General features: G+C 39.0%; 60 protein-coding genes, 2 tRNA genes and 1 pseudogene (1 of these 63 running past the window's edge). 58 read left to right on the top strand and 5 right to left on the bottom strand.

Annotated elements, in window-relative coordinates:
* The 43 genes from G6W43_RS07165 to terL all read left to right on the top strand — a co-directional run.
* Positions 1-1,652, top strand: the 3' portion of a protein-coding gene (locus G6W43_RS07165) for a flagellin (protein ID WP_242047638.1). The gene continues 547 nt to the left of window position 1, outside the view; only the last 1,652 of its 2,199 coding nucleotides appear in the window; the start codon falls outside the window, past its left edge; its stop codon occupies positions 1,650-1,652.
* 89 nt (positions 1,653-1,741) lie between these two features.
* Positions 1,742-3,901 carry an FtsK/SpoIIIE family DNA translocase gene (locus G6W43_RS07160; RefSeq protein WP_342672225.1) on the top strand — a complete coding sequence of 720 codons (2,160 nt, stop codon included), beginning with the start codon at positions 1,742-1,744 and terminating at the stop codon, positions 3,899-3,901.
* A gap of 278 nt (positions 3,902-4,179) precedes the next feature.
* Complete coding sequence (locus G6W43_RS10640; RefSeq protein WP_342672224.1) at positions 4,180-4,662, top strand: tyrosine-type recombinase/integrase; 483 nt, start codon at positions 4,180-4,182, stop codon at positions 4,660-4,662.
* Positions 4,663-5,420: 758 nt separating this feature from the next.
* Entirely contained in the window at positions 5,421-7,562 is a 2,142-nt protein-coding gene (locus tag G6W43_RS07150) for a DNA-directed RNA polymerase (RefSeq protein ID WP_428844941.1), read from the top strand.
* 91 nt (positions 7,563-7,653) lie between these two features.
* The gene (locus G6W43_RS07145) at positions 7,654-7,959 is read left to right on the top strand and encodes a hypothetical protein (RefSeq protein ID WP_194169482.1); all 306 of its coding nucleotides are present in this window, start codon (positions 7,654-7,656) and stop codon (positions 7,957-7,959) included.
* 11 nt (positions 7,960-7,970) lie between these two features.
* Positions 7,971-8,606, top strand: coding sequence for an ssDNA-binding protein (locus tag G6W43_RS07140; RefSeq protein WP_194169481.1), 636 nt, complete (start codon positions 7,971-7,973; stop codon positions 8,604-8,606).
* Positions 8,590-9,039 (top strand): GxxExxY protein, encoded by a 450-nt coding sequence (locus G6W43_RS07135; RefSeq protein ID WP_194169480.1) that lies wholly within the window; start codon positions 8,590-8,592, stop codon positions 9,037-9,039. Before G6W43_RS07140 ends, G6W43_RS07135 begins: the two co-directional genes overlap by 17 nt.
* A complete protein-coding gene (locus G6W43_RS07130; RefSeq protein ID WP_194169479.1) occupies positions 9,024-9,467 on the top strand; it encodes a helix-turn-helix domain-containing protein in 444 nt (147 codons plus the stop codon). The genes G6W43_RS07135 and G6W43_RS07130 overlap by 16 nt, the downstream gene beginning before the upstream one ends.
* A gap of 2 nt (positions 9,468-9,469) precedes the next feature.
* Positions 9,470-11,119, top strand: a complete 1,650-nt coding sequence (locus G6W43_RS07125; RefSeq protein WP_194169478.1) for a DnaB-like helicase C-terminal domain-containing protein — start codon at positions 9,470-9,472, stop codon at positions 11,117-11,119.
* Positions 11,120-11,133: 14 nt separating this feature from the next.
* Entirely contained in the window at positions 11,134-13,089 is a 1,956-nt protein-coding gene (locus G6W43_RS07120) for a DNA polymerase (protein ID WP_194169477.1), read from the top strand.
* 111 nt (positions 13,090-13,200) lie between these two features.
* Positions 13,201-14,130, top strand: coding sequence for a DNA cytosine methyltransferase (locus tag G6W43_RS07115; RefSeq protein ID WP_194169476.1), 930 nt, complete (start codon positions 13,201-13,203; stop codon positions 14,128-14,130).
* A gap of 100 nt (positions 14,131-14,230) precedes the next feature.
* On the top strand, positions 14,231-14,734 hold the full coding sequence (locus G6W43_RS07110) for a hypothetical protein (protein WP_194169475.1): 504 nt from the start codon (positions 14,231-14,233) through the stop codon (positions 14,732-14,734).
* Complete coding sequence (locus G6W43_RS07105) at positions 14,731-15,210, top strand: hypothetical protein (protein WP_194169474.1); 480 nt, start codon at positions 14,731-14,733, stop codon at positions 15,208-15,210. Before G6W43_RS07110 ends, G6W43_RS07105 begins: the two co-directional genes overlap by 4 nt.
* Complete coding sequence (locus G6W43_RS07100) at positions 15,210-15,575, top strand: YopX family protein (RefSeq protein ID WP_194169473.1); 366 nt, start codon at positions 15,210-15,212, stop codon at positions 15,573-15,575. Before G6W43_RS07105 ends, G6W43_RS07100 begins: the two co-directional genes overlap by 1 nt.
* A gap of 212 nt (positions 15,576-15,787) precedes the next feature.
* Positions 15,788-16,111: a hypothetical protein gene (locus G6W43_RS07095; protein WP_194169472.1), complete on the top strand. Its 324-nt coding sequence runs from the start codon at positions 15,788-15,790 to the stop codon at positions 16,109-16,111.
* A complete protein-coding gene (locus G6W43_RS07090) occupies positions 16,095-16,292 on the top strand; it encodes a hypothetical protein (protein WP_103575724.1) in 198 nt (65 codons plus the stop codon). Before G6W43_RS07095 ends, G6W43_RS07090 begins: the two co-directional genes overlap by 17 nt.
* Positions 16,267-16,434, top strand: coding sequence for a hypothetical protein (locus G6W43_RS07085; RefSeq protein WP_194169471.1), 168 nt, complete (start codon positions 16,267-16,269; stop codon positions 16,432-16,434). Before G6W43_RS07090 ends, G6W43_RS07085 begins: the two co-directional genes overlap by 26 nt.
* A complete protein-coding gene (locus G6W43_RS07080) occupies positions 16,435-16,692 on the top strand; it encodes a hypothetical protein (protein ID WP_194169470.1) in 258 nt (85 codons plus the stop codon). It begins immediately after the preceding gene.
* Positions 16,689-17,141, top strand: coding sequence for a hypothetical protein (locus G6W43_RS07075; RefSeq protein ID WP_194169469.1), 453 nt, complete (start codon positions 16,689-16,691; stop codon positions 17,139-17,141). Before G6W43_RS07080 ends, G6W43_RS07075 begins: the two co-directional genes overlap by 4 nt.
* On the top strand, positions 17,113-18,000 hold the full coding sequence (locus G6W43_RS07070) for a hypothetical protein (protein ID WP_194169468.1): 888 nt from the start codon (positions 17,113-17,115) through the stop codon (positions 17,998-18,000). The genes G6W43_RS07075 and G6W43_RS07070 overlap by 29 nt, the downstream gene beginning before the upstream one ends.
* A 104-nt stretch (positions 18,001-18,104) precedes the next feature.
* Entirely contained in the window at positions 18,105-18,302 is a 198-nt protein-coding gene (locus G6W43_RS07065) for a hypothetical protein (RefSeq protein WP_194169467.1), read from the top strand.
* A 46-nt stretch (positions 18,303-18,348) separates the two neighbouring features.
* Positions 18,349-18,549 carry a hypothetical protein gene (locus G6W43_RS07060; RefSeq protein ID WP_103575730.1) on the top strand — a complete coding sequence of 67 codons (201 nt, stop codon included), beginning with the start codon at positions 18,349-18,351 and terminating at the stop codon, positions 18,547-18,549.
* A 10-nt stretch (positions 18,550-18,559) separates the two neighbouring features.
* Positions 18,560-20,134, top strand: coding sequence for a portal protein (locus tag G6W43_RS07055; RefSeq protein WP_194169466.1), 1,575 nt, complete (start codon positions 18,560-18,562; stop codon positions 20,132-20,134).
* A complete protein-coding gene (locus tag G6W43_RS07050; RefSeq protein WP_194169465.1) occupies positions 20,127-20,306 on the top strand; it encodes a hypothetical protein in 180 nt (59 codons plus the stop codon). Before G6W43_RS07055 ends, G6W43_RS07050 begins: the two co-directional genes overlap by 8 nt.
* 9 nt (positions 20,307-20,315) lie before the next feature.
* Entirely contained in the window at positions 20,316-21,026 is a 711-nt protein-coding gene (locus G6W43_RS07045; RefSeq protein WP_194169464.1) for a capsid assembly protein, read from the top strand.
* A gap of 17 nt (positions 21,027-21,043) precedes the next feature.
* Positions 21,044-22,096, top strand: a complete 1,053-nt coding sequence (locus G6W43_RS07040; protein ID WP_103575734.1) for a hypothetical protein — start codon at positions 21,044-21,046, stop codon at positions 22,094-22,096.
* A gap of 53 nt (positions 22,097-22,149) precedes the next feature.
* Entirely contained in the window at positions 22,150-23,478 is a 1,329-nt protein-coding gene (locus G6W43_RS07035; RefSeq protein ID WP_194169463.1) for a hypothetical protein, read from the top strand.
* The gene (locus G6W43_RS07030; RefSeq protein ID WP_194169462.1) at positions 23,459-26,116 is read left to right on the top strand and encodes a hypothetical protein; all 2,658 of its coding nucleotides are present in this window, start codon (positions 23,459-23,461) and stop codon (positions 26,114-26,116) included. Before G6W43_RS07035 ends, G6W43_RS07030 begins: the two co-directional genes overlap by 20 nt.
* A complete protein-coding gene (locus tag G6W43_RS07025; RefSeq protein ID WP_194169461.1) occupies positions 26,113-26,595 on the top strand; it encodes a hypothetical protein in 483 nt (160 codons plus the stop codon). The genes G6W43_RS07030 and G6W43_RS07025 overlap by 4 nt, the downstream gene beginning before the upstream one ends.
* A 1-nt stretch (position 26,596) precedes the next feature.
* Entirely contained in the window at positions 26,597-27,283 is a 687-nt protein-coding gene (locus tag G6W43_RS07020; protein WP_103575738.1) for a virion core protein, T7 gp14 family, read from the top strand.
* Between the two features lie 3 nt (positions 27,284-27,286).
* The gene (locus G6W43_RS07015) at positions 27,287-29,101 is read left to right on the top strand and encodes a hypothetical protein (RefSeq protein ID WP_194169460.1); all 1,815 of its coding nucleotides are present in this window, start codon (positions 27,287-27,289) and stop codon (positions 29,099-29,101) included.
* Positions 28,995-32,756 carry a hypothetical protein gene (locus G6W43_RS07010; RefSeq protein WP_194169459.1) on the top strand — a complete coding sequence of 1,254 codons (3,762 nt, stop codon included), beginning with the start codon at positions 28,995-28,997 and terminating at the stop codon, positions 32,754-32,756. Before G6W43_RS07015 ends, G6W43_RS07010 begins: the two co-directional genes overlap by 107 nt.
* Complete coding sequence (locus G6W43_RS07005) at positions 32,749-34,554, top strand: coiled-coil domain-containing protein (protein WP_194169458.1); 1,806 nt, start codon at positions 32,749-32,751, stop codon at positions 34,552-34,554. The genes G6W43_RS07010 and G6W43_RS07005 overlap by 8 nt, the downstream gene beginning before the upstream one ends.
* Positions 34,554-35,474: a hypothetical protein gene (locus G6W43_RS07000; RefSeq protein WP_194169457.1), complete on the top strand. Its 921-nt coding sequence runs from the start codon at positions 34,554-34,556 to the stop codon at positions 35,472-35,474. The genes G6W43_RS07005 and G6W43_RS07000 overlap by 1 nt, the downstream gene beginning before the upstream one ends.
* Positions 35,475-35,485: 11 nt before the next feature.
* The gene (locus G6W43_RS06995; RefSeq protein WP_194169456.1) at positions 35,486-36,001 is read left to right on the top strand and encodes a hypothetical protein; all 516 of its coding nucleotides are present in this window, start codon (positions 35,486-35,488) and stop codon (positions 35,999-36,001) included.
* Entirely contained in the window at positions 35,994-36,380 is a 387-nt protein-coding gene (locus G6W43_RS06990) for a DUF1353 domain-containing protein (RefSeq protein WP_103567420.1), read from the top strand. Before G6W43_RS06995 ends, G6W43_RS06990 begins: the two co-directional genes overlap by 8 nt.
* A 61-nt stretch (positions 36,381-36,441) precedes the next feature.
* Entirely contained in the window at positions 36,442-36,720 is a 279-nt protein-coding gene (locus G6W43_RS06985; RefSeq protein WP_194169455.1) for a hypothetical protein, read from the top strand.
* On the top strand, positions 36,686-36,895 hold the full coding sequence (locus tag G6W43_RS06980) for a hypothetical protein (protein ID WP_194169454.1): 210 nt from the start codon (positions 36,686-36,688) through the stop codon (positions 36,893-36,895). The genes G6W43_RS06985 and G6W43_RS06980 overlap by 35 nt, the downstream gene beginning before the upstream one ends.
* Entirely contained in the window at positions 36,882-37,271 is a 390-nt protein-coding gene (locus tag G6W43_RS06975; protein WP_194169453.1) for a hypothetical protein, read from the top strand. Before G6W43_RS06980 ends, G6W43_RS06975 begins: the two co-directional genes overlap by 14 nt.
* Positions 37,259-37,405, top strand: coding sequence for an anaerobic ribonucleoside-triphosphate reductase (gene nrdD, locus G6W43_RS06970; protein WP_141090793.1), 147 nt, complete (start codon positions 37,259-37,261; stop codon positions 37,403-37,405). Before G6W43_RS06975 ends, nrdD begins: the two co-directional genes overlap by 13 nt.
* Complete coding sequence (locus tag G6W43_RS06965; protein ID WP_194169452.1) at positions 37,398-37,952, top strand: putative peptidoglycan-binding domain-containing protein; 555 nt, start codon at positions 37,398-37,400, stop codon at positions 37,950-37,952. The genes nrdD and G6W43_RS06965 overlap by 8 nt, the downstream gene beginning before the upstream one ends.
* Positions 37,949-38,233, top strand: a complete 285-nt coding sequence (locus G6W43_RS06960) for a hypothetical protein (protein ID WP_103575749.1) — start codon at positions 37,949-37,951, stop codon at positions 38,231-38,233. Before G6W43_RS06965 ends, G6W43_RS06960 begins: the two co-directional genes overlap by 4 nt.
* The gene (gene terL / locus G6W43_RS06955; RefSeq protein ID WP_194169451.1) at positions 38,223-39,902 is read left to right on the top strand and encodes a phage terminase large subunit; all 1,680 of its coding nucleotides are present in this window, start codon (positions 38,223-38,225) and stop codon (positions 39,900-39,902) included. The genes G6W43_RS06960 and terL overlap by 11 nt, the downstream gene beginning before the upstream one ends.
* 339 nt (positions 39,903-40,241) lie before the next feature.
* On the opposite strand, the gene G6W43_RS06950 is transcribed toward terL, so the two are convergent.
* The gene (locus tag G6W43_RS06950) at positions 40,242-40,502 is read right to left on the bottom strand and encodes a hypothetical protein (RefSeq protein WP_194169450.1); all 261 of its coding nucleotides are present in this window, start codon (positions 40,500-40,502) and stop codon (positions 40,242-40,244) included.
* Between the two features lie 2,109 nt (positions 40,503-42,611).
* Here G6W43_RS06950 and G6W43_RS06945 point away from each other — a divergent pair.
* The 7 genes from G6W43_RS06945 to G6W43_RS06915 are packed head-to-tail and all read left to right on the top strand — an operon-like array spanning position 42,612 to position 47,665.
* Positions 42,612-43,835 carry a hypothetical protein gene (locus tag G6W43_RS06945; protein ID WP_194169449.1) on the top strand — a complete coding sequence of 408 codons (1,224 nt, stop codon included), beginning with the start codon at positions 42,612-42,614 and terminating at the stop codon, positions 43,833-43,835.
* Positions 43,836-43,846: 11 nt separating this feature from the next.
* Positions 43,847-44,326, top strand: coding sequence for a hypothetical protein (locus tag G6W43_RS06940; RefSeq protein WP_194169448.1), 480 nt, complete (start codon positions 43,847-43,849; stop codon positions 44,324-44,326).
* Positions 44,327-44,329: 3 nt separating this feature from the next.
* On the top strand, positions 44,330-44,881 hold the full coding sequence (locus G6W43_RS06935; RefSeq protein ID WP_194169447.1) for a hypothetical protein: 552 nt from the start codon (positions 44,330-44,332) through the stop codon (positions 44,879-44,881).
* A complete protein-coding gene (locus G6W43_RS06930) occupies positions 44,878-45,114 on the top strand; it encodes a hypothetical protein (RefSeq protein WP_194169446.1) in 237 nt (78 codons plus the stop codon). The genes G6W43_RS06935 and G6W43_RS06930 overlap by 4 nt, the downstream gene beginning before the upstream one ends.
* Positions 45,111-45,941, top strand: coding sequence for a hypothetical protein (locus tag G6W43_RS06925; RefSeq protein ID WP_194169445.1), 831 nt, complete (start codon positions 45,111-45,113; stop codon positions 45,939-45,941). Before G6W43_RS06930 ends, G6W43_RS06925 begins: the two co-directional genes overlap by 4 nt.
* A gap of 13 nt (positions 45,942-45,954) precedes the next feature.
* On the top strand, positions 45,955-46,437 hold the full coding sequence (locus G6W43_RS06920; protein ID WP_103634749.1) for a hypothetical protein: 483 nt from the start codon (positions 45,955-45,957) through the stop codon (positions 46,435-46,437).
* Positions 46,430-47,665, top strand: a complete 1,236-nt coding sequence (locus G6W43_RS06915) for a site-specific integrase (RefSeq protein WP_194169444.1) — start codon at positions 46,430-46,432, stop codon at positions 47,663-47,665. The genes G6W43_RS06920 and G6W43_RS06915 overlap by 8 nt, the downstream gene beginning before the upstream one ends.
* 28 nt (positions 47,666-47,693) lie before the next feature.
* Here G6W43_RS06915 and G6W43_RS06910 read toward each other — a convergent pair.
* From G6W43_RS06910 to G6W43_RS06895, 4 genes are all read right to left on the bottom strand, one after another.
* Positions 47,694-47,768: transfer RNA gene (locus G6W43_RS06910), tRNA-Met, on the bottom strand.
* A gap of 27 nt (positions 47,769-47,795) precedes the next feature.
* Positions 47,796-47,870: transfer RNA gene (locus tag G6W43_RS06905), tRNA-Gln, on the bottom strand.
* 193 nt (positions 47,871-48,063) lie between these two features.
* A complete protein-coding gene (locus G6W43_RS06900; RefSeq protein ID WP_194169443.1) occupies positions 48,064-48,495 on the bottom strand; it encodes a GatB/YqeY domain-containing protein in 432 nt (143 codons plus the stop codon).
* A 30-nt stretch (positions 48,496-48,525) separates the two neighbouring features.
* Positions 48,526-49,428 (bottom strand): disulfide bond formation protein DsbA, encoded by a 903-nt coding sequence (locus tag G6W43_RS06895; RefSeq protein ID WP_194169442.1) that lies wholly within the window; start codon positions 49,426-49,428, stop codon positions 48,526-48,528.
* Between the two features lie 130 nt (positions 49,429-49,558).
* Between G6W43_RS06895 and G6W43_RS06890 the strand changes: the two genes are divergently transcribed.
* The 8 genes and pseudogenes from G6W43_RS06890 to G6W43_RS06855 form a co-directional block, all read left to right on the top strand.
* Positions 49,559-51,097, top strand: a complete 1,539-nt coding sequence (locus G6W43_RS06890) for an inorganic phosphate transporter (RefSeq protein ID WP_021086206.1) — start codon at positions 49,559-49,561, stop codon at positions 51,095-51,097.
* A 180-nt stretch (positions 51,098-51,277) separates the two neighbouring features.
* Positions 51,278-52,501, top strand: coding sequence for an argininosuccinate synthase (locus G6W43_RS06885; RefSeq protein ID WP_103567504.1), 1,224 nt, complete (start codon positions 51,278-51,280; stop codon positions 52,499-52,501).
* 23 nt (positions 52,502-52,524) lie between these two features.
* Entirely contained in the window at positions 52,525-52,971 is a 447-nt protein-coding gene (rplI, locus tag G6W43_RS06880) for a 50S ribosomal protein L9 (RefSeq protein WP_087583215.1), read from the top strand.
* Positions 52,972-53,505 (top strand): ATP-dependent protease subunit HslV, encoded by a 534-nt coding sequence (hslV, locus tag G6W43_RS06875; protein ID WP_002940451.1) that lies wholly within the window; start codon positions 52,972-52,974, stop codon positions 53,503-53,505. It abuts the gene before it with no gap.
* A gap of 8 nt (positions 53,506-53,513) precedes the next feature.
* Entirely contained in the window at positions 53,514-54,836 is a 1,323-nt protein-coding gene (gene hslU / locus G6W43_RS06870; RefSeq protein WP_194169441.1) for an HslU--HslV peptidase ATPase subunit, read from the top strand.
* On the top strand, positions 54,833-55,702 hold the full coding sequence (gene era / locus G6W43_RS06865; RefSeq protein WP_103608109.1) for a GTPase Era: 870 nt from the start codon (positions 54,833-54,835) through the stop codon (positions 55,700-55,702). Before hslU ends, era begins: the two co-directional genes overlap by 4 nt.
* 60 nt (positions 55,703-55,762) lie before the next feature.
* Positions 55,763-57,283 carry a C4-dicarboxylate ABC transporter gene (locus tag G6W43_RS06860; RefSeq protein WP_194169440.1) on the top strand — a complete coding sequence of 507 codons (1,521 nt, stop codon included), beginning with the start codon at positions 55,763-55,765 and terminating at the stop codon, positions 57,281-57,283.
* A pseudogene (locus G6W43_RS06855) lies at positions 57,280-57,671 on the top strand (hypothetical protein); the annotation flags it as partial. The gene G6W43_RS06860 and the pseudogene G6W43_RS06855, both read left to right, overlap by 4 nt.

Genomic DNA, 57,671 nt, shown 5'->3' with positions numbered 1-57,671 from the left:
TAAACTACGCAAGCGACTCAGTTGTGGGCAGTGACGGCTCTTATAAAGGCACGATCGAGCCTGATTATGACTTTTTGGATACTTCAAATGTAAATTTCCCTGACACATACTTTTTCATGCAGGGCAAAAAGCCAGACGGCACGACATTTACGAGCAAATTTAAAATGAGTGCTGATACATCAATGGCTGGTTTGATGGAGAAGATCGGTATGGAATTTGGCAACACAAAGACAACAAAAGTTGTCGATGTGAGCATAAATAACGACGGACAATTTAATATAAAAGACCTTACTAAAGGCAATCAAACGATAGACTTTCACATGGTTGCAGCTACTTCTGTGGCGGCAAATCGTGGTGCGATAGCTCCAAACAATACTCTTGATACGGTAAATTCGCTACAAAGTCTTGAAAATATGGCAAATGCTGTGCCAAAAACGGTTCATATAACTGAATTTACAAAAAGCAAATACCTTGATAAAGATGGAAATTTAACAAACGCATTTGACTACGACAAGGTTAGATTTGAGCGAAAAGACAATGAGCTAATAGCAAATTTACCTCAAGTTGCTAGAAGAACGGGCGAGTTTGCAACTGATCAGACAAAGTTAAGCGAGGTTTCTGGCACAAAAGAGAGCTACAATAGAAATTTATACCCAAAAGATGTCGATGCTAGAAAGAGAGAGCTTTACAATATAGATAATCAAGAGATAGGTCTTCAAGTAAAATCAATAACTGGCACAATGTATGACATCAAAGTAAAAATGGGTGAAGCAGGTGGAGTAAATACCCCAGTGCAGTTTCAAATAACATCTACAACTGCTGCTGGTGTGGTATCTCCAACTAGAAATTTGACCGTCTATAACTCAGATGAATTTGGCAGTTACAGAACCTATGCAAGTGACTTTACATATCGTCAGCTAATGGATATCGTAGCAATGGCTGCAAGCGATAATATCCCTGATCCTCAAAACGTAGAAAATGCAAATTTCGACACAGACATCGAAAAGGTAAGAAGAGATCAAAACTACAACGCCTATAAAGACGCTTTGTCAAAGACTAAAGGCGCAGTAGAGGTAAATTTAGACGATAAGGGCAGGATGGTGCTAACTGACAAGACAAAATCTGTCACAAATATAGAGCTAACTATGTATGATGCGAAAAATGGAGATATATTTGACGGAGATAGCACTGGTATTAATACAGCCGGCGTTGCAAGCCACCCTCAAGGCAAGGGCTCTGTTTTTAGCTTTAACGAAAACAATGCTTTAACTATCGATGAGCCAAGTACAAGTGTCTTTCAAGACCTTGATGATATGATATTTGCCGTTAGAAATGGCTACTATAGAGCAGACGCTAACAATCACGACCCACGAAATACAGGCATGCAAGGCGCTTTAAAAAGGCTAGATCACTTGGTAGATCATGCAAATAAAGAGCTTACAAAGATCGGCTCTCAAACCAAGCTTTTGACATCGACAAAAGAGCGTGCAGAGGTCATGAAAGTAAATGTACTAACTGTTAAAAATGACGTCATAGACGCAGACTATGCAGAGTCATACCTTAAATTTACACAGCTTTCACTCTCGTATCAAGCCACTCTTCAAGCAAGCGCGAAGATAAATCAACTAAGCTTGCTAAACTACCTAAACTAAAATGATAAATCAGCAGGCACAGCTTGCTGATTTTTTAAAAATTAAACTCAAGCGTGCTATAATAAGCCTTTTTAACAAAAGGATCTAAAATTTTAAGACATATATTATTTACCATTTTTGTTTGTTTTTTTGTATATTTTGGTATCGCTACGGCTGCTCCAACTGCTGATTTTGTAGGCTTGCTTGGACAAAGTCTTGGCGTTTTTAATATTAAATATTTTGGCCTTATCGCTTATGTTTATCCATTTTTACTTATCGTTTTAGGCTATTTTGTATATAAAAATTTTAAGAAATTTGACTTTGATTTTGCCCAGTTTGTAGTTGGGATTTTTCTATTTTTTATCGCATTTTTGATGTTTCAAGCGCTAAGTACTTCTGGAGCAAATAGTGGCGTGATAGGCGGCTTTATAGTCTCAGCTCTAAAAGAAGTCATCGGCGCTATCGGCACTGCGGTTGCTATACTTATGATATTTATCATCTCTCTTGGGCTTGCTTTTAGGGAGAATTTCATCATCGTTTTAAGAAAGGCTTTTGTAGATAAAGAGCCAAATAGCTATGAAGAAAAAAGCAGAGGCGTAAAAGAGGTAAGGGCAAGGCAGATACCAAAGATAGAGCGCAAAAAGCCAAAAGCCGAAGAGATAAAAGAAGAAGAGCTTATAGACGCTCAGGTGCTAAATGATGATGAGCCAAATTTAGATAGTGAGCCAGAATTTGAACCAGAGCCAGAGATGGAGCCGGCACAAGAGAGCAGACCTGCAACCATAGGCGGGGTTGAAATTTTAAATGAAGTGGCTGAAAACAAAAAACTTCTTGATCAAATAGAGCGTGGCAAGGTCGAAAAACCAAAAGACTTTGTCTTGCCGCCACTTAAATTTCTAAACGATCCTCCAAAGCGCTCGCACAATATAAATGAAGCCGAGATCGACCAGCAAATTTCAAATTTACTCGACAAACTGCGCAAATTTAAGATAGATGGCGACGTGGTGCGAACATATACTGGCCCTATCGTCACGACATTTGAGTTTCGCCCAGCCCCGCACATCAAGGTTAGTAAAATTCTCACTTTACAAGATGACCTAGCGATGGCGTTAAAGGCGCAAACGATCCGCATCCAGGCGCCGATCCCTGGCAAAGATGTCGTTGGCATCGAAGTGCCAAATCAAAATTTAGAGACGATCTATCTAAAAGAAATTTTAGAAAGCGAAGTCTTTAAAAATGCAAGCAGTCCGCTAACTATGGCTCTTGGTAAAGATATCGTGGGCGCTCCTTTTGTAACCGACCTTAAAAAGCTTCCACATTTGCTGATTGCTGGCACAACAGGATCAGGCAAAAGTGTGGGCATAAATGCGATGCTTTTAAGTTTGCTTTATAGAAATAGCCCACAAACTTTGCGCCTAATGATGATAGATCCAAAGATGCTTGAATTTAGCATATATAACGACATTCCACACCTTTTAACGCCGGTTATCACGGAGGCTAAAAAGGCAATCACAGCGCTTTCAAACATGGTCGCTGAGATGGAGCGAAGATACAAAATAATGAGTCAAACTCGCACAAAAAACATAGAGAGCTACAACGAAAAGATGAAGAGTGAAGGTGGCGAGCAGTTTCCATACATCGTCGTGATCATCGATGAGCTAGCCGATCTTATGATGACTAGTGGTAAAGACGTGGAGCTTTATATAGGACGCCTAGCGCAGATGGCAAGGGCTAGTGGCATACACTTGATAGTAGCGACCCAGCGCCCAAGTGTCGACGTCGTGACTGGCCTTATAAAGGCAAATTTACCAAGCAGGATAAGCTACAGAGTAGGGCAGAGGATCGATAGTAAGGTTATCCTTGATCAAATGGGAGCTGAGAGCTTGCTAGGGCGAGGAGATATGCTATTTACGCCTCCTGGAAGCCCTGGAGTGATCAGGCTACATGCGCCATTTGCGAGCGAAAAAGAGATCGAGACAATCGTAAATTTCTTAAAAGAGCAACAAGATGTGATTTACGATGAGAAATTTCTAGCAGAAGAGGGCTCTAGCGCAGGCTCAGCTGCTGGTGTGCTAGGTGAAGAAGAGCTTGATGAGCTTTATGAAGAGGCAAAAGAGATCATCCTAAGCGAGCAAAAAACATCTATCAGTTACCTACAAAGACGCTTAAAAATAGGCTACAACAAAGCTGCAAATATAATCGAACAGATGGAAAAAATGGGCGTTTTAAGCCCTGTAAATGCAAAGGGCCAGAGGGATATTTTAGTTTAAAAATGTTTTGACGACTAAAAGGTATTCAAATTTACTTATAAATTTGAATACTGTGTTGCTTGGCAATGCCTCTATAATACTCTTATATATAAAAAGCTTTTTAAAAGACTCACAGAGTTATCTTTAAACTAGGCATCAAGTTGGAGTTAATAAATAAAAATCCTTGTGATTTTATCGAGCTTCCAAAATTTGACAATAAAAGATACTTTGATTATCCGATATCTATTCAAAAACGTTTTATAAAAGCTATTTGAGAAAACACTGATGATAACTCTGATATATTCTTTTTCTTACTTCACGGCAGGCGTAAAAATGAAGTATTAAGCCTTAAATTTAGTGATATAAACTTTAAAACAAGAACTTATGCTATCCCTTTTAAGATCAATAAGGCTAAAAGAGATATGATCTACAAGATGAGTGATGAGCTATGCTCTAGGTTATATAAAAGGTATATAGTAGCTAAAGAGCAAAAACGTTTGAATGATTATATCTTTATCAATCCTATGACAGATGATAAATTTAAAGATTTACGTAAAAGCTGGGCTTCGCTTCTTAAAAGAAATAATCTACCAAAGATAAGATTGCACGATATTAGGCATTTAATCGGCACGTATTCAATTAATTATCTTAAAATTCCTATCGAGCAAGTATCATTTACACTAGGGCATACAAATATAATTACAACTCAAAAATACATTACTGCAAACGTTAAAAAATCTAAAGAAACTATCGAAATTTTGCTTAACTCAATTTCAGTTTAATTTAAGTGTTTTAAAAAGTGGCTCGGAGTGCCGATAAAATGGGTATTTGGTTGCGGAGGACGGATTTGAACCGCCGACCTTCGGGTTATGAGCCCGCAATCTTAAGGCTTTCTGTGATATTCTTATTAATTTAATAGGGAAATATGCAGGAAGCCCCTAGCCCTAAACTTTTACCTTTTTATGTCGTTAATAGGTTTGACTAATAGGAAGAATTGAGCCTATTCTTATTACTATTGTTAGCTTAGTTTAATCTTAATCGTGAAGATTTTAATCTTTTTACTCCCTAACACACGCCACCTATTGGAGAAGGCGAGAGGGGGTAAAGGATTGTAAAGGATTACTCTTAGATATCCATAGGATGGTAATAGAACTCTCTGTCTTTCTCTTAGTCTTACTAGAAGTCCATAAAGGAGGACAATATGACACTAGAGCAAAGACAATTAAATCTTGAACTTGAGGGCATCAACGAAGGTGTTGAGAAGATAAGAAAAGAAGTAGCTACTGCTAAAGCTAGAGGTGGCTATGGAGAGACTAAGGTTAGCTCAGTGCTTATCTATCAACTTATGCAGCCTTTTATGAAAGGTCTTATGGAATATAAGAAAAGTAAGCTAACACATAATGAAAGATTTATTAAAGACTTTATAGAGCGTATAGGATATGCTGAGGCTGGCTATATAACTCTAAAGATAATCTTTAATAGTGTATGTACTAAGCAGGTTAGATTAGTCTCCGTAGCCACAGCCATAGCTAAAGCTTTATTGGAAGAGTTAAATATAAAGAATTACAAGGCTGTTAATACAAGGATAGATATAACTGCTAGCTTCTATATTAAAAGCCAACTACAAAAACGTGTAAGTAAAGAAAAGATAGCTAAAGGCTTTCATAGATTTATGGATGAGACTGAGGACTTTACAAGAGAAACATTAGACACTAAAGAGCAACTCTTGATAGGTCAGAAGCTCTTAGACGTCCTTATAGCTTCTACTGGTGTATTTGAGATTGGTGATAAGAGAGAGGGCTTTAATAGAATATCAAAGACACTTACTCCTACAAAAGAGTTTAGAGAATACCTAACAAAGATAGAGGGAGAGTGTGAGCTTCTTACTCCTATACTCTATCCTATGCTTATTAAACCTAGACCACACGAAGCAGGAAAGCTTGGTGGTTTCTTAACTCCAGTATTACAAGTACCATTAGTAAAGAACCTCTCAGGTAAGCCTAGTAATTATCTAAAAGACTATGAGATGCCAAAGGTTTATAGGGCTATCAATGCACTACAAGACACTGCTTGGTGTATAAACAAGAGAGTGCTAGAGGTAGCTCAACATTTCATAGAACTCGACAAAGAGATACCTGAGCTTGAGATAACAAGTGGAACTGAGCTAGGATTTATCCCTAGACCTGTTGAACTACCTGAGAACGCTACTGATGAAGAGTATGAATATTTTAAAACTACATATCCTGAAGTCTATGCAGACTGGAAAAGGATAAGTAGAGCAACTTATAGAAAACAGATAAGTGATAGAGGTAAGAGGCTTCTTCTTGTGTCTTTGATAGCAACTGCTATGAAGTTTAAGGACGAGAAAGAGTTTTACTATTGCTACAACCTAGACTGGAGAGGCAGAATATATCCTATTCAAAGTGGTGGTTGTCCTAACCCACAAGGTAATGACTTATCTAAGGCTCTTCTTATGTTTGCTAATGGTGTAGCTCTAGGAGCTGAAGGGGCTAAATGGCTCTCAATGCTAGGTGCAAATGCTTTTGGAGATGATAAGCTCCCTATGAGTGAGAGATGGGCTTGGGCTAAGGCTCACGAGAAAGACATTCTAGCAGTAGCTGCTGACCCCTACGCAAACACTTGGTGGTTTAAAGCAAAAGGGTCATTTAAGTTTCTAGCTTTTTGTTTTGAATGGAGCGACTATGTAGCTAGTGGATATAGCCCTGAGTTTATTAGTTATCTACCTGTACCTCTTGATGGCTCTTGTAGTGGCATACAACACTTCTCAGCACTACTTCTTGATGAGAGGGGAGCACTAGCTACAAACGTTATCAACGGAGCTGAGGACAAACCCAATGACATCTATGCAGAGGTAGCAAAAGAAGTCTCAAAGGTTGTAGAGATAGATGCAGCCAATGGTGTGCTTGAAGCTAAACCTCTAGTGGGGAAAGTTGATAGAAGTGTAACAAAGAGAAATACTATGACTACTCCTTATGGTGCTAGTAGAGAGGGTATGAAAGAACAGCTACTATCTGAGCTTAATCCAAAAGACTACACTTTTGTTGATACAAGCTTTGCTAAGATGTGTGTATATCTAGCAGATAGAAACAGAGAAGGTATAGAGAAAGTTGTAGTAGCCTCAAAGGATGCTATGGCTTTTCTAAAGGATATGGCAAGAGTAGCAACAAAAGAAGATAAGCCACTATATTGGACTACTCCAAGTGGCTTCAAGGTAAAACAAGAGTATCGCAAGCTAACATCAAAGCTTGTTGAAACATATTGGGGAGGCACTAGAGTGAGACTAAGTGTAGAAGAAGAGGCAAAAGATAGTGATAAAAAGATAGATAGTAGAGTTACAACTAACGGGCAATCTCCTAACTACATACACTCAATGGACGCTTCGCATCTAGTCCTAACGATTGATGCTTGTCTTGATAAAGGTGTAGAGAACTTTGCAATGATACACGATAGCTTTGCAACTCACGCTGGAAACACTGATACTCTACGTGATACACTCCGTGAAGAGTTTGTAAAGATGTATAGTGAGAATAACTTAGCAAAGTTTAAAGACGAGATAGCATCACAGCTCAGCCCTAAGAATGTTAAGAAGCTCCCTGAGCTACCTAAACAAGGCAACCTAGACATTACAAAAGTCCTAAACTCTACATACTTCTTTTCTTAGCCCTATCTTTTTAGGGCTTAACCTAATCTTAATCCATACCATTTTATAAAAAACAACTCCCTAACACACGCCACCTATTGGAAGAAAAACCTTGAGGAGGCGTTTTATGACTTCAAACAAAACAATCACAACAGCTTACAACAAACTAAAGAAAGGAGAACAGCTAAACACTAAGCTTTACTGGGAACTCGTAGCAATAGGGCTACATCCGTGTCAGTTAAAAGAGGCGATAGCTCAAGGCATCTCTTTAAAAACACTCATAAGACCAAAGACAGATGCACTAGATGCACCTAATAGAGTTTATGAAAGAGATGTAAAGAGGCTATTCAACAATGAAACATATATGAGACAGAATAAACATATTTGCTCATTAGACCAACTGCTACAAACTATATAAGGAGAACGACTATGGCAGAAACTAAAAAGAAACTTGCAAAACTTAATACACCTATTGGAGAAGCTAGATGGTGCTGGCTATATGAGCCTGATACTCGCTTTAAAGATGATGGAGAGTATCACGTAGATTTGGTGTTAAACGCTGAAAATCCAAAGGTAAAAGAGATAGTAGCAAAGATAAAGACTACCTATGATGACTTCAAAGCAACCCTAGATGACCCTAAGAAAGCTAAGAAAGAGCCTAAACATCTTGGCTTTGAGCCTGAGACTGATGACAATGGCGATGAGACTGGCAACTTAATATTCAAGTTTAAAGCTAAAGCTACCTTTGTAAATAAGAAAGGCGAGAGAGTAGAGAAGACACCTCCTGCTGTATTTGATAGCAAGCTAAAACAAATCAAAGAGCCTATATCAATCTACAATGGCACTACTATGATAGTTAATTTCAGTCCTAGTGGCTACTTCAATGGCACAAACAATGGCGTAACCTTGTATCTAAATGCAGTACAGATTATCAACCTTGTAAGTGGTGGTAATGGAGACGCTAAAGACTATGGCTTTGGAGAAGAAGAAGGATACAGCTCAACTCCGTCTATGGATGCAGACGATGACACAGATGAGGGCGAGGTAAATGACGAGGACTTCTAAACCACAGCTAAACAAACAAGGCGAAAGAGTTAGAAGTGGCTTTGAAGCAGCTCTTACTGATGAGCTAACTAAGTTTAACATCAAGTATGACTATGAAGCTGTAAAGATACCTTACCAACCCTTACAAAAGGTTAAGCATTATGTGCCTGACCTTGTGTTAGCCAATGGCATCATCGTGGAGATAAAGGGTAGATTTACAAGTCCTGATAGACAAAAGCATAAGGCTATCAAGGCTAACTACCCTGACCTAGACATCCGCTTCGTGTTTCAAAAGCAAGACCAAAAGATAAACAAAGGCTCTAAGACGTCCTATGCGATGTGGTGCAGAAGCAATGGCATTAAGTGTAGTGAGGGGCATATCCCTCCTGCTTGGATAGCTGAGCCTGTTAATGCTACTAATAAGGAGTACATAAAACAATGGGTAAAAAAATAATAATCAATCAAGAAAAACAAGTCCTTGAGTTTCTAAAGCTAGGGCTTACGCTTAACCCTGTGGTAGCTACAAGAGAGCTAGGACTAATAGGCTCAACCTTAGCATATCACATACACAACCTAAGGCATAAGGGGTGGGATATAGAGACAAGAATAAAGAGGTCAAAGTATAGTGGCAACAAGTATGCCGAGTATCATCTTGACCCATCTTGGAGACTTCTAAGTGAAGCAGAGAAACGAGAAGCCCTCAAAGGACAACGTAGCTTTCATATAAGAAACTTCAAGATTGATGACAGAGTAGAGCTTATAGATGGAACGAAAGGGAGCATAACAGGTATCTACAAATCAAACCTTCTAGTACTTGAAGATGAGAGTGGTAGAGAGAGCCTTATAAATCTAGCAGACATAGCTGTAAAACTAAGGAGATAGCTATGGCAGACTTTTTGAGGCACGAGCCTTGTGAGCTCTGTGGTAGTAGTGATGGTAAGGCTATATACTCTGATGGCTCTACGTACTGCTTCGTATGTGAAAAGGTAGGAAAGGTAGATGAAATGCAACAACAAACAACAAAACCTGAGCCAAAAGTAAAAGGCACTATGATAGCTAATGGCACAATCAAACCCCTTAACAAGAGAGAGATAAGCTATGCTACGTGTGCCTTTTGGAACTATCAGATAGGCAAGGATAGCAAAGGCAACACTTGTCAGATAGCAAACTACTATAACGATAAGCAAGAGGTCGTGGCTCAGAAGGTAAGGTATCCTGATAAGAGCTTTGCAGTACTTGGAGATAAGCACCTCCCATTATATGGAGCACAGCTTTGGAGCAAGGAGAACGCAAACGCTATCATCATCGTTGAGGGAGAGATAGACGCCCTTAGTGTCTCACAGGTTTATAACAACAAGCGACCAGTAGTAAGCATACCTAATGGAGCTCAAGGGGCTAAGAAAGCTCTAGCAAAACAACTTGACTATCTAAATCAATATGAGACTATCATCTTAGCTCTTGATAATGACGAGGTAGGACGTAAAGCAATGCTAGAGTGTGCCTCTTTGTTTAAAGCAGGGAGCGTTAAGCTATGCTATTGGAGTGGTGGCAAGGATGCTAATGAGATGCTTGTAAAAGGTATGCTAGCAGACATACATAAGAACATTAAAGAGGCTAAGGTATGGAGACCTGAGGGTATCATAAGCTCCAATGAGCTAGACCTAGAGGAGCTAATAGCACCTGTTAAACAAGGCATAGCTTATCCATATCCAAGACTTCAAGAGATGACACTTGGCTCAAGAGGTGGAGAGCTTATCATCTGGACTGCTGGTAGTGGCATAGGTAAATCAACAATACTTCGTGAGCTAGCTTATCACTTTGTGCTTGCAAATAAGAGTGCAAAGATAGGTATGATATTTCTTGAAGAGAACATTAAAAAGACAGCTCAAGCATTCATAGCTCTTGATAACAACATCCCATTAGCACAACTAAGATACAACCCTAGCTTACTTACTACTGATGAATGGCAAGCCTCTAAGGCTAAGCTCTTTGATAGTGGCAGGATAGTCTTTTATAGGCATTTTGGCTCATTAGAGAGCGAGCATTTACTTAGTGAGATACGCTATATGGTTGTAGGGCTTGGAGTAACTCACGTATTCTTAGACCACATAAGTATTGCTATAAGTGGTAATGAGAGCGACAATGAACGCAAGGACATTGATATGCTTATGACTTCTTTACGCTCACTTGTAGAAGAGACAGGTTGCCATATAGATGCAATAGTCCATCTTAAACGAACAAATAAAGGTAGCTTTAATGAAGGAGCTCAAGTAAGCCTATCAGACCTAAGAGGTAGTGGAGCACTAGAGCAACTAAGCGATAGTGTAATAGCCCTTGAGCGTAACCAACAAGCTGACGGAGATACTAAAGACATTTCAACACTACGTATCCTAAAGAACAGAGAGATAGGTATAACAGGTGTTGCAGATAGCCTAAGATATAACAGAGAGACAGGTAGGCTAGAAGCAATAGATGAAGATGACAACGAACACTTAAAGGTTGTTGAGACCAAAGTGGAGAACACAGACTTTTAGCAGAAAGGAGAGAAATGCTAGTTTTTGATATTGAGACTGATGGCTTACTAAATGAGCTATCCAAGATACACACAATGACTATCTATGACACGCAGACAAAACAATATAAGCGATATGACAAAGAGCATACTAGCGAAGGTGTAGCAAGATTAGATGGTGCAGAGGTTTGCGGACATAACATAATAGCCTTTGACATACCAGCTATAAAGAAGCTTTACCCCTCCTTTAAGCCTAAGAACGTCTTAGATACTCTTGTGATGGCTAGGCTAGCCCTAGCGGACATTAAGGAGTTAGACCTTGCAAAGAAAAACATAAGCACTAAGCTTTATGGCTCACACTCATTAAGAGCTTGGGGAGAACGCTTAGGAGTGCTAAAGGGAGACTACGGAGAGACTACTGACTGGCAAGAGTGGAGCGAAGAGATGAGTGACTACTGCGAGCAGGACGTTAGAGTTACCGTAGCCTTACTAGAGTATCTTAGTAAGTTTAACCTAGAGGATAGCTATGCCCTTACCCTAGAGCATAAAGTGCAAGAGGTCATATCAAGACAGGTAGCCTTTGGGTTTATGTTTGATAAGGAGAGAGCTGAGGACTTCTACATAATGCTCTTACAAAGACAAAGTGAGCTCTTAAAAGAGTTTAGAGAGCTGTTTCGACCAAGACTAGAAAGTGATGGAGAATTTACTCCAAAGGTCAATAACAAAACCAAAGGATACACAAAGGGTGTGCCATTTACGAAGCTAAAGCTAAAGGAGTTTAAGCCAAGCTCAGGAGCTGATATAGCTAAATTCTTTATAGAAAAATATAAATGGCATCCTGAAAGCTATACAGATACTAGAGAGCCAAAGGTTGATACAGAGGTCTTAGAACACCTAAGCTATCCTGAAGCTCCTAAGCTCTGTGAGTATCAGCTAATATCCAAAAGACTTTCACAGCTAGCTACTGGCTCACAAGCTCTTATAGGGTGCTGTGAGAGTGATGGACGTATTCACGGATATGTTAATAGCTGTGGAGCAGTAACTGGTAGGATGACCCACTCAAGACCAAACGTGGCACAAGTCCCTGCTGTAAAGATAGACAAAGATGGTAACTACCTTTATGGAGCAGCAGGAGAGTATCAAACAGAGTTTAGAGAGCTCTTTATAGTGCCTAAGGGCTACAAGCTAGTTGGCTGTGATGCTAGCGGACTTGAGCTTAGGACACTCTCACACTATCTAGCACGCTATGATGACGGAGCTTATGGACGTGAGGTAGTCAGTGGAGACATACACACAGCAAACCAAAAGGCTGCTGGACTACCTACAAGAAACTCAGCGAAGACTTTTATATATAGCTGGCTTTATGGCGGAGGAGACTTAAGGATAGGCTTAAGTATCAACAACCCCTTAGAGCAAGTTAGGAAACTTAAGGCTGAGTATCCTAAAAAATATGAAGAATACAAAAAGAGATTTCTAAAAGATAGCTTTACAAAGGATGGCAAGCATTACACTAAGGTAAGCAAAGGTAGATGGGTAGAGCTTAACTCTGACCTTATCTGCTATGCCATAGATGGTTGGCTTATAAAGGAGAGATTTCTAAAAAGCTTACCAGCTCTTACAAGTCTGCGTGAAGACGTAGCAGCTAAAGCAAAATCCCAAAAGTTTATTAAAGGTTTAGATGGCAGAACGCTAAAGATACGCTCAGCACACTCAGCTCTTAATGTGCTGCTTCAAAGTGCTGGAGCTATTGTGATGAAGCAGTATCTAGTAACCCTTGATGAACTCTTACAAAGGGAGCTAAAGGCTGGGATTGATTATGAGTTTGTGGCAAACATTCACGACGAGGTGCAAATCCAAGTCAAAGAAGAGTATGCCACTAGAGTTAGTGAGATATGCCTAAAAAGCTTTGAGCTTGTTACAGAGTTTTTTAAGTTTAGGATACCACTAGCAGGAGAAGCCAAGATAGGCAACTCTTGGAAAGAAACACACTGATAAAGGATAGTTGATGTTATTTGAAGAAAAGATAGATATTGCCCTTAATAGATTTATGCTTTCAAGCATTGTTGGCTTGGTAGCTATGATGATTTTTATAGAGGTAATAAGATGAGACTTGGCTCGCTATTTAGTGGGCTTGGGACTGCTGAGATAGCTACTAAGGCTGTGTTTGATGATGCTAGGTGTGTCTTTGCTTGTGAGATAGATAAGTATGCTAGAGCTAGCTTTGAAGCTAACGTCTCTTGTGAAGAGTTTTACAAAGATGTAAGAGAGATAGATGGCTCTAAATACAAAGACAAGATAGACATCTTAATAGGTGGTAGCCCTTGTCAAGACTTCTCTCTTGCAGGCTTAAGAGCAGGTATAGCAGGAGAAAGAGGACAGCTACTCTATGAATACCTAAGAGTTTTAAAAGAAGCTAGACCAAAGTATTTTATCTTTGAAAATGTCAAAGGACTTCTAAGCATAAACAAAGGTAAGACTTTTAACACATTACTAGAATACGTTAAAGAACTTGGATATTTCTTAACATATCAAATCCTTAACACTAAAGATTATGGGATACCTCAAAACAGAGAGAGACTATATTTAGTTGGGAGTAAAGAGGATTTAGGCATTAGCTTCAAAAAGCCTGTAAAGCTTACCAAGAGCATTAAAGACTTCTTGGATACTGATAACAATAAGTATCTAAACAAACCCTATGAACTCTTACCAAAACCCATAGGCTCATCTATCATTCAAGTAGCAAAGACAGATTGCTCTAGGGCAAATATGAGAAGGGTTTATAGCGTTGAGGGTGCTTCTCCGTGCTTATTAGCAGCAGCAGGAACAGGTGGAAACAATCAAGTTAAAGTGCTTATACAAGACAAGATAAGAGTTTTATCCCCTAGAGAATACCTAAGGCTTCAAGGCTTTGATGATAGCTACAAGATAGTTGTTAGTAACTCCCAGATGTATAAGCAAGCAGGAAATGCAATGAGCTTAAATGTGCTTACTATGGTTTTAGAAAGTATTAAAGAGGCTCATAAAGGTGTCTAGGAAGCTCTACAATCAACAAACGCTTCTTAGATGATAAATGATAGCCTTAAAGGGTTAAAAGCTCTCTAAGGCTCTGCAAATGATTTTAAAAGGATATATGATGATGATGACACTGGAAGAAAAGATAAAGATAATTACTGCTTACCATAACAAAGAGACAGTAGAACGTCTTTATGAATATGATGGAGTAGAGGTGTGGCAACCAGTAGGTTTAGATGCTTGGAACTTTGAATTAGGTCGGTATCGTATTAAACCTAACTCTGCACCTAAGTTTAAAGTAGGAGACGTATTAGTAGACAAAACTGAAGAAGGTAAAGCTAATCCAGCACTATATAAATGTACAGAAATAAGTAACGACTGGTACTACTTCGATGGTGGAGTTGGAAGAAGTAAAAAGTTTGCCCATAGTAACTTCATAGATATAAACGAAGTGCTATGGTTCTTTACTGGGGTAACTCCAGATAACGCTAATAAATTACTTAATACGACTATGACAACAATACCAGATATTCAAGAATACTATAAAGGACAGATAACAGATATTACACCTATGTACTCTATAGGATTTAGATTACCTATCAATAATAAGGAGACAGACAAATGACAACAGAAGAAAAGATAGAGCTTATCACAGCCTATGCTGAGGGTAAAATCGTGGATGCCTACGATACCATTTTTCAACGCTGGTTTGCAAAAGGCACGGATACTTGGGATTTTGATAGAGAGGAATACAGAATAAGACCCAACTCTGCACCCAAGTTTAAAGTGGGAGATAGATTAGTTTATAAATCAGACGAAGGTTATACAGACATTGAAGTATATGAGGTCACTGAAGCAACACAAGAGTTTTACAGGCTAGATGATATGGTAAATAAAACTCCTGAATATGTAGAGAAAGAGTTTATCAATGAACGAGATGTATTGTGGTGTTTTAATATTTACGATTATGTCTCTAAAAGATACTCTATATGCCTATTTAGAAAGACTATACCTGAAATGGATAAAGAGTTTGCAGCTAATCACGATACGCTTATGTGGAAGCCTATATATGCTCTTGGATTTAAACTAAAGGAGAACTAATGAGACCAAGATTTAGAGTTTGGGATAAAGAAGAAAAGAAAATGATATATGATGCAGAGCATACCTATGATAGCTATCCTGTTGATATATCCTCTTTTGGAATGATACTAGATTTACCTAACCTTTATGATGTTATGCAATACACAGGTATAAAGGATATTCATAGCAATAGGGTATTTGAGAGAGATATCGTAAGCTTTAGCACATTAAATGGCACAGAGCTTATAGGAGAAGTTAAATACTATGAGGATGGTGCAAGCTTTTTAATAACAGCTGAAGGGCGATATGCAGAATATCTTAATAATGTTTGTGATTTAGAAGTCTTAGGCAACGTCCATCAAAACAAGGAGTTACTCGATGCATAGCTTAAAAACACTTCAAAAATGGCTAGTTTTTCTTATATTCAGTCCTCTTTTCATTATCTCGTTTGTCCTTTACTTTGGACTATTAATCCCTCTGCTTGTAGTATGTATGCCAAAAGCAGTGTTGTCACGTATAAAAGAAGCACCAGAACCTTTTATGGAGTTTTGGGAAAACATTTATAACAGTGTGTGCTGGTATTACGAGAGGAGAGATAATGACTAACTTTAAACAAGAGACATTAGAGCTCATAGGAGACCATAAGATAGATGAATACAAGCTTGAATACGCAAGAGATTGGTATCTCTCTACTATTACCAGCTACAAAGGTAAGGGAGAAATCCCTTGGGATGGGATACAAAAAAGTATGCTTAACTATAATAAAGGCTATGGCTCGCAATACTGGAAAGGTTGGATAACCTTTAAAGATACCTCTGATTGGCTAGAGCGAGAGGAGTATGATGGCTCTGAGTGGTGGTCTTGGAGAAGAAGACCTAGTTTAAAACAAGAGGAGAGACAACTAGATGATAAAAATATATGAAGTCAGGATAATCAAAGATGACAGAACCTGCTTTCATCAATGCTTCTTTGATGAGAAGCTAGCAGAGTTTGAAGCAAATCAGCAAAACGAAAGAGCTATCAAAGAGAACGATACAGCCTTTTTCTTTGTTAAGCCTCACGTTGTAAAGGACAGCTATGACAAAGAATTACGAAGTTTATAGCTTTGATAGGAGCTTGAATGAAGCTAAGACAATAGCTGTATATGCATCACGTGTGGTTGCTTTTGCTAGAGTTAAAGAGCTTAACGATGCCCTTAAACCTAAAGAGAGAAGATATAAGGGCTACTACATAAAGGAGGTTTAAATGGACTTTAGAGACAAGGTATCAGGGATTGTAACAGACATAGCCACAACTCTAATAAAGAAAAATGAGAGCTATGGCAACTCTGCATTTGAGCCTGTGCGAATATTTAGCAAGGCTGATGAGCTAGAGGGTCTTAGAGTGCGTATAGATGACAAGCTAAGCCGTATAGCAAAAGGCAATGAAAGCTATAACGAAGATACTATAACTGACCTTATAGGCTATCTAATACTACTAAAAATAAAGGAGAGTGAAAAGTGATAAAAGGCAGCAAACAAAAGAGGATACTTGACTGGGCTTTAACAAGTGGAGACAGGACTGAGTTTAACGTTAGGGATGTAACTATGACCCTTACAGACATCTCTTCAGACTTTATGGCTAGTTATAGAGCTAACAATATGTCTGAGATGATTTATGAATACTGCTCTTACGTCTTTTGGCTAAGGGTGTTTCAAGCTAGGTTAATCTCAACATTTTACGGAGATGACTACATAGAGCATAGAGCTAACGTAGCCTACATAAATGATATGACTAATCAAGGGTTTCTAATGCTTGAGCTATTAAGCAAGGTAATCCCTGTTGGTAATGTAGATTTAAATATGGCTATGGAGTATCTCATTCGTGCCTATGAAGAAGGCAGAGACAAAGAGCAGTGCAAAGAGGACATAAAGGAGCTTATCTTTGGCGAGGAGATTATTAAAGAAAAATGATAAAACACTTATCATAGACGCAGATAGCTTGCTCTATGAGGCTGCTAGCGTTAATGAGAGCACCTTTGACTTCTCAGAGGATAACCAAGTAGTAGTCCTAGATGAAGAGGGAGCAAGAAAGAGTTTAGATGAAGCAATAGAGAAGCTAAAGGATAACACCAAATGCTCTAAGACACAGCTTTATCTTACAGGTAAAACCAACTTTAGGTATGACATCTTACCAACCTACAAACACAACAGAAAAGACCTACCAAAACCACAGCTCTTACCAATGCTAAAAGAGTATGCAGTAACCAAGTATGGTGCAAAGATAACCACTAAGATAGAAGCAGATGACGCCTGCTCTATACACCTTAGCAATGACCCAATAAATAACATCTTAGCTCATATAGACAAAGACCTAAACCAAGTTGAAGGAGAACACTACAACTGGCGTAAGGACTTAAGGTATGAGCTTAGCTACGCTCAAGGACAGCGCGTGTTTTTTACACAAGTGCTTACAGGAGATAGCACAGATGGTTATGGTGGGTGTAAAGGCATAGGTAAGAAAAAGGCTGAAGAAATCCTAAACGAATACCTAAAGTGGTCTATAAGCTTAGAAGGTAACAAGATAGTAAAGAAAGCACTACCTTGTAAAGATATTTGGGAGGCTATTCTCTCTTGGTATATGAAGCCTTACTATGACAAGTGTGAGGGCGACATAGATAATTACTTTATGTATGCCAATGATGATGCAATAGTCCAAGCTAGAGTAGCAAGGATGTTAAGAGTTGATGAGTTTAAAGGTGGTAAGCCTATTCTTTGGAGCTATGAACCACTTAATATTGACCTTAGAAACGCACATTTACCCACCCTTTAGAAACCCCCTAAAATAGGGCATTTGAAATCACACGCCACTTATAGGAGAAAAACACATTCTCCAAGGGGGGTAAGGGGGGTTATAGATTATCTTAAAGGAGAGTTATGGCTATACCTATAAGCATAGACCACGAGAGATTAATACTAGCTTTAAATGAAGCTTATCCTAGATTATCCATAAGAAACTCTAAGAGCCTTGACTTTAACCTAACTAAGAAAGAACTTTACTTTAAGCTAGGACAAAGAAGTGTTATAGACTTTTTAATAGATGAACTAGAGAAACTTAAACAAAGGAGAGATTAACTGATGAAACAGATTAACAAGATACCAACAAAGGAGGACAGATAATATGTGCGGAGGCGGAAAACACAGGTCACCAGACCCACAACCAGCACCACCACCAGCTGCTCCAGCAGAGACAGCTGAGTTAAAGGTAGGGGATAGTGACGATACAAAGAACCAAAGAAAGAAACGCAAGGGTAGCTCAAGGCTTACCATACCAATCCAAAAGACAACTGATAGCTCCACAGGCTTAAACGTAATGAGCTAGAGGGGGTTAAATGGTAGAGGTAACATCTCTAGCTACAAGATACAAACAGCTAGAAAATAAACGCAGTAGTGTCCTAGAGAGAGCAAGAGAGTGTGCTAAGCTAACTATACCTTCATTACTACCTCCTGATGGTAGTGACGAGCAAACAAAGCTTTATAAACCCTTTCAATCACAAGGAGCTAGAGGTGTTAATACATTAGCTTCAAAGCTTATGCTAACGCTATTACCACCAAATAGCCCCTTCTTTAGATTTACTATTGACCCTAGCTTAATCCAAGAGGGCTCTAAGAGTGAAGATGTAGAAGCTACATTATCACAGATGGAGAGTGTGCTTGTAAATCACATTGAAGCTAGTGGAGAGAGGGTGCAAATCTTTCAATTCTTAAGGCTATTAATCATTACAGGTAACGCCCTTTTATACTTCCCTAGTGACGTTAAAGGCGCATCCCTTAAGATTTATAGACTAGACCAATACGTTTGTCAAAGAGACCCCTTAGGCAATCTACTAGAGTTTCTGATAAAAGAGCAGATAGCCCCTATGGCTATTACTGATGAAACTATCAGAAACGCAGTACTAGCTAAGACAAAGCAACTAGAAAGCTCAAAGAACTATGTGGAGCTTTATACAAGGGTATATCTTGATAAGGACAAAGACAAGTGGATAACAGCTCAAGAAGTAAGTGGCTTTAGCTTACCTGAAGCTGATGGAGAGTTTGAGAAAGATGAGCTACCTTATCTAGCTCTTAGGTGGTCTGCACTGCCTAATGAGAACTATGGTAGAAGTTATGTAGATGAAGTCATAGGAGACTTAAGGAGCTTAGAGGGCTTATCTCAAGCAAGGCTAGAAGCTAGCAGTGCAAGTGCTAAGGTATTATTCTTTGTAGCACCTAATGGCACAACTAGAAGCGTTGATATAGCAAATGCTGAGAACCTAGAGGTGCTTGAAGGTAATGCAGAAGATGTTAGTGTGCTTCAAGTAAATAAGAACGCAGACATTGCAACCATAAGAGAGAGCGTTAATGACCTTAAGCAAGACCTAGCATTTCACTTTATGATGAATTCTAGCATACAAAGGCAGGCTGAAAGAGTAACAGCTGAAGAGATAAGGACAATGGCAAGTGAGCTTGAAGAGAGCTTAGGTGGTACGTATAGCGTGTTATCTCAGGAGTTTCAACTCCCTTACATAAAGCTAAAGATACAAAAGCTAAGAGAGAGTGGAGCATTCCCTGAAGGTAGTGAGAATATAGAACCACTTATTACAACAGGCTTAGAGGGCTTAGGTAGAGGACAAGACTATAACAAGATTATAACCTTTATGCAAACAGCTAGCACCTTAGCACCACAAGCAGCTTCTATGCTTAACTATGAGTACGTACTAAAGAGCCTAGCTACATCGCTTGGCATAAAAGATACTGACATACTCTTGGATGCTGACACCATAGCACAGCAACAACAACAAGCTCAGCAACAAGAGCTTATGAGTAAAGCTACTCCAAACCTAGTGAGTGGCATTAGTAAAGCTATGACAGACCCAAGTGTAATGCAACAAATGACACAAACGCAACAAGGAGATATAAATGGCTAAGAATACTAGCAAGAACGAACAAGAGAACAATGAGAACCTAGAGCAAGCTAAACCTAACACTGACAGTCTAGCAGTAGAAGCTAAGGGCTTTAGTGAGAGTGAAGAGTTTAAGGTAGGCAAGGCTAATCCAGTGGAGAACACTGATGATACTCAGGTAATCATTAGATTTTAAGGAGGAGTAATGAGTGATAACATTATTGGTAACGAGGTGGATACTAACGTTGAGACTGGCACTGAGCCAAGCAAAACAGAGATACCTTCTCAAACAGCTAGTGCTAAGACCATTGACAACGGACAAGATGCTGGTCTTAAAATCACAACAGATAAACCACAAGATACTCCTAAACAGACTTATGACCCTAGCGAAGACTTCGACTACTCAAAGTACGAGAACGAACTAAGATATACAGGCGATATTGGAGAGGCATCACGCAAGGAGCTATATAAGAGTTTCCCTAAGAACCTAGTGGATAACTATATAGAAAACCTAAAGGTAGCCTCAGCTTACGTAACAGAACAAGCAGCCAATCAAGCCTATAACTTAGTTGGTGGTAAGCAGGGCTATACAGATATGATAGCTTGGGCTAGCGAGAACCTCACAGAAGATGAGATAGAGGACTATAACGAGGCTATAAATAGTGGCAACCAAAGAAGAATGAATGCTGCCATTAAGGGCTTGTATGCAAGAAAGAGCCTAAATAGCACAAGTAAGCCTAAGCTAACTATGGGAGAGACAAGTAGCGGAGGTCTTAGAAACGATACATTTCTAACACGTAGAGACTACGCCAATGCAATCTCTGATGAGAGGTATAACAAAAGCCCTCAATACAGAGCAGAAGTAGATGAAAAGCTAGCCAATACTTTAAGGCTTGGTGGCTTCAAACAACAATAACAACAAGGAGAACATAGATGGATAAAGCAACAGCTTTAAATAGTGGTAGCAAGAACGGCTCATTTAGTGGCTTGGAGGCTAATGATAGAGAGCTTCTAGTAGAAAAGGTAACTGGAGAAATCCTATCTAGCTTTGAGAAAAACGTAGCTATGGAGGGTAAGTACCAACGTAAAGAGATAAATGGTGCTAAATCATTACGCTTCGAGCACATTGGTGGCATAGGTGCTTACTACCATAACGCAGGCGAGCATATCAAAGGCTCAGAGGTAGCTCACGATAAATCAGAGCTTACTCTTGATAGACCTCTTGTAAGCTCATTCTTCACTGATGATTTCAATGAAAGTATGTTGCATTACGATGCACGTAAAGAATATACAAAGAAGATGGGAGAAGTCCTAGCTCAAAAGTATGACCGCAACATTCAGATGAAGTTTATCACAGCAGCTCGTCTAAAGAACGTTATGGACGAGTATGATGGAGGCTCTGTAATAGTTGATACAAACCTAGCTAACGCTGACCTTGCTACAAGAGTTAATGCATTTGCTAAAGCTTTGATAGCTGCTAAGAAAGAGCTAATCAAAAAGAACGTTACAGGAGAAATCTTTGCTGTTACAAGCCCTGATACATACTTCGAGATTATCGAAAATAGAGCCTTACTAAACAAAGACTATGGCAATGTAGGCGATTATGCAGAAGGTACTGTGTTTAAGATTGGCGGTATCCCACTAACTTACCATAACTACCTACCAAACGTTGATGCAACAAAACCAGCTAATAAAGAGTTTTACGATGAGTATCACGGTATTAACTGCGAGGGTACTATCGCCTTTGTAGGCACTAATGAAGCAGTTGGTGTATTAAAAGGCGGAGACATCACTACTAAGATATGGGATGATGATGGCAGAATGGGTACTTGGACTAGAGCAAGCCTAGCTTGTGGTATGGGTGTATTAAGACCTGAATGTGCTGTTGAGATACGCAAAGCAGCATTACCAGCTAACTGGGCTCAAGTAATCCACGATAAGAATAGAGTAGGAGCAGGCAAGCTCCCAACAGGCTCATTCGCATAACATAGGGGGGCGTTATGCTCCCCTTTTTGTCAAAAATAAAATAAGGAGAAATAATGCCAAACGATAGAATAAAGGACGCAGTAAATACAATATTGTTAAGCGTAGGTCAAGAGATGCTAGAGGATATGAATGACCCTAGTGCTTTAATGGCTAAACGTATGCTTCAAAATGCAATAGATGAGTTACCTTACACTAATGATGACTTTGCTTATAATGACATAAACACACTTAATAGTATGCCAATAGAGGTCTATAACTTAGTTGTAGCAGTTGCAGGTCGTAAGTTTCAAACAAATGTAGTATCAAGTGAAGTCTTACATGAATTTACCGCAGAGGATGAAGCATATAATAAACGAGCTATCATAAGAAAGAAGCTAATACCTAAGAACATCCAAGCAGAAGTTGATACAGAGCTAAGCGAGCTTTACAGCTTTAGCAGCCTTGTGCCTAAGAGCTTAAAGCAAAACCTAGCACTCATCAAGCTTGAAGCTATACTCTTTGCTAAGGTAGATGAATACCCACTAAGCATTGAGAGTGTAGAGCAAAGCTATCAAGACTTTAAGAAGAGGCTCATAACAAGAAGAGAAGTACCTATGGAGGTGCTAGAAGCCACAGCTAAAGAGCTCTTTGCAATCTATGGCTTTAGTAATGTAATCCCAACAGACCTAAGTAACTCTAGTAATATAACACAAACCCTAAGGGTCATAGCTAGTTATAACTTTCAAAAGTCTATCCTAAGCCCTGATGATTATGTTATATCAGATGCTGAAAAGAACCAAAATGAGCTTGATTTACGCTTAGCAATAATAGCAAATAGATTGTATCCACCTGAGCTTTATGCAAAAGTTACAGATGAGTTTATAGCTACCTATGGCTATACACAAAGTGAGTTTAACTCTGTCATAAACGACTACATCCTTAACAAGACTATGTTTAGACTTCAAAGCATTCTTATACCAAGTGAGGCTCAAAGACCTATCACAACTGAGGATATGGATAATGCAGAAGCTAGCCTAATAACAAACCTAATAGCTCCTAAAGCACTCTATAACAGAGCCTTAAGAGAGGTTAAGATTGAGCTAGGCATTGAAGAGGGTGTAGAAGATAGTGAGATACCTGAGGCAGTATTTAGCTATGCAAGATATAAAGCAAGCTTCTTACATCAGCCAACAGCTATTATTAGCCCTAGAAAGTACGTACTAGATGAGATGATGATTATAAGAGCTAAAGCCCTAGCAGGTCAAAGCTTAGCTCCACTATCCTTTATGAACTCCAAGAGTGTCTCTAGGATACTTGATAAGGAGAACAATCCTGAAGCTGTCACATCTAGCGTAAGACCTAAATACAGACTAAAGGTAACAAATGCAAACACTAATAACTAAACACTACGCAGGGCTTTTTAATGGTATGAGCCAGCAAGCCCCTACGCTTAGGCTTGAGACGCAAGGCAACTACCAAGAAAATGCCATAAGCTCATTAGTTTATGGACTATGCCAAAGACCTCCTGTGAGTATCATTAGCTCAGGTCTAGGTTACGCTAAACCCTTTTGGCATACGATAAACAGAGACGAAGATGAGCGATACATCATAAAGCTTGATGCTAAGGGAGACCTCAAGGTTATGAACCTAAAGGGGTTTGAGTATCCAGTAGAAGGTGTAACACAGCATCAAAACTACATAACAACAAAGTCTCCACAAAATGATATAGCTATGACAACCATAGGAGACTACACCTTTATTGTTAATAAACGTAGAGTTGTAAGGATGAAGCAAGTTGTAGATAGCTTTACCTCTAACTCTGATATGTCAGCTATGGTAAAGCTATCCATTAATGCTAGGCTAGATATGACCCACACGTACTACATAAAGGTAGATGGAGTTACTCTAGCAACCTATACGCACGTAGATGGTAAAAAGAGAGATACTGGAGAGGCAGAGACACTTGATGATATAGCTCAAGAGCTTAGAGACCAAATCAACGCTCGTACAGGCTTCTCTGCTACTCAGCCAAACATCCCTTTTGAAAATGGCAGACCTACCTTTTACTTTAGAAAGGTGGATGGTACAGCCTTTACACTAGAAGTAGATGGGTGGATGGAGCAGTCTATATCAGGAGGCAATACAACTAATCTTTCAGAGTATGATAAGAGAGCTATCATCTATGTAAGTAAAGGTGTGGCAGAGCAGAATTACAGGGTTGTCCTTACTAAAAGAGGCACCACAGTCAATGCCTCGTATCAATCAGGTAATACCAATCAAGGTAGCACTTATAGAACAGAGACAATAGCAGCTAATCTTGCAAGTCAGATAAACGCAGGAGCTGGAGGGATATTTGAGACGTCATTAAACGGAGCTGTTATAGAAGTTTGGGCTAAGGATAAGTCAGACTTTACCATAGAGGTTGGAGATAGTTGGGGAGATGCAGCCCTTAAAGCCTTTAAAGGTAGAGCGCAAGCATTTAATGCCTTGCCTCCAAAAGCTCCTGATGGCTTTGTGCTTCAGATAGTAGGTAAGACAGATAGTGATGAGGGTACATACTGGGTAAGATATGAAAAGAGCTATCTAAAAGAAGGTAAGAAGATAGCTTCAACTGGTGTATGGAAAGAGTATAGAGAGCCTAATGGTTACCATAAGTTTGATAACTCTACTATGCCCCTTCAGCTAATAAGAAAGCAAGACATAGCTAGATATAGAAGTGAGAACAATCCTCTTGGTCTTTACTTTGCACTTGAGTATTGTCTTTGGTCTGATAGAGCTGTGGGAGATGAGAACTCTAACCCAAATCCAAGCTTTGTAGATAATACAATCAATGATATATTCTTATTCTCTAATAGGCTTGGCATACTAAGCGGACAATCAGTTAGCCTTACGAAGGTTGGAGACTTCTTTAACTTCTTTGCAGGTACTGTTACAGATGCTCTTGATGACGCTCCAATAGATGTAGATGTGCCTTCAACTTCTGTAACAACGCTTTACTATGCAAAGGCAAGTAGAGATAACCTTATGATATTTGGAGACGACCAGCAGTTTATCCTAAATAGCGGTAATGACCCCCTTTCATCAAAGACTATAAACGTAGCGCCAATACTATCCTATCCATTTGATGGCTCTGTAAGACCTGTAAGCTTAGGACAGATGACATACTTCATCTCTCCAAGAGGAAATGGTGTAAGCCTAAGAGAGTACTTCATACAAAACGATGGTATGATTAATGATGCTCCTAGTGTCACAGACCACGTGCCTGACCTTCTTAAATCAAGTAGCAACTACCTTGTAACAGGTATGCCTAACGAAGACATCTTATTCGTAAGCGACTACTCAAGCAAGCTCTATGTCTATAAGTATGCTTGGAGTGGAGATAAGAAAACCCAAAGCTCTTGGAGTGTATGGACGTTTGCTAAGAGTGTAGCTGGAATATTTTGCTTTGATAATAAGCTCTATATTGCCTTTGGAGATGGAGTATTAGGTAAGATAGACTTAGGCTTAGTTGGCTCAGACTATGAGTGTGTAGATTTTGATAAGCCTTTTAGTGCTATGAAAGAGGACGCTAGAGAAATCCTAGCTATCCCTAATGTCATTATGAGAAAGTATTACGATGGCTCTGAGATAACCTCTAGCACTCCTCAAAATGACTTACAAAATGCTATTGCAGGTGGCTTGCACTATGGCTATAAGTACTCATTTAAGTATCACTTCTCGCCAATCTTTCTTAAATTTACTAATGACGTAGTAGGCTCAATAGATGGTAGAACACTGCTTAGAAGGGCTACCATATATTTAGCTAAGGCTGCTAATGTCTATGTAAGCATAAGAGATTACTCATTTGATAAAGAGAAGCTAAGGTACTTTTGGGATAACCTAACAAGCACAGCACGTCCTAGTATCTATAAACGAACCTTCATACTTCGTGGAGAAGCTAAGGATAATAAGCTTTGCATAGAGAGTGCTGGCATTAAGCCTATATACATTCAATCAGTCTCCTTTGAAATCCTAACCTCACTAATAGATAAGCCACTATGATAAGAACACTTACATATAAGCCTTGCTATTGGGATGTAGTAAAGGAGCTTAAGATTTGCAAGCGTGAGAGAGATGAGCTTAAGGCACAAAGCGATATTAGCCCTAAGCAAGCTCTAAAGGATAGCCTAGATAGCTCAATAGTTGCTTGGCTACTCCTTGATGAGAGCGAGAAGTGTATAGGTGCAGGTGGAGTTGCTAAAGACCCTAAGGATGAGAAGGCAGGCGTAGTGTGGGTGCTATGTAGTGATGAGTTATTTAATAAGCACCTCTTTAGCTCTAATTCGTTTTGTTATGATGGCTTAGCTTACTGCTTCTTTAAACTAGGTCTTACAAGAGTTTATAACTATGTGAGCCTAAAGAACAAGCCCTCTATAAAGTGGCTTAAGAGCTTAGGCTTTAGCTTTGATAAAGAGTATGTAACCTTTAAGGATAAAGAGACACTCTTTGTTAAGTTTCATTTAGATAAAGGAGATTTTTAATATGTGTTATATGATAGCTATACCAATAGCAATGGCAGCTATCTCAGCAGCAGCTACCGCCTATCAAACAGTAGAGCAAAACAAAGCTCAGAACAAGGCGATAGACGCAGAGGTAAAGCAACAAGAAAGCAATATGATGGCTCAGCAAGTAGCCTTACAAGAGCAGAACCAACAAATATCAGATAAGGCAGCAGTCGAACGGCAAAAGAGACAGGCTGAGGCTTTAAGAGAGAGGTCAAGACTAAGGGTTGAAAGTGGAGGCTTAGTAGGCAACTCCATAGATGCAATCTTTAATGCTTCAAGGTTTAATGAGAACCAAGACCTAAGTGTGATAAATCAAAATGAAGAGAACGAACACGCTCAGAATGCTAGAGAGTATGAGAGACTATCTAGCCAATATACAAGTGGTGTTAAGAGCCTTCAGTCTCAATACAAGAAACACGGAGCTAGCCACCTAGAAGCAGCCCTAGCAGGAGCTGTGGGAGGCTTGCAGATGTATAGCACAGTATATGGAGCTATGAACCAATCAGGGATGATGAACCAAAGTACTCAGACAAATCAAACAGGTGGTACAACCCCTATGGAGACATCCAATGCTACAAAGGCAGGAGCTACCACCACTCAGCAAAAGAACCTGATGATTAAAAGAAGCCCTTATGCTACAAACTTCAAATCTAACTGGGGGTAATAAATGAGAATAGAGAACTCTAGGATAGCTGTAAGGAGAGTTGAAACCCCTATGCTATCTCGTAACTCATCAGCACCAAACGTTGTAGCTCAGCCTATAAATATGTATGTGCCTACTGATTTAAGTCTTAACTCTGACGTGCAGAGTGCTAGACAAAACGCTAGGATAGGCGGACTACTAAGAGAGCTTGCAGGTAACACTGTAAGGATAGCTGGAGCTAAATATCAAGAGAACGTTAAAGAAGATACCTTAAGGGGTATGCAAGACGCTAACGAAAGACTTGAGATGGATAGCTCTAGGGTTGGTGGCTTCTTGCACTCTGAAGAGGCTTATAAGAGAGGTTACAGGGCTACTGAAGATGAAGCTAGAGCTATTGATTTAAAGACCCAATTCTTAGAACAGCTAAAGCAAAATAACTACTTCTTAGATGACCCAAACCCTAGAGCAAGGACAGATGCCCTCTATAAAGAAACCTATCAAAACGTCTTTAATGAAGAGTATATGAACTCTAATGAGCGTAATGGAGCTATGAGTGAGAGTGGCATCCTTATGGCTAAACAGGCACTCCTAGAGGGAGAAGAAGCCTATAACAAAGCATACATAGAGGATAGAAAGACAAAGCTTTTAAACTCTACTAGCACATTAGTTAATTACTACGTTGATAGTATGTTTGATAAAGGGGAGCTAAACCCTATGTCTTTTCAAGAGACTATGAACTCAATCTCAGCTCAAACAAGAGAGAGCGAAGGAGGCTCTTGGCTTAGTCCCAATGAGTTAGCTACCTTTGTAGTTAGTAGAGCAGGAGACAAGATGTTAGCCTCTGTAAATGAGGGTAACTTCAAGAAAGCTGATGCAATCCTTTATAGCCTAAGAGGACTTAGGGGTGCTGATGGCAATCTACTTTATGACACAGTAGTTGGTAGTAACCCTAAGACTGGAGCTATCTCTATGCCTTACAAGGATATGATGGATAACCTAGAGGCTCAAAGCATTAAGGCTAAAGAGGAGTATAGAAAAGAGCAAGAGGCTTTACTTAAGAAAGCTCAAGAAAAGAATGCAGCTAATATGTGGATGCAGGCTTATACTTATGACACGTTAGATGAGGCAAGTAAAGTCAAATATGCTAAATCCCTCCCTTATATGGTAGCTCAGGCAGTCCAAAGCGGAGCAATAAATGGCGAGGATGGAGCAAGGCTTATGAAGTTTGGTGTTAGCCTTAGTCAAAACGCTGGCTTTGCAGAGACAACAAATACTGAGGCTTATACAAGGTTACTAAGAAAAAATCAAACAGGTAATCTAAGCTTTGATGATGTTGAGGCTAACAAAGCATATCTTACAAAAACTGATTACACAAGCTTAGTAAAGAGCATAGGCGATACAGAGACAAGCTTAAAGAGCATAGGCTTAGGTAACAATACAGCTGAGTGGAAAGCTCTTATGTCAGGCAAAGAAGCCTTAAATGACCGTATAGGTAAAACTACATTAGATAAGCTTAATCAAAATATGAGAGGGGATGCTACAAAGGCTCTTCAGCTAGTAGATAGAGAGGTTACTAAGTTTATCTATAAGGCTCAACAAGAGCAAAGAAAAGTGAGTGTGCCTGAGATAAATGACTTCTTAGATGACCTAACTGATAGGGTTATAGATGATGATACTGGACTTATAAGACCTGAATATATAGGAAGAGAGACAACTAAAAAGGATAAAGCAAATGGAGGTAAAACACAATCTATCAGAAGTGGCAGATTTGACAACACTAAATCTACCGACCAAAGAGGCACAGGAGATGACCTCGACGAAAGCTTCTTCACTAGATGATGTGGGAGGGCTAACTAAAGAAGCTTCTATGCCTAGCCCTATGCAGATAAGAAAGAAGCTAGGCATCTCTATTGAGAATACTCCCACCCCTGATTATCCCTTAAACGAACAAGGTAAAGTAGCAGACCCCTTTAGCATAAGCTCGCCTGATGATGCTTACGTGCTTTATAAAAAGGGGCTACTAGATAAAGAGGGGGCTTATATGGCAAGGGCAGGATATAACTTTAGAAACAAAGGACTGCTTGAGCTTAGCCCTGAAGATGCCAACACCCTTTATAACTCAGGACGTATGACTGAGCTTGATGCTACTAGATATGAAGAGTATCACTCAAATAAGCTTAGATATTATCTAGCTGAGGTTGGCTATAACGCTATGGGTGGAGCACTTGATGCCATTGAGAACACTAAAGACCTAGCAGTAGATAGCATAAAGGGTCTTTCAAGACTACCTGATAGGGCTAAGATTTGGGCTGATGATGTATGGAGTGGTAAGAACTTAGGGGATATGATAGAGCACCAAAAGTCTCTTTACCCTGATGACCCAAACGAAAAGGACATCATAGACTTCTCTAAGATACTCCCAAAAGATAAAGATAGCTTTGGAGAGGCTATGAGAACCCTATCTCAATTCTTAATCCCATATACTGGTGTAGCTAAAGCAGGAGCTTTTGCAAATACTATTAAAAACCCAGCACTACTTGGTATGGCAAGAGGTGCAGTAGTAGATTTTACAGCCTTTGATGGTAAAGATACTAAGGTTAGTGACCTAGTAAAAGATACCCCTCTTGATAATGCCATAGCTGAAGCTTTAAGAGCTAAAGAGGGAGATAGTGCAGTGCTACTTAGAACTAAGCAGACCATAGAGAACTTAGGACTTGGTGCATTTGCAGAGAGTATCTTTAAAGTTATAGGTGGTATTAAGAAATCAGCTGTCCTAAAAGCTAATGGCTCAGGAGCTATCTATGAAAAAGAGATAGAAAAAGCTATTGATAGCACAGGTTTAAAAGCACCTAAAGAGACCCCTAAAGTTACCCCTAAGAGTGAAAAAGAGGCTAAGAGCCTACAAGAAGCCATAGATACCAAAAGGGAAGCTAAGCTTATGGGTAAAGAGGCTGAGCCTACTAAGGTAGAAATAGAGCAACCTAAGAGTGTAGCAGATAAGCTTATAACAAAAGAGGACGTAGTAAGTCACGTTGATGAGCTAGAGGCTAACCTAAACAAAGCTAAGGTAACCCATAAAGAAGTTGAAGAAATCTCTAACACCTATGATGTTGATATGGACTTTGTTAAGAACGCTTATAAGGGCGTGCAAAACATCAACGCTAAGGTTGTAGCCATTGGCAGAACTCTAAATGACTTTGGTAAGGACTTGTTTGAGGGTATCAAAAGCTACAAAGAAAGAGGAGCTTCAGACATTGCAGAGGCTACTGAGTTATACACTAAGATGCTTCAGCACGGACGTATGCAAGATATGTTTAAAGGCATAAGCTCTGAGATAGGTAGAGGCTTGAACGCTCATAAGCTATTAAATAAACCTATAAGACTAAAAGACTTACCAACAGAGGAGCTACAAGCAAACGTAGATAGCTTAGGGGGCTTAGCTCAGATAAACAAAGAGCTTGACCTCTTTGCCAAAAGATATGAGATGAGTGTTAAAGAGGGAGCTGCTGTTACTAGAAGGGCGTCTCGTGGAGGCTCTTGGTATGATGTAGTTATGGGTATGGGTCAAGGAGCTATGCTCTCAAGTCCTCAGACACACATAAAGAACGTGCTAGGCAACCTTACAATGATAGGCTTAAGAGAGATAGAACACCTTACAGCTCTAGCAGGTAGGTCTATTGCAGACAAAGACCTTAAGCATTTTAAAGAGTATTACTACAAGTGGGCTGGGTTTGTGGCAGGTGCTAAAGATAGCCTAAAGCTTGCTAAGTATTCTAAAGATGGTAAGAACGGAAATGCCATAAAAGCCTTTCTAAATAACAGACCTATATTAGATGTAGGAGAGAAGTGGAACGAAGCACTCACAGCTAATGTTAGAGGTGTCTTTGGCAAGATGTTTGATGAAGAAGGTAGGCTCATACCAAAAGAGCAAAGAGTAGCAAGTGATGTAAAAGACTATGTCTCAGACCTAACCTATAACTTTATCTTTAGGGCTCTTACTGGAGTTGATGAGGTCTTTAAAAACATATCTTATAAGGGAGAGTTATATAGACAAGCTGCTGAGACTATGAACGAGCAAGGGCTTAAGTTTGGCTCTAAGATGGAGCAGGCTGAGTTTATCAGCAACTTTGTAAATAACCCTACTACTAAGCAGTATCAAAGAGCAATAGATATGGCTAGAAGGGCTACATTTACTACTCCTACATCTGTATCTAATCCTTTTGACAAACTCACACAGCCTGTATATCACGCACTAGCTAATGGCTCATTAGGTATTAACCAACCTTTAAGATGGCTACAAGATATGTCTAATAGCCCTAATATAGTTATGAAAACAGCTGCTAGATTAGTAGTGCCTTTTAGAACAACTCCAGCAAACATTACAAAAGAGATGTTAAGACGCATACCTCCATTTACCTTCTTTAGTAGGGAGTGGCTAGGAGACTTTGCAGCAGGAGGCACTAGAAGGGCTATGGCTATATCACAAGTAGTTGTTAGCTCTATGATTATAGGGGCTATATGGGAGCTATATAGAAATGGCATCATCTTATCAGCAACAGATACAAAGCAAAGCAAGGCTTTAGGTTTAGCAAACATACCTGAAAACAGCATCATAGTAGGAGATAGAGCTTATAGCTTCGAAGGACTTGACCCACTTTCATCAAACATAGCCTTAGTATCTAATGTGCTTAGTGCTTGGGATAAGGTTGAGAGTGACCCAGAGCAAGACGAGAGCTTCTTAGCAGCTCTAACAGGTGCATTTATTAAGACAGCGACAAACAAGTCTTATATGAAAGGTGCTAAGGACTTCATAGAGTTGTTTTCAGACCCTAACGAAGAGAAGGGACAAAAGGTAGTTAAGTGGTCTTATAACCTCTTAGGTGCTCGTGTGCCTTATAGTGCTTTAAATAGAAGGATAAGGGAGTATTGGTTAGATGAAAGTAAGACAGAGAAACAAAAGTTTCGTGACTATATAACAGCTAGCCTACCTTTTGGAGAGATGCCAAAAGCTCTTAACCTCTTTGGAGAGCCAAGCCCTAAGGCTGAGCGAATGTTTTTAGGTGTTACAAATACAGCTACCTTTGATAGAAGCTCTATCGAGTATGAACTAGCAAGCTTAGGCGTAGGCACTGACCCATTAAAGGGAAATACTATGGAGTTTAATGGTGTAAAGCTACCAATAGAGGCAGCTGATAAAACCATCATAAGAGGCATAGTAAAAGAGCTAGGACTTAAAGAGAAGCTTATAGATGTTATGAATAACCCTAGCTACCAAGCTTTAGCTCTTGATAGCGACAAGGCTGCTTTCTTGCAAGATATTATCACAACTTTTTACTCTAGTGCTAAACAGATTTATATAACTAGAGAAGAAGAGAAACTAGACAAAGTTAAAGAGAGACTAGAAAAGGATATGCAGACAAGGTTTGACCCTGCACTTGCAAATGAAGCTAACAGACAACAACCACTATGGATGTTAAGGAGAGGCAATGATTGATGAAGTCTTTAGGAAAAATAAGACTACACAAAAGATAGCAGATGCAGAAGAGAGGTTTCTTAAAATCTCTCCAATGCCTGATGGAAGTAAAGTAGTTGATACAAGAAGCTCAAGGCTTACCTATGTGGCTGACCCTGTAGATGATAAGGATGCCATTAACAAGTCTTGGGCTACAAAGTATTTTAAAGAAGAAAAGGACGCTGTAACTAAGCTAGGAGAGAGTGCAACAGCTAAGAGTGCTGAGCTTGATACTAAGTTAGTTAAGTTTAACTCTGATAAAGCAAGCATAGAGCAAACAGGCGAAGAGCTAAAAGTCCTTAGTGCAGAGACAAAGAGCAGGGCTGAAGAGACTAAAGCAAAGCTAGAGAGCACCTTAGTACAGCTAGAGCAAGCTAAGACAAAGATAGATAGCTTCAATACTGACTATGCAAAAGCTAAAGAGCTTAAAGGAGATGTTGAAGGTAAGGCTGTTGAAGTAAAAGCAAACTTAGATAGTGTTAGAAGTGTGCTAGCAGATGTTACCTCAAAGAGTACAGACATCTTGCTTACCTATAACAATGCTAAGCAGGACTTAACAAACTTAGGTAATGCTACTAAACTAGATATAGGGGATGTGGCTACAAGAACAAAGCAAGAGATAGACGTGGCTAAAGCTAGCATAGATACAAAAGCCAATGAAGCCCTTAATACAGCTGCATCATCTCTAAATGAGATTAAGACTATCCTTAATGACTTTAAAGGCAAACAAACGGAGCTAAACGCTCTTAAAGCTAGCCTAGAGACCCTAAAGAGTAGCCTAGAGAGCCTTAACAAATCAGGGCTTATTAATGACACCCAAGCAGGTGTAGCTCAAACTTACTCTAGCAATAAGATAAATAACTTGTTGCAAGGGGTACTAAGAGAGAGTGATGCCAGTGAGGGCAACACAGCTGGTAAGCTTGTAAAAAGAAACGCTCAAGGTAATATCTATGCAACCAATGTCTATCTCAATGCTACAACTAAAGCCGAAGTGAGTGATATAAAGAACTCTTTAGCTACTGATAAGTGGAGATTTATAGTAAGAGATACTGGAGAGGGTCTGCTTAGGTCTATGTCTATTAAGGACTTTATAAACTCCCAAGAGGTTGATGCCTATGGAAAGACTGAGAGCGACAATAGGTATCTAGCAAAGAGTGAAGCTAGCACAGATAATGAAGCAAATAAGGTTGTTAAGAGAGGGCAAGATGGTTTTATATCTGTTGGAACGATAGCCTCATACACCTCCATAGCGTCTCCTGCGTATGATATATTCCTTGAAAGAAATAACTATGACTATACTTTTGGTGTGTTTTTCAATAATTCACTATATAGAGTTAGAGCTCGTGACATTAAAGGATATTTAGATAATTATTATGCTGATAAGAAAATCACAGAGAAAGGCTTAAATGATATTAGAGCAAACATACCCCCTAGGAACAAACCAAATGGCTATGCAGGACTAGATGCTAAGGGAAAAATAACTCTTGACCTCTTGCCCTATACTGAGAATATTGTAGAGCTTTCTAATGAGATGAGTATTGACCCTCGGAAAGGTAAAAACTTCATAATAACCTTAGACAGCACACGCGGAGATTTTTCTTTTTGGCCAACTCAGTTTGGCGTAGGACAGGGTGGTGTTATAGTTGTTAAAGGGGCTAATAGAATAGAAAGCTGGAATAGCAATATAAAATGGAGAGAAGTGCCAACTGATTTAGGAGAAACTGAAGTCTTTTCTTACTTCATAGCTAGTGCAAGCGAAGTATATATGGGGAGGGCATAATGAGCTTTATGATAGGTTGTGGCGGTGGCTATACAGATGGTAAGCCTGCTTTGATGACCCCTAAATATTTTAATACTCAAGCTAGCATAGAGCTAAACCTTGCAAAAGGGGAGCAGCATACCTTAACAAAAGAGGTGCTTAAAGCAGAGGTTGGGAACACTTATGAGTATAGTGGTGTTAAAAGGCGTCGCCTATACATCTCTTTAAACTATCGCTTTTTCTCAGAGGGAAGTACATTATGGCTTTTAGAAAATGGAGATTTTAGTAAGTCCGTAATTCTAGGCTATATATGGAGAAGTGAAGATAAACTTCGCTTCTTGTATAAGGGAAGCTCTAAAGAACTATCTAGCTCTATCGCAAGTGATAGAATGCAATATCCCCTCAAAGGCTATAATATTGAAGCATCTGTGCTTCTTTCTGTAAAAGGAATATCTGCTTATGCAGAAAAAGATATGCTAGAAGTTTCTTTTTCTGAGGATTTTCTTAATGACACTAACTCTACTTTCTCTTTGGTATTTAAAAGAGGAGATAAAGGGGGAGATGATTACTTCAATACAAGAGGGAATAGCCTATATGCTAAGGGAGAGTATAACTCCTATGATAATCTTACAGCCCCTAACTTTGTTATCCCTAAGTCAAAGCGAAACGTAGAGTTTATTATAGGGGATTGGAGTGACACCTTAGCTAATAAGCGTTTTAGGGCACAGACTACCTCTTTAGGTGGCTCAGGATTTCTACAAGGGACTATCACGCTAACACCTGCTGAAAACTCAACAGGGAGTAGAGGGGCTTACAAAACAAGTGTGTGGATTTATAAAAAAGATACTTACCTTGTAATGAGAGCTTCAGTACAAGCAACAGGGGGCAAGAAAGAGTTTATAAACTTAACACTCTCTAGTGTTTCGCTTTCTTACTTTTAAAGGAGGGATAAATGGAACTATATAGTTTGAAGGATGACCTTGTAGCAGAGACCCCTTACGTTATAACAGATAAGGGTACGCTTTATACAAAGTTTTTAGATGATAAAGAGCTAAAAGAGCTAGGGTATCTAAAGGTATCCTACAAGGATTATCCAGCAAATGTAGATGAGTTTAAAAAGGTGGTGCAGTCTAGCGAAGTCAAAGGGGACACTTACGTAATATCTTATGAGATAGTAAGCAAGAACCTAGAGGAACTTACAGCACTCTTTAAAGAAAAGACCCAAGAGCTTTTAGATGCTAAGGCAAGAGAGAAAGGATACGATGACATCCTCTCAGCTTGCTCTTATGCAGGCTACGACAATGATTTCAAAGCTGAAGGAGAAGCCTTTGGTATATGGAGAGCTAAGGTATGGAAGTATGGCTATGGCTTGCTAAATGCTATTGCTGAGGGTAAGCATAAGATGCCTAAGAGTTTTGATGAGATTTTAACAGAGATGCCAACACTTGAGGAGGTGCATAATGGCTGAGAAGTTACAAAGAATAGTTGTAAAGCCTTTTGGTAAGGATAACTTTGAGACAGCTAGTCCGTTTAAGTATAAAGACATAGACATACCTGTGGGCTACATAACAGATGGTGCAAGTATCCCTAGAATATTTTGGTGGATGTTTGAGCCTTATAGTCCTGAGTATCTAACAGCTTCTGTGATACACGATTACTTAACAGATGATGCGCTAAGACTTTATATAAAGCTAGGCAACAATAGTGATTTTAAAGTGGCTGATGATACCTTTAGGGAACTCTTGGAACTTCTAGGGGTATCAAAATGGAAGATACTGCTTTTCTATTACAGCGTAAGAGCCTATCACATAATCAAATATGGGAGAGATACAAGTGCTAAGTCCTAGTTTATATTTAAGTGGCTTTTTGCTGCTTATTACTTTGTTTCTAGGGTATAGGTATCAAAGCTTGGATAATGAACTTAGCGTTACAAGAGCTAATCTAAAGGCTAGCGATGATATGAATTTAAAGCTAAAGGATGAGATAAACGAGCAAGATAGGCTCATCTCTCTTAAGCTTGATACTATTGAAAAGGTCAGCAGACAAAAGCAAATAATAGAAATAAAGGCTAGTAAAGTCAAAGAAAGGGTGCAAAATGAGGACAAAAAGGATATGTCTGGTGCTCTTAGCATCAGCGTTTCTTATGTGCTTGATGGGTTGCGAAAGCAAGCAGGTAGTACTAAATAAGTATGACAAGATACCAAGCTACCTTCTTGAAGCCCCTATGATAGCAGATAGGAACGTAACAAACCAAAGCGAAGCAGGGGTGTTACTAATAGATGTTTATAGTGGTTATGAGAAGTGTATAGGACAGCTAGAGGATATAAAAAAGTATGAAAGGAACAGGGATGGACGGCAATAATGTAGGACAAATCCTAGACTTTGCTTTAAAAGCGGATAAGCTAGGGGTTGTGGGTATATTAATCTTGGTTGTCTTTGTGCTAGTTGGGTTTTGTGTATATACCATTAAGTCTCTTAAAGAGCCTATGCACCAACTAGCTGAAAACGGAAGAGTAAGTAATGAGCTATTTAAACAAGCTTTGGATTATTCAAGGGATTTAAATAGTGAAATCAGAAGTGACCTAAAGGACATCAAAACAAAGACAGATAGTATTCACGATTGCTGTAAAGAGGTCAGGTTTAATCAAGGTAGTAACATCTCTTATCAAGCAGTAGTACCACCTATGGTTAGACAAAGAAGAAGCATTGAGGAGGATGATGATAAATGGTTAAACTAGATGATAGTAAGAGAACAAGGTGTGTTATCTATACTAGGGTTATGGGTTATCACAGACCAATAGAGAGCTTTAATCTCGGTAAGAAAGGGGAGCATAAAGAGAGAGTAAAGTTTAAGGAGAGAGCTAATGTCTAACTTTAAAGAAGCTATGGCACTCTTAGAGACCTTAGAGTTTAACTCCCCTTCTAATATACTCCATAAGAACTCTAATGAAAAGGACGTAACCTTTTATGGTATCTACAAGTACGCACACCCATCTTGGATAGGCTGGGATAAGGTAAGCCAAGCCATAGAAGCCACAGGAAACCTAGAGAGAGCTAGCATTATCTTATCTAAAGATGAAGAGCTAAAAGCACAGGTATATAAGTTTTATAAGGCTGAGTTTTGGGATGTTATGAAGCTAGACTACATCAATGATAACATAAAGGCAAACGAGATGTTTATCTTTGGTGTTAATGCAGGTCATCATAACGCTATCAAAGCAGCTCAAAAGCTAGTAGGAGTAAGTGTTGATGGCGTCATAGGAGAAAAGACTATAAAGGCTATAAATGACTATGATATGCTAGCCTTTGACTTGGGTTATGATAGACTAGAAGTTGCCTATTATCAATCACTTATTGAGAAAAACCCTAGCCTTGCTATAAACGAAAGAGGATGGATAAGGAGAGCAAAAGCAGTATGAATGAAGCAAAAGAGAGAATACAAGGTCTATTCATAGACATAATGGAGCTAACTCTAAAAGACACCATTGATAAGCTAAAGAGAGGCGAGGCAGACAGCAAGGATATAAGAAATGCTATAACACTCCTAAAGGATAATGGCTTTACCTTAAGAGACCTTGACGTTGCTAAAGACCCTAATGAGTTTCTTGCAGAGTTAGCACAGAATATGCCAAGACTACCTAAGCTAAACAAATATGGAGAAATCATAGCAGAGCCTGAGGAGATAGTGGATGGAGAGTGATATTGAACGTATAAAGGGAGACTTTAAGCAGTTTCTCTTTATAGTGTGGAAGCACCTTAACCTACCTAATCCAACTCCAGTGCAGTTTCAAATAGCTGATTACCTCCAAGAGCCTGATATAAAGAGAAAGATAATAGAGGGCTTTAGAGGTATAGGTAAGTCTTGGATTACCTCAAGCTTTGTGTGTTGGTTACTACTACGTGACCCACAAGCTAAGGTATTAGTTGTCTCAGCCTCTAAACAAAGGGCTGATGACTTTAGTGTATTTACACAAAGATTGATATGTGAGCTACCGCTACTTCAACATCTCATACCTACAAGCGACCAAAGGCAATCTAAGGTAGCCTTCGATGTAGCCCCTGCATTAGCTAGTCACGCTCCGAGCGTCAAGTCATTAGGTATAACATCAATGCTTACAGGCTCACGTGCTGACTACATAATCGCAGATGACGTTGAAGTACCTAATAACTCAGCCACAGCTGACCTAAGAGAGAAGCTACTTAAAGCTGTAAAAGAGTTTGAGGCTATCTTAACACCTAAAGAGACGTCTCAAATAATCTATCTAGGTACTCCACAAACTGAAGAGAGTATCTATAACAAGCTAAGGGCTACTGGGTTTCATTGCAGGGTTTGGACTGCTGAGATACCTCAAAAGGATACCTATAATGGTGCATTAGCTCCTAGCATTGAAGAGATGATAGAAAGAGGAGAGCCAGCAGGAACTCCAACAGACCCAAGGAGATTTACAAGAGATGACCTAAATGAGCGTAAGCTCTCTTATGGCAGAAGTGGATATGCTCTTCAATATATGCTAGATACTAGCTTAAGTGATAGTGAGAGATACCCTCTTAAGACTGGAGATTTAGTAGTTACTAACTTACCTTATGACAAAGCACCTATTAACCTTAGCTATGGTAGTGCTAAGGAGCAGATAATAAGAGAGCTACCTAATGTTGGCTTTGAGGGAGATAGATGGTTTTATCCAATGTTTTGTGATAGTGAGTATGCTCCATATACTGGCTCAGTAATGGCTATTGACCCTAGTGGTAGGGGTGGAGATGAGACAGGATATGCAGTAGTTAAGCACCTACACGGAAGGTTATTCGTCACAGCTTGTGGTGGTCTTACAGGTGGTTACAGTGAAGAGACACTAATAAAGCTAGCATCAATAGCTAAAGAGAACAATGTAAATGAGATATTAGTAGAGAGTAACTTTGGAGATGGTATGTATGTAGAGCTTCTTAAGCCAGTATTAAATACTATCTATCAATGTGCTGTCTCAGAGGTATCTCACTCAACCCAAAAAGAGAAACGTATCATAGACACCCTTGAGCCAGTCCTAAACGCTCATAAGCTTGTCTTTGACTATAAGGCTGTTAAAGAGGATTTAAAGCCATTTCTTGATGGCTCTTATGATGATAGCAGGTTTGTGTATAGTCTATTCTATCAACTCACTCATATAACAAAAGACAGAGGCTCTTTAAGGCACGATGACCGCCTTGATGCACTAGCTATGGCAGTAGCTTATTGGCAAAAGCAAGTTGGAGCTGACCCTAAGAAGCTCCTAAGGAACTATCAAGAACGCATTGACAACAAGCTACTTGATGAGTACTTAGCCGAGCTTAATATGAGTAAAAGAGAAAGAACAAAGTTTAGGAAGTTTATATAGTAAAGTTAAGGGAGAGGCTAACTGCTTTCTCCCATTTCATTCATAAAGGGGTCTAGGAGCTTCTACAATCAACGAACGTCATCAGGGTAGTATGATTACCTTCTGAAAGGCGAACGTTTAACCTAGAGCCTCCTAGATAGCTTTATGAGCCTTAGCATTTCTAAAGACCATTTTTAGGCTATATTTAAAAAGACCCTTTAAATAGGCTAAGAAATCATAAACATTCATAAAGGTGTCTAGGAGCTTCTACAAAGGGCAAACGCTTTTAGACGATAGATTATACCTCTAGCAACCCTTTCGTTTAACCTAGAGCCTCCTAGACCCCTTAGAATTGATTTTCTATTTGTTATTCATATAATCAAATCTAGGCTCAGTAAAAGGAAGTATGTAATCCATATCAGCCACAGAGAAGCGAGGAGCTGGCTTAGGGGGCTTAAACTCTCTCTTTATAAGTGTCCTATCCACTCTTAATCCTGCTGCTGTATAGACCTTAGCCTTTGTGCTTAGAGAGCCAAAGTTTCTTAGGGCTTCTTTAACATTCTTACCTAGAAGCTTGATACTCATCAAGACTATTTCGTCTCCCCTTACTAGGTCTTGCATTAGATAGTGCAAGTTGTCCTGAGTAATAGGTACTGTGTAAGTGTGTTTCATAATAAGTGAATTATAATACAACTATGCTTAAAATATACTAAAAATATACTAATAATGTATTGTTTTATGTACTTTTTGCTTAAGCTCTCAAAGCCCCTAAAATACGGCGTTAGAAGTCACCCGCCACTTATAGGAGAAAAGGGGGGTAGGGGGGATATAGAAAACTTAAAGATAACTCTTAGATAATCTATAAGATATCTAAAGGATAATCCTAAGGATAACCTAAAGGATACTCTAGGATAACACAGAGATATATCCTGTGATACTCTAGGGATAGTTTAGGGATTGTTTAGGAGTTCTTAATCTAAATCCTATAAAGAATATCTATAAAAGGATGTCCTTAAGATAAGCATAACAACTTTAAAGATAGCTATAAGATACCTTTAACTTACTCAAAGATATAGCTTTGGGATTGTTAAAAGGATTGTTATAGGTGTCTTTAAGTAACTCTATAAAGACCGTTCGGAGAGGTAGATAATGTCGAAACTCCTTTTAACTATGGCTGAAGTCAGTTGTAGGGATGTAACTAGATTGTTCGGAGCAGAGGTAAGATAATTCTGAAGCTCCCTAACTATACCTGATAAAATCATATATGCCCTTTAGAAGCATTTAGAGAGCTATAGAGAGCAAAACTAACCTAAGGCAATACAAACTTTACCTTTGGATACCTTTCGTTGATTGTAGAGCCTCCTAGATAGGTTTATTAACGTTTTTAATAAATAGAGCTAAATAAGATAAGATGAAAGCTTTAGGTTAGCTAGAAGATAGCCCAAGATTTCATCAAGGTTAGCCTAAGATTACCTAAGAGTTGCTTAAGGATTACCTCAGGAGTGGTTTAAGAAAATGGTAAAAATATTTGAAACCCTAGATAACGCTCAGGGTCTCCGATTTACCCCCATAGCCCCCTACAACATTTCTAAAGCAAAGCCCTACAAATCCTCAAGCACAGCCACAACACGCAAAGGGTGGCAAAGCAACACAATCAAAAGCCCTATAAAGAATAATTAAAATTCATATATAGGCAAATCCAAAGCTAAAATAAGCTAAACAAACATAAAAGCCCCTAACAAATCCCTACACCCTACAAGCTGCCAAGCTAACTAATCCCTAAATATCGCCCTTGTGCTATCTTGTGCGGTCGGGTACATTAGCCGATAGCGTTTCAAACTCCCTACAACAAAGCCGAGAGATAAGCCAAAGCAGCAGCCAAAAGATACCAAAGCAAACCCTAGCAACTCCAAGAGTTTCAAAAGCTTACATCTCTTTTTTTTGTTATCTTTTTTCAATTCTGTAATAGCCATTACACTTTTTATTATTTTCGCTATTTTCATAATACTTCTACAAGCTCAAGCAGCCTCAAACAATCCTACACACTCCACAACTATCCACACACTCACACCACAGCGCAGCACAACACAAGCCAAAAGCAACCCAAAAGCAACCCTATACAATCCCAAAAACTCAAAAGCTATCCCAAAAGCTCCCAAACATTTAAAAGTTTTAACATCTTTTTACAACTCACAAAGCCCCTAAATAACGCACCTTCTCTTATATCCAAACAAACTTTTTCAAAATATTTGTAAATTCTCTACATTATTAAGCTTTATTTAAGCTAATGTATGTAATAATTCTCTCAACAAAACAAAAAGAGAGCTTGAAAAAGCCTAAAGATAGCCAAAAGGTTATCAAAGGTTTCATCAAGAGCTTTTAAAAGAGTTTTGTAAATATGAGATAAATAAAAAAGAGGCTAAGACGTCTTGACCGACCAAAGTTTAAACGTCCTAACCCTTTAGAAGTTGCGGAGCTAATCCGCTGGTATAAAGTGCATTAATAGCACTAAATACGCCCTTGAGGAGGGGCAAAGAAATGTTATCAAATGATACATTAAACTTGGCTTTAAACATATTTCAAAGCTTAAAAAGTGGTGAGCTTGTTAATTTTAGAAGGCTTATTACTAATGAAAAAAATCAATACTTCACAGACGGCGCTAGGTTTCATAAAGCCTTATTAATTGAAAATCAAAGGGGTAGTATTGAGCTTGATTATCTACCCTATGAATTGAAAACAAACACACAAGGCTTTTACGCCCCTTGTTATATCATTGCAAACAATGGCGAATTATTCAACATAAAGCAAAAAGAGGGCTTTGAGCCAGTTATCTCAAAAATCAAAGACAGCTTAAAAGAGGCTTTTTGTAAAGCTGCAAACCTTGAGAGTAAGTTAATCGAACTCTTAACAAATACAAAGCCAGTGCCATGCTTAGAGTGGGTAGAGGTATCAAAAGGATACGACCTTGAAGACTTGCCACACAGCTGCCAAAAGGGTAAGGGATACAGATTTGAAGCCTTAGATAATATGGCAAAGCTAGCGCTTCTTAAAATAGGCTCAAGGATAGCCGCAAGGGCTATTGTGTGGGATAGTGATACTATACTAGACGAAACAAAGGGCAAATATTTAAAAGAGCGTTACGCTGATAGATTATATTATGGCGATAGCAACGATAGGGACGAGTTTATAAAAGCCCTAGAGGCTGAGGGGATTAATCTGCTATGGGGCGTGACTAATTCAAGATTAAAGCCTGAAACTGGGGATTATAGCATAAGCATAGACGATACAAGTGCTATAAGTTGGCTAGATACTTTTAGCCTAGAAAAAGAAGGACGCCTTTACTCTTACGACTGGGTAAATGGCGGATACTCAGACGATACTTTAAACGAGCTTGCATCAAATGAGGGCTTTACTAGAGCCTTTTTAAGTGTAGATAAAGAGGGGGGCAGGGAGCTCACTGACACAGAAGGCTGTGTATATAGTGATTATATGGGCGAGTATATAGACAGAGAAAATGCGGTGTATAGCAATAGTCAAGGGGACTGGCTAATTGAAGATGATGCTGTATATTCAAACTTGCAAGATGATTATTTGCTTTCAGATTATGCCTATTACTCAAGTATTGAGGACGACTATATAGACGAAAATACATACGAGCACAGCTCTCAAGTTGCTGACGTTGTGGGTCAAAGTGCTGAGTGGGTTAGGACTGATAATAGAGACTATGCACCTTATAAAGGGGACGAATATCGTAGAATAGCCCTAGAGGATGCGATGTATATAGAAGCAGAAGACTGGTATGTAAAGGCTGATGAGGCTACCCCTATAGATGAGATAGACGAGTGCGTGCCAGTCTCTTGGAGTGCTAAAGACCTAAAAGACTATCTAGCCGACCGCTTAGGCTCATATAGCGAGCAAGAGATAGATAAACTCGTAGTGAAATATGGATTTTAAGGGGGTGCATTATGATAACTATAAGAAACAAAGAGGGGCTTATTAAAGCCCTTCGTGAGTATAAAGAATTTACTTATGGCGGACACGTTAAGGCGTGGGAATGGGATAAAACATTTACAATACAAGACTACAACACTGTCTTGCTTGTAAAGTATAATGGAGCACTAATATATTTTAATAATAAGTTTTATAGCAACACGACAAGCAAGTTACAAAACTTATTAAAAGAAGTGTTTAATATAAACGCCCCTGAGCGTAAGGCTTACCTTTTTGATACTGAGCCTAAGGAGATGTATTATACAGATGCGATAGAGTGTTATAGGGGTAGTGCCTTTTTTAATCCTAATGGTAGCCTATCATTTTTTGCAAAAAAAAGAAAAGGCGATTTTGTAGAGTTTATAAAATGTAATAAGTTACCACAAGAAATATCTTTAAAGTTTGGTAATGTGTATTATGGCTTAGAGACAAAACTATTAAGAGGGGAGGACTGAGCTATGCTAAGTAGAAGTGAAATAATAGAAGGATTAAAAGGCTTTAAGGATTTTGATACCTATACTAACATAGAGGCTTTTAATACAGACGTGGGATTATATGTAGTTAAATCTTGTGTATGGCACAAAACTATGCTTATTATAGATAGAGTACAAGATAATAAGGTTATCTATTTAGATAATAGAATACTTTGCGCCGATATGGGGACTTTTTTAAAAGTTTTAGCAGAGGCTTATAACCTTGATAGAGATTTTAGAGAGCATAAAGAATACATAGAGGGCGCAATAGACCTCTTGAGAGGGCAACAAGAAGTTTTAGGATATATTGTAGGTGGCGAGAGAGATAGTAGGGACGCTTATCTAGCAGGTAGGACTATAAGGGCATTTTTTAACAATAAAAGGGAGCTTACATTAATAAAACTAGCTAATAGAGACGTCTTTTTTAATCCTAATAGCTTCTTTTTAGAGAGTGCAAGGATAACTTTATATCTTAAGGGGAGCTTAGCCTTTTCAACAAGCTTAAGTAACTTAACAAAGCAGGAGGTATCACTATGATTATAAATGGGTATTTCAAGCTAGCTAGGGATGGCTCAGTATTCAAAGGGGCTTTGGATATAAGCGACAAGGGCGAGGTTGTATCTATGTATGGTAAGCTTATGAAGCACAGACCAGACGCAAGCTTTAAAGAGCTAAAGACAGCCTACACAGCAGGCGAAGTTTATGTTAGCTCAAAGGATATGCTGCTGCTAGACAATAAAGCAGTAGTAACAAAAGGAGCGAGAATATGAGGGATTTAATAAAACTACTTGGATACTCTAAAGAAAGCCTATGGCAATATTTAGAGGGATTATCTTACGCTGATTATGATAAAATCATTGTGCCTAATGGTGGGATTATCTTTGTACCAAAAGGCAAGGAGCAATACGCCCTTGTGTGCGTGCATATAGATACTATAAACGATGCTAGAGCAGCTAAAGCACCAACTGAAAGGGAGCTTTATATAAGAAAGAATTATATAACCCTCTTGCCTAACGCTGAGTGTGCTTGCTTAGGGGGCGACGATAGGTGCGGAGTTTATATAGCCCTTAAGCTACTAGATAGAGGCGTGCCGTTTGCTTTTGGCTTCTTTACAGATGAAGAGATAGGGGGATTAGGTAGCTCAAGATGTATCAATGCTATCGAAGCTCTTAATATAACTTCATTTGTAGGGCTTGACAGAAGGGGCAGCAATGAACTAGCACTTTATGGCTTTGATAATGAGGAGCTTATATGCCTTTTTGAAGCTATGGGATATAATACAGCTTTTGGTAGCTTTACTGATGCTAGTAACCTAGCAGGAACTCTTGGGATTGCTTGCGTTAATCTTAGTATAGGCTATCAACACGAGCACACGCACAGCGAGTTTATAGACTTTACAGCAACGCTTAACACTCTTAAAACTCTTAGCACTAGGAGGATTATTGAGTATCTTAATAGTAAAGAGTTTTTAGCTGAGTGTGATGCTATGGGTGCTTATGATTATTACTATGGCGATGATTATTACAGAGATGAGTATGGCTGCGATGAATATGGCTATGATGATACTAGAGGCGTAATGTATTACGATTATAAATAGAGGGGATTTTAGTATGAAGCTAACACTACTTGGAAAAGAGCTAACCGAAGATGAGAAACGCTTTTTAGGTATGACTATTCTAGGAGTGCCTAAGATAGCTCTTAGCTTAATAGCAGTCTTTGGGTTTGTTTGCTTTGTATGCGTGCAGTTAGACTGGCTAGACTACTGGTATGCTTGGTGTTTCTTTGGGATGTTTGCCTTATGGCTTATATGTGGTATAGCAGGAGCTCAACAAGATATAGAAAACTATCGTAATGGCTTAATAAAGCAACAAAAGATAGCAACAGAGCCTAAACCATCTAGGCACTATACAAGACGTCTTAAAGGGGAAAGCGATGAGGAGTATCTTATAAGGATACTAGAGAAGCAAGCACAATATGGCGGAGCTGATGCTATCTATAAGCGCCTTAAATACTATTATGAGATGTATGAGCTAGATAGAAAAAAGAGAACGCCAAAGGGCTTAAGATGCAGAAAGGAGCGTAAGGATGTATAAGAATAAAAATGGTACTTGGTGCAGCGATTTTATAATGGACGGCGTAAGGTTTCAAAGAAGATACCCTAACAGCACCAAAGCTGAAGCTCTAAGATTTGAGAAAGAGTGGAAAGAAAGAATACGTAAAGGCAAAGCTGAGGATGAGCTATGGGAAACTGATGTAAGCTCTGCTAGAGGTGGTATGAAGCTCTCAGAAGCCTTAGACTTCTTGCACGATAGATACTGGCAATACCTAGATGATACAACTCATTATAGAGTGTGCCTTAATAGGGTTATAAAAGCCATAGGAGATAAAGAGGTTTCAGAGCTTACAACAGCTGACCTATATGAGCTAAAGGATAAGATGCTAAACAAGGGAGTTAATGGCAAGATATATTCGCCACACTCTTTTAACTCATCCCTAGTAGCTCTTGGAACAGCACTTAGGATACTTGAAGGTCTTGAAGTAGTTAAGTTTAAGTCTAAACCAAACTTCAAAGGACTTCAAGCTAGGCAAGTGATACCCAAAAGACCTGCTTTAAGAGATGATGAGCTTCTAAAAACTAAAGAGTTTCTATATAACAGAGCTAAAAAATCTAAAGCACTATCAAGTGTAGAGATATACGAACTCTTTATAGTCCTATCTAATCTTGGACTAAGACCTGCTGAATACTTTGCTATTGAGCTAGGAGATATTAGTTTTGAGTATGATACTATTACTATCTCAAAGGCGATTAAGACACATAAGGGTGCAGGCACTATCATAGGAGCACCTAAGAACGGACACAGCAGAACCTTACCTTGTGGAGAGAATGTTATGGAGGTCTTTAGAGCCATAAAGCAACGCTTAGAAATAGCTAAGAGCGTAAGTAAAGCGGAGGCTAGGAGACTTTTTACAGAGACAAAAGACGACCAAGTGCTTAAGATGACGTACTACTGGGTATCACAAGGGGCTTATGATAACTGCAAAGACTTACCATTAGATAAGTGTCCTATAACCCACCTAAATCACGATACAGCAAATCGTATGTGGTGGGCTGTTAGAAACCATCTTGGATATTTAGGGACTAGCAACACTCACGGACTTTACGTATTACGCCATACAGTGGCTTCTAGGTTAGTGAGTTTGAAGGGATTTAACGCACATAAACTGATGGCTTTTATGGGTCACACAGATATTAAAAGTAGCCTGCATTACGTGCATCTAAATGTTGATGATATTCGTGATGGTGTAGGAGTTGGCGTTTAGTTAAAAGGTGGTAAAAGTCCTTGGTATTTGGTTGCGGAGGACGGATTTGAACCGCCGACCTTCGGGTTATGAGCCCGACGAGCTACCACTGCTCTACTCCGCGATAAGAGTTGTTTGGGATTTTTAAAGGTGGATGGGGTAAGAGGATTCGAACCTCTGAATGACTGGACCAAAACCAGTTGCCTTACCGCTTGGCGATACCCCAATGTTTTTAAGAGTTGTAATTATATAGACTTTAATGCCATTTGTCAAGGTTTTTTAAAAAAATATGTAAATTTATTTTATTTTTCAAAGTAGCTTTTTAAAAATTTAAAAATAAATAAAATACTTTTGTAGCGTATAAAATTTAACTACAGCTTTTAAAACCCATGCGAAAATTTACATGGGTTTATCTAGTTTTATGCCAAAAGTTCTTTCGCGATCATGCTTATGCGTTTTGCTTCAGCGCTCGCTCCGATCTCATTTTTTGCCATTTTCATCACAGCGCCTAAATTTTTACCAACCTTTTCAATTATACTTTTTATCTTCTCTTTTAGCTCATCATCACTTAGCTGAGCTGGTAGATATGCCTTGATTAGCTCGATCTCGCTCTGCTCTTTTTTGGCAAGATCCTCTCTTGCTCCCTTTAAATAGAGCTCAACCGAGTCGGCTCTCTTTTTGATCTCTTTTTGAAGTAGCGGGAGCACGACCTCGTCGGTCATCTCGATCCTTTGATCGACTTCAACCTGCTTAAGCGCTGCATTTAGCGTCCTTAAGGTGTCTCTTTTAAACTCATCTTTTGCTTTCATAGCCTCTTTTATGTCAGCCAAAATTTGCTCTCTTATGCTCATTTTCTCTCCTTTAAATTTTTGAAATAATAACTAAAATTTTGTGATAATTTCTTGAAATATGCCTTTTAAATAAGCCGCCCCAACGCCCTCTCTAAGCCCGTCATCTATTACTATAAATTTAGCTTTTTGCCCGTTTAGTAGCTCCTCTAAAAGCAGCGTTCCAGCGATGAGCGGATACTTTCTGCTTCTTCCAACCGCCACATCAGCGCTTTTATCATCCATCTTTAAAAGCTCATTTACAAACCAAGCAAGATCGTCATTTTTAAGCTCATATCCACTCACTTTTTTTGGATCGTAGCTCTCGTAGTTTAGCCCAAGCTTTAGTGCTGCGATAGTGGTCGGCACGCCAGAAGTTAGCACGATAAGCCTGTTGTTAAGGCTTGTTAAAAATTCCCTTGCCTCTTTCGTATAAATTTTTGCATTTTCTTGCATCAGATCAAGCGTTTTGAACCTCTCGTAAAAGGTGATGATGCCAAATTTAAAGCTTATAAATTTTCCATCTTCGCCTATCTCTGAGCTTGCACCGCCGATGTCGATGATGCTAAATTTATCATTTATGCCAAGCTTTCTTAAGGCATTTTGCACACCTAAAAATGTAAGTTTTGCTTCAGCTTGTCCGTTAATGATATGAAAATTTATGCCAAATTTCTCTCTTATCTCATTAAAAATTTCTTCGCTATTTGACGCCACTCTAAAAGCCTCGGTCGCGACTGCCACGCATTTAAATTTAGTAAAGTCAAATTTGCTTTTAGCCTCCACTATCGCTTCAAAAAGCCTATTTTTAGCCTCCAAGCCTATCTTGCCACTTTCGTTTAAGCCCCTTGCAGCTCCAACTATCTTTTCATAAATTTGCTCGTTGCTAAAGCCATTTTGCTTTTTTTTTATAAGCGCCACGCGAAAGGTGTTTGAGCCAAGATCGATCGCTATAACCAAAATTTATCCTTAATATTTTTGCCAAATTCTAACATATGATAATTTAGTATCATTTAAAGTGAGAAAATTCTAAAAACTTTAATAATTTTCAAGATATAATTTTGCCAAAAACTCTTACAAGGGGGCTTGATTGCTTCGAGATAACTTCTTGGCGTTAGTTATTTTTGCGATTTGCAGCGTTGGATTTTTCGTTTGGGGCTATCAATACATCCCGACAAATAACTACTTTTTATTCTTGATCGCTGGTATGTTTGGTCTTTTTATGGCGTTTAATATCGGTGGAAATGACGTTGCAAACAGCTTTGGCACAAGCGTCGGCGCAAAAACACTCACACTAAAACAAGCTCTTGTAATCGCAGCCATTTTTGAGCTTAGCGGCGCGATATTTGCAGGATCTGAGGTTACAAATACGATTAGAAACGAGATCGTGAAATTTCCAAGCGATCTAAACCCGATGAAATTTGTCATCATTATGATCTCGGCTCTTCTAAGCTCAGGTCTTTGGCTATTTTACGCGTCCAAAAAAGGTCTGCCAGTCTCGACCACTCACTCGATAGTTGGTGGCATCGTTGGCGCAGGACTTGCTATGGGATTTATGATAAAAGATCCTGAGCCATTTAATATGGTCTCTTGGGGCGAGATCGGCAGGATCGCCGTTAGCTGGGTCATCTCACCACTGCTTGGCGGCGTGATGTCTTACATTATATTTGGCTATGTAAAAAGCAAAATAATCGAGCCAACGCACGAGCTAAAGACAAATTTAAAAGCGTTAAAAGCTGAGAGAAAAGCCTATAAAGAAAGCTTTATAAAAGCACTCAAAACAAAGCCAGCTGAGGAGCAGATAGCCACTCTTTCAAAGATCGCAGTTATCGATGAAGACGAGATCGAAACCACTGAATACAGCGAATACCGCTCAAAAATTCGCATCATGAAAGATAGCGAAAAAGAGATAGATACCTTTAAGGCGATGAAAAAGCACATCCCGATCATCGCTGGATTTGCCGCAATGGTCATCTCATCAATGATGCTTTTTAAAGGGCTTGAGCATATAAATTTAGCCTTTAGTATCATCCAAACAGTCTGGATCATCTTCGTCATCGGAGCTCTAGCATATCTTGCAAGCCTTGCTATCATAAACGTCATGAGCAAAAACGATAGCGAAAAGAGCATCAATAGAATTTTCTCATGGTTTCAAATTTTTACTGCTTCATCTTTTGCATTTTCACACGGCGCAAACGACATCGCAAACGCAGTTGGACCATTTGCTGCTGTGCTTGATGTGCTAAAGACTGGCTCTATAAACGAAAGCTCACCGATACCTAGCATCGCAATGGTAACCTTTGGCATCTCGCTTGTCGTTGGACTTTGGTTTTTGGGTAAAGAGGTGATCACTACTATCGGCTCAAAACTAGCTGAAATTTTACCTACGACTGGCTTTAGCGCAGAGCTTGCTTCAAGTATCGTCATACTTCTAGCTACAAAGCTTGGAATACCAGTTAGCTCGACGCATATCCTAATAGGCGCGGTTTTGGGCATTGGCATCGTAAATAAAAATGCAAATTGGAAAATGGTAAGACCTATCATCCTAGCTTGGCTCATCACGCTTCCAGCAGCTGCTATCTCATCGGCTATATTTTATTTTGCCCTTGCTAAATTACTAGGCGTTTAGAAAACACTTTGCTTGTAAATTTAAAATTTGCAAGCAAATTTCATTTAAACTAAAATTTCTAATTTTTACGGATAAAAACTATCAGAAAAATAAAATTTTACTTACATTATTTAATAGATTAATTTATTAAAGATTAATCAATTTAGGCTAAAATACGACCATTTCAACAAAAGGACAGCTATGAAAAAAGATGTAAAAAAAGTTGTTTTAGCATACTCAGGCGGACTTGACACAAGTATTATTTTAAAGTGGCTTCAAGACGAATACAAATGCGAAGTAGTCACATTTACAGCTGACATCGGACAAGGCGAAGAGCTAGAGCCTGCACGCAAAAAAGCCCTAGCGCTTGGCGTGAAACCTGAAAACATTTTTATAGAAGACTTAAGAGAAGAATTTGTACGTGATTATGTATTTCCAATGTTTAGAGCAAACGCAGTCTATGAGGGCGAATATCTGCTTGGCACATCGATCGCACGCCCACTAATAGCAAAACGCCAAAGCGAGATCGCAAGACTTGTTGGTGCTGATGGCGTGAGCCACGGAGCAACAGGCAAAGGCAACGATCAAGTTCGCTTTGAGCTTGGCTACTACGCGCTTGGCGATAATCTAACTATCATCGCTCCATGGCGTGAGTGGGATCTAAACAGCCGCGAAAAGCTCTTAGCATACGCTGAGAAAAACGGCATAGATATCACCAAAAAACCAGGCAAAAGCCCATACTCAATGGACGCAAATTTACTCCACATAAGCTACGAAGGCTTAGTGCTTGAAGACCCGAGCCACGCACCAGAAGATGATATGTGGAGATGGACAGTAAGCCCAAAAGATGCTCCAGATAAGAGCGAGATCATAGAGATCGGCTATGAAAAAGGCGATCCAGTGAGCATAAACGGCAAAAAAATGAGCCCAGCTGAAATTTTAATCGAGCTAAACCGCCTTGGCGCAAAACACGGCATTGGCAGACTTGACATCGTAGAAAACCGCTCAGTTGGTATGAAGAGCCGTGGTTGCTACGAAACCCCAGGTGGCACGATAATGCTAAAAGCACACCGCGCGATAGAGAGCATCACGCTTGACCGCGGTGCAGCTCACTTAAAAGATGAGATCATGCCAAAATATGCCGAGCTAGTTTATAATGGCTACTGGTGGTCACCTGAGCGAAATATGCTCCAAGCGCTCATCGACAAGAGCCAAGAGCACGTAAATGGCTCTGTTAAAGTTGAGCTTTATAAAGGCAATGTGACTATCCTTGGCAGAAGCAGTAAAAATGATAATCTCTTTAGCGAGGCATACTGCACATTTGAAGAAGATAGCGTTTATGATCAAAAAGATGCAGCTGGATTTATCAAGCTAAATGCGCTTCGCTTTATAATCGCACGCAAAAATGGGCGAAAATTTGACTAAAAATAAAATTTAAAAGGATAAAAATGAAAGTATTATTAATAAAAGATGTAAAAGGACTTGGTAAAGCTGGCGAGATAAAAGAGGTAAAAGACGGCTACGGCAACAACTTCTTAATCGGCAAAGGCTTTGCAAAAGCTGCCACTCCAGATGTCCTTCGTCAATACGAAGCAGCTCAAAAGAGAAAGGCTGAAGAGCTAAAATATGAGATCGCAAATTTAGAAAAGCTTAAAGAAGAGCTTTCAAAAGTGACAGTCGTCGTCAAGAAAACTCTTGGCGCAAATGGCTCTCTTTTTGGCTCAGTTTCAAAAGAGGAGATCGCAGCAGAGCTTGAAAAGACGCATCATTTGGTGGTTGAGAAAAAGGCTATCGACCTAGACACTCACCTAAAAACAGTTGGTCTTTATGACGTCTCTATAAAGCTTGGACACTCTATAAATGCGACCTTAAAGGTTGATGTGCAAGGAGAGTAGATGTTTCATGCGACAACCATCCTAGCCTACAAAGGCAAAAATAAAGCGGTCATCGGCGGTGATGGACAGGTTAGCTTTGGCAACACCGTCTTAAAGGGCAACGCCGTAAAAATCCGCAAAATTCACAACGGCAAAGTCCTAGCTGGCTTTGCTGGCAGCACTGCTGACGCGTTTAATCTCTTTGATATGTTTGAGAAAAATTTAGAGCATACAAAAGGGGACTTGCTAAAGGCAGTGATAGAATTTAGCAAAGAGTGGCGCAAAGACAAGTATCTAAGAAAGCTTGAAGCGATGATGCTTGTGCTTGATAGGGATAAAATTTTCTTACTTAGTGGCACTGGAGATGTTGTTGAGCCAGAAGATGGCAAGATAGCAGCTATCGGAAGCGGCGGAAACTACGCACTTTCAGCGGCTCGTGCCTTAGATAAATTTGCTGATATCGACGAAGAGGAGCTAGTCAAAGAGAGCCTCAAGATCGCCGGCGAAATTTGCATCTATACAAATACAAACATCAAAACTTATGTTTTAGAATAAGAGAGAAAATGAACTTAACACCAAGAGAAATTGTTAAATTTTTAGATGACTATGTGATCGGTCAAAAGGACGCCAAAAAGATCATAGCGATCGCACTTCGCAACCGCTATCGCCGTATGAAGCTTGAAAAGAGCTTGCAAGATGACATCATGCCAAAAAATATCTTGATGATCGGCTCAACTGGTGTTGGTAAAACTGAGATTGCAAGGCGCCTTTCAAAGATGATGGGGCTGCCTTTTATTAAGGTCGAGGCCAGCAAATATACCGAGGTTGGCTTTGTTGGTCGTGACGTTGAAAGTATGGTAAGAGACCTTGCTATGGCATCATATAATCTCGTAAAAAACGAGCAAAGCGAGAAAAACCAAGATAAAATCAACGCTTACATCGAAGAAAAGATCGTCTCAAAGCTACTTCCGCCACTTCCAAAAGGTGCTAGCGAAGAGAAGCAAGCAGAGTACGCAAAGAGCTATGAAAAAATGCTAAATAGGCTAAGAAACGACGAGCTTGATGAGCTAAGCATTGAGATAGAGGTGCAGCAAAACCCACTTGAAGCTGGCTCAAATGTGCCACCTGATATGGCGCAGATGCAAGAGAGTTTTATAAAGATAATTGGTATCGGCGGCAAAAATATCAAAAAAGAGATGAAGGTAAAAGACGCTAAAAAAGCCCTTCAAAGCGAGGCAAATGATAAAATTTTAGACCTTGAGAGCGTAAAAACTGAGGCTTTAAGAAGAGCTGAAAATGAAGGCATCATCTTTATAGATGAGATCGATAAAGTAGCCGTTGGCTCAGGTAGCTCAAACAGGCAAGATCCTAGCAAAGAAGGCGTGCAAAGAGACTTGTTGCCTATCGTTGAGGGCTCAAATGTAAATACTAAATTTGGAAATTTAAAGACAGATCACATTTTATTTATCGCAGCTGGCGCCTTTCACATAAGCAAGCCAAGCGATCTCATCCCAGAGCTTCAAGGCCGTTTTCCACTAAGGGTCGAGCTTGATAGCCTTGATGAGGATGCGCTTTATCAAATTTTAACACAGCCAAAAAATTCGCTTTTAAAACAATATATCGCGCTTCTTTCAACTGAAAACGTCGAGCTAGAATTTGACGATGAAGCGATAAAAGAGATAGCAAGGATCGCTCACGCAGCAAATGAAAAGATGGAAGATATCGGTGCTAGACGCCTTCACACGGTGATCGAGCGCGTGATAGAAGATATCAGCTTTGAGGCTAGCGAAAAGAGCGGCGAGAAGATAAATGTGACAAAAGAGCTTGTAAAAGAGCGCCTAAAAGACGTGGTCGAAGATCAAGATCTAGCGAGGTATATACTTTGAAATCAGGCTTTGTTAGCATCATAGGACGCACAAATGCTGGCAAAAGCTCGTTTTTAAATGCTTTATTAAACGAAAAGATCGCCATCGTCTCGCACAAGCAAAACGCAACTCGCAGAAAGATAAATGGCATCGTGATGAACGGCGAAGATCAGGTCATATTCACCGACACGCCAGGGCTTCACGAGAGCAACAAAGCGATAAATCAACTGCTAATTAGCCAAGCTATAAAATCGATGGGAGACTGCGATCTTATCGTATTTTTAGCGCCTATCCATGATGACACAAGTGACTACGAGAAATTTCTAGCTCTAAATCCTGAAAAACCACACATCTTAGTGCTAACAAAAGTCGATGAGAGCTCAAATGCAAAAGTGCTTGAAAAGATCACAAAGTATCAGAAATTTCAAGATAAATTTGCAGCACTTCTTACTTTTAGCACCAAGCAGCCTACCTATAAAAAGCCACTTCTTGATGAAATTTGCAAGCTTTTACCAGAGCATGAGTACTTTTATGATCCAGAATTTCTTACGACGACAAACGAGAAGGAAATTTTTAGAGAATTTATACTTGAAGCGATCTATGAAAATTTAAGCGACGAGATACCATATCTTAGTGATGCGATCATAAAAAGCGTAAAAGAAAAAACAGGTATAACTGAAATTTATGCGAGCATCATCACGGAGCGTGACATCCATAAAAGTATGATCATCGGGAAAAATGGTGAAACTATTAAACGAATAGGAATTTTTGCAAGAAAGTTAATACAAAATTTAACCAATACAAAGGTCTTTTTAAAGCTCGATGTAGTCGTTAAAAAAGGGTGGAGTAAAGAAGAAAAGAGCCTAAATCAGATAATCGGCTATTGATTTTTTATTTTAAAGATATTAAAATACCCAATATAAGCGTTTAGGAAGGTTTTTTGATTCATGATGAATATTAAAAAAAATAGTGAAATTTCTATAGTTGCACTAGACCCGTATGACTATAAAGGATTTCGTTATCATAACAGCAATGTAGAAGCTTTTAACTTTTCAAAAACAGTCAATAAACGCGACTTTTTCATCTCATACATAAAATTTAAAGACTTAAAAACAACAACTATTTTTATCCCTAGAAGCGTTGATAACGACACCCTTTACGAGGAGCTTTATTCAAAGGTCTATGCAGAGCTTTCACTAGATCCTGCGCTTGATAATAAGATATTTTTCTCAGAAGGCACTACAAAAGCTCAAGAGAGAATTTTTACTGTTTTTGCTATCACAAATGAAGATATAAATTCGACCTTTAAAGCAGTTGCAAAAAAGGTCCCATATATCGACTACCTTGCACCTGAGCCTTTGATCTACTCTGCTATTTATAAAAAGGGCTTGCTGCCTAGCACACAAGCAGACTGCTTTATAGCGCTTAGAAAAGATGAATCATTTTTAAGTATATATTTAGATGGTGATTTTTTTACTGCAAGAGAAATTCGCTATAACTTAAACTATCTTAAAGATAAATTTTTAGAGCAAAGCGGCGACCGCCTAAGCGATGATAAATTTCTCGAAGTTTTGTCTCAAAGAGGACTTGTAAATAAAGACGATGATGGCTTTAACTACGATCTAAACACAGTTTTTGAAGATTATATCTTTTACTTTAATGATATTTTAAACATTATAAATAGCCAAAATGGCATATCTATAAAGAAAATTTACATAGATTGTGACTATGAGATCAAAAATTTTGCAAATTTTATCTCAACTAAACTTGGCTTGGATGCCGAGTATATAAACATAAAAGTTGCTATAAACAACAAAAACTATACTATAAACGAGCGTTATAACGTTATGGCTTTGTTTGGTAGATTTTATACCAAAGAGCCATTTTATGAGAATTTTAACCTCTCAAATATGCTTCGTCCAGATCCATTTGTCAAAAGAAAAAGTGGTAAATTTTTGCTCACTTGCGCTGCGGCATTTGCGCTAAGTATGTTATATCCAGCTTACAACTACATAGCTGGTCTTGTTTTAGAAAAAGACAGCGCAAGACTAAATGACGAATATAGCGTCCTAAACGCACAAGAGATGCAGATAAAAGAGACGCTAGCTAAAATTTCAAGAGAACAAGAGGCGGTAAAAGAGCAGACTCAAAAAGAGAATGAAAAGCTAAATTTCAGAAAAGGTTTGCTTGCTGAGATCGAAAATAAAAAAGATAATTACGCTATGAAGGGTTTAAATCTTTTTAAAATTACCGATATTTTAAATCTAAACGCAGTTCATATCACAAACATCGTAAATAACGATAGAAATTTGACCATAACTGCTGTTAGCGATAATGAAAAAAGGATAACCCAGTTGATCAAAGATATCAGCAAAGATGAAAAATACTTGGTAAATACTAAAAAAATTCGCTCAGATGACGCTAAACACGAGTATGAAAGTAATATAAGCATAGAGATTAGACAATGAGACAAGATATTTTAAGCAAAATAGATCAATACTTTGATAGCAAAAAGCCAAACGAAACAAACCTTATTTTTCTTGGCTCAGCGCTTATCATAGCTTATCTTGTCTATATGCTATGCTTTGATCCTGCGCAAAATTTCTTTGATGAAAAGCTTGATAAACATACGAGAATTTCTACAAAACTAGAAAACACTAGAAACTATCTAGCCTCAGTGAGCTCCCCTGATGGCGATAGAAATTTCAAGATAAACGAAGAAAATAGAAATTTAAGCAATCTAAAACTTCGTTACACAAATATTTTGAAATTTAATACCTATTTTGATTCAAAGCTAAAAGAGCTTTCATTTTTGCTTTTTGACAATCAAAACTGGGCAAACTATATAGATAGTAT

The organism is Campylobacter concisus (genome assembly GCF_015229965.1).
Lineage (GTDB): Bacteria > Campylobacterota > Campylobacteria > Campylobacterales > Campylobacteraceae > Campylobacter_A > Campylobacter_A concisus_BD.
The sequence above is the reverse complement of the archived record's forward strand: the minus strand, read 5'-3'. Positions and strand labels throughout refer to the sequence as shown.

Coding starts and splice junctions, on each gene's coding strand:
- terL (WP_194169451.1), top strand. CDS start 38,223: ATGGAGAGTGATATTGAACGTATAAAGGGAGACTTTAAGCAGTTTCTC.
- G6W43_RS07090 (WP_103575724.1), top strand. CDS start 16,095: ATGATAAAAATATATGAAGTCAGGATAATCAAAGATGACAGAACCTGC.
- hslV (WP_002940451.1), top strand. CDS start 52,972: ATGTTTCATGCGACAACCATCCTAGCCTACAAAGGCAAAAATAAAGCG.
- G6W43_RS07030 (WP_194169462.1), top strand. CDS start 23,459: ATGCAAACACTAATAACTAAACACTACGCAGGGCTTTTTAATGGTATG.
- G6W43_RS07095 (WP_194169472.1), top strand. CDS start 15,788: ATGACTAACTTTAAACAAGAGACATTAGAGCTCATAGGAGACCATAAG.
- G6W43_RS07125 (WP_194169478.1), top strand. CDS start 9,470: ATGGCAGACTTTTTGAGGCACGAGCCTTGTGAGCTCTGTGGTAGTAGT.
- G6W43_RS06990 (WP_103567420.1), top strand. CDS start 35,994: ATGGCTGAGAAGTTACAAAGAATAGTTGTAAAGCCTTTTGGTAAGGAT.
- G6W43_RS07135 (WP_194169480.1), top strand. CDS start 8,590: ATGACGAGGACTTCTAAACCACAGCTAAACAAACAAGGCGAAAGAGTT.
- G6W43_RS07105 (WP_194169474.1), top strand. CDS start 14,731: ATGACAACAGAAGAAAAGATAGAGCTTATCACAGCCTATGCTGAGGGT.
- G6W43_RS07065 (WP_194169467.1), top strand. CDS start 18,105: ATGGCTATACCTATAAGCATAGACCACGAGAGATTAATACTAGCTTTA.
- G6W43_RS06900 (WP_194169443.1), bottom strand. CDS start 48,495: ATGAGCATAAGAGAGCAAATTTTGGCTGACATAAAAGAGGCTATGAAA.
- G6W43_RS07100 (WP_194169473.1), top strand. CDS start 15,210: ATGAGACCAAGATTTAGAGTTTGGGATAAAGAAGAAAAGAAAATGATA.
- G6W43_RS07005 (WP_194169458.1), top strand. CDS start 32,749: ATGATTGATGAAGTCTTTAGGAAAAATAAGACTACACAAAAGATAGCA.
- G6W43_RS06925 (WP_194169445.1), top strand. CDS start 45,111: ATGAGGGATTTAATAAAACTACTTGGATACTCTAAAGAAAGCCTATGG.
- G6W43_RS06935 (WP_194169447.1), top strand. CDS start 44,330: ATGCTAAGTAGAAGTGAAATAATAGAAGGATTAAAAGGCTTTAAGGAT.
- G6W43_RS07130 (WP_194169479.1), top strand. CDS start 9,024: ATGGGTAAAAAAATAATAATCAATCAAGAAAAACAAGTCCTTGAGTTT.
- G6W43_RS07110 (WP_194169475.1), top strand. CDS start 14,231: ATGATGATGACACTGGAAGAAAAGATAAAGATAATTACTGCTTACCAT.
- G6W43_RS06950 (WP_194169450.1), bottom strand. CDS start 40,502: ATGCAAGACCTAGTAAGGGGAGACGAAATAGTCTTGATGAGTATCAAG.
- G6W43_RS06915 (WP_194169444.1), top strand. CDS start 46,430: ATGTATAAGAATAAAAATGGTACTTGGTGCAGCGATTTTATAATGGAC.
- G6W43_RS07085 (WP_194169471.1), top strand. CDS start 16,267: ATGACAAAGAATTACGAAGTTTATAGCTTTGATAGGAGCTTGAATGAA.
- G6W43_RS07040 (WP_103575734.1), top strand. CDS start 21,044: ATGGATAAAGCAACAGCTTTAAATAGTGGTAGCAAGAACGGCTCATTT.
- G6W43_RS06860 (WP_194169440.1), top strand. CDS start 55,763: ATGATGAATATTAAAAAAAATAGTGAAATTTCTATAGTTGCACTAGAC.
- G6W43_RS07010 (WP_194169459.1), top strand. CDS start 28,995: ATGGAGGTAAAACACAATCTATCAGAAGTGGCAGATTTGACAACACTA.
- G6W43_RS06980 (WP_194169454.1), top strand. CDS start 36,686: ATGGGTTGCGAAAGCAAGCAGGTAGTACTAAATAAGTATGACAAGATA.
- rplI (WP_087583215.1), top strand. CDS start 52,525: ATGAAAGTATTATTAATAAAAGATGTAAAAGGACTTGGTAAAGCTGGC.
- G6W43_RS07035 (WP_194169463.1), top strand. CDS start 22,150: ATGCCAAACGATAGAATAAAGGACGCAGTAAATACAATATTGTTAAGC.
- G6W43_RS07060 (WP_103575730.1), top strand. CDS start 18,349: ATGTGCGGAGGCGGAAAACACAGGTCACCAGACCCACAACCAGCACCA.
- G6W43_RS07120 (WP_194169477.1), top strand. CDS start 11,134: ATGCTAGTTTTTGATATTGAGACTGATGGCTTACTAAATGAGCTATCC.
- G6W43_RS06960 (WP_103575749.1), top strand. CDS start 37,949: ATGAATGAAGCAAAAGAGAGAATACAAGGTCTATTCATAGACATAATG.
- G6W43_RS06940 (WP_194169448.1), top strand. CDS start 43,847: ATGATAACTATAAGAAACAAAGAGGGGCTTATTAAAGCCCTTCGTGAG.
- G6W43_RS06920 (WP_103634749.1), top strand. CDS start 45,955: ATGAAGCTAACACTACTTGGAAAAGAGCTAACCGAAGATGAGAAACGC.
- G6W43_RS07020 (WP_103575738.1), top strand. CDS start 26,597: ATGTGTTATATGATAGCTATACCAATAGCAATGGCAGCTATCTCAGCA.
- G6W43_RS06930 (WP_194169446.1), top strand. CDS start 44,878: ATGATTATAAATGGGTATTTCAAGCTAGCTAGGGATGGCTCAGTATTC.
- G6W43_RS07025 (WP_194169461.1), top strand. CDS start 26,113: ATGATAAGAACACTTACATATAAGCCTTGCTATTGGGATGTAGTAAAG.
- G6W43_RS07115 (WP_194169476.1), top strand. CDS start 13,201: ATGAGACTTGGCTCGCTATTTAGTGGGCTTGGGACTGCTGAGATAGCT.
- G6W43_RS07055 (WP_194169466.1), top strand. CDS start 18,560: ATGGTAGAGGTAACATCTCTAGCTACAAGATACAAACAGCTAGAAAAT.
- G6W43_RS07140 (WP_194169481.1), top strand. CDS start 7,971: ATGGCAGAAACTAAAAAGAAACTTGCAAAACTTAATACACCTATTGGA.
- G6W43_RS06965 (WP_194169452.1), top strand. CDS start 37,398: ATGTCTAACTTTAAAGAAGCTATGGCACTCTTAGAGACCTTAGAGTTT.
- hslU (WP_194169441.1), top strand. CDS start 53,514: ATGAACTTAACACCAAGAGAAATTGTTAAATTTTTAGATGACTATGTG.
- G6W43_RS07000 (WP_194169457.1), top strand. CDS start 34,554: ATGAGCTTTATGATAGGTTGTGGCGGTGGCTATACAGATGGTAAGCCT.
- G6W43_RS07045 (WP_194169464.1), top strand. CDS start 20,316: ATGAGTGATAACATTATTGGTAACGAGGTGGATACTAACGTTGAGACT.
- nrdD (WP_141090793.1), top strand. CDS start 37,259: ATGGTTAAACTAGATGATAGTAAGAGAACAAGGTGTGTTATCTATACT.
- G6W43_RS06885 (WP_103567504.1), top strand. CDS start 51,278: ATGAAAAAAGATGTAAAAAAAGTTGTTTTAGCATACTCAGGCGGACTT.
- G6W43_RS06995 (WP_194169456.1), top strand. CDS start 35,486: ATGGAACTATATAGTTTGAAGGATGACCTTGTAGCAGAGACCCCTTAC.
- G6W43_RS07050 (WP_194169465.1), top strand. CDS start 20,127: ATGGCTAAGAATACTAGCAAGAACGAACAAGAGAACAATGAGAACCTA.
- G6W43_RS06975 (WP_194169453.1), top strand. CDS start 36,882: ATGGACGGCAATAATGTAGGACAAATCCTAGACTTTGCTTTAAAAGCG.
- G6W43_RS07080 (WP_194169470.1), top strand. CDS start 16,435: ATGGACTTTAGAGACAAGGTATCAGGGATTGTAACAGACATAGCCACA.
- G6W43_RS07015 (WP_194169460.1), top strand. CDS start 27,287: ATGAGAATAGAGAACTCTAGGATAGCTGTAAGGAGAGTTGAAACCCCT.